The organism is Alicyclobacillus sp. CIJ1 (assembly GCF_057538885.1).
In genome coordinates this window covers 229,919-286,613 of sequence record NZ_BAAJPH010000063.1, presented here as the reverse complement: position 1 = coordinate 286,613, position 56,695 = coordinate 229,919, and the positions used below count along the sequence as shown (strand labels likewise).

The window sequence follows — 56,695 nt, the reverse complement described above, 5'->3', positions numbered from 1 at the left end:
CGCTAAACGCCACGGCTGTGCCCGACAGGCGCTCGCCCGCCCGCAGGCAGTGTCCGTAGATCTTGTCCAGCGCATTGTGGCGACCGATGTCCGCCCTGGCCAGGACGAGCTGCCCATCTCGAACCAGCGCCGCCACGTGCACACCGCCCGTTTCCTCGAACAGCCCGGACGACGCGTCGAGGAGATCCATCGCCCGAAAGACGTCGTCCGCCGAGATCGTCACCGGATCCTCGACCGGCCGCGCGGTCAGGGCGTCGCTCTGAAAATAGAAGCTCTGACGCCCCTTCCCGCAGCAAGACCCGATGTACCGTTTGTTGTAAAGGGCCGGGGAAAGCACAGCGCCGGACTTCGTCTGCACGCGAGCCGTTCCCGTCCACAGGCTCACCTGAATCGACTCGACATCGTCCACGCCGCGAATGACCCCTTCCGACGCGAGAAAGCCATACACCAGATCCTCCGCGTAGGTCGGCGTGCACACGAGCGTCGCAAACTCCTCGCCGTTGACGAACAGCGTGAGCGCGAATTCCGTCGCGATCACGTCCTCCTCCTCGCGGTACTGACCGGAACGATACCGGAGCACGAAGCGCCTCTGCGTCTCCGCTCCCCCAAAGCGCGACACGCCATTCACACCTCAGGCCCCCTGTCCTTGTGCGCCGACTCGCCCGGTTCGGCAAGCCCGCTGCCCATGCCCTTCAGAAAGGCGAACAACATGGCGAGCGAGCGGCCGACGTCCGGATCGCGCAGCGCCCTAAGGACATCATACACCCCCATTCTCGCGTTTGCCTCACCCTCGGCGGCGCGCTCGAGGCCTCTGGCCACCGCGTGAAACACGCGCTCCATGTCTTCGGGCGGGACGACGCTCAAGAACTGCACGATGCCAATCAAGTTCTTGAGCCCGTCCGTCACCCCTTTGCGCGAAATCGCATGAACGACCACGCGCAGCACGTCGTCTCCCTGCTCGACCAAAGCCCGCACGATAGGGATGAGCCCCTTCTCTTCGCACGCTTGGAGCAGCCTGAGCCCGTCCACAATGCCGTCCGCACTTTGAATCATTGCCTCTTCCACGCGCGCCTGCGCCTCGCGCCGCTCGTCCCGCGGCTCGCGCACAATCTCCCGAATCGGTTGCGCCATGGTCTCACCCCCTCGCCTTTTCCTTCGCCGCCTCGGTCACCGGCACGTAACCGCGCCGCGACCACTTCCGCTCGACGCGGACGCCAGGCTGAGGATTCGGCCTGTGCATCCGGAAGTTGAACCTCGTCATGGGACTCTCGCCGCGCGGCCGAATGACTTCCATCCGCACCTGAAGTTCCTTGTACGCTGGCGTGTGCGTGGTCTCATCCGATTCGCTCGACGTGAGGATGTTGATAGCCTCGTCGTCGTTCGAAGTGTTCATCGGCAAGTACATCTGTTTGCCCTTGACGCGATCCGTCACCACGACCGGCACCTTCAACTCCCCATACGGTGAAATAAGACGCACGAGAGCCCCCGTCTCAATGCCACGCTCCTTGGCGAGTTCGGGCGACACCTCGAGATACGTCGTCGGCACCTTTTCCTTGAGGCCGTGCACGCGATACGTCAGATTCCCCTCGTGGAAGTGCTCAAGCATGCGGCCGTTGTTCAGGTGGAGATCGTACTCCGGTTCAAACGCGGTCGGCTCAATCCACTTGGCGGGCACAAGTCGCGCCTTCCCATTCGGAAACGGAAAACCGTTCGTGTAGAGCAGCGGCGTATCGGTCCCGTCAGGATGGACCGGCCACTGCAAGCTTCGATAGCCCTCGAGCCGATCCCAGCGCACCCCTTGCATCAGCGCCGCCGAGCTCGCCATTTCCTCCAGGATCTCGGACGGATGCCCGTACGTCCAGTTGGCCCCGAGGCGGTTGGCGAGATCGCGCAGGATGATCCAGTCTGGCCGGGAATCCCCGAGCGGTTCGAACACCTGGTACAGGCGCTGGATGCGCCGCTCCGTGTTCGTGAAGGTGCCCTCCTTCTCGAGGCTCGGGCTTGCGGCGAGCACCACGTCCGCATACTCGGCCGTCTTGCTGAAGAACACGTCGATCACGACGAGCAAATCCAGCTTCGCGAACGCCTCGCGGACGTAATGCGAGTTCGAGTCCACGAGCGCCATCTCTTCGCCCTGAATGATGAGCGCCCGCAGTTTGCCCTCGTGGATGGCGTCCACCATCTCGTGGTTGTCAAGCCCCTTGCTCGTCGGGAGCTCCACGCCCCAGGCGGTCTCGTACTTTGCGCGCACGGCTGGATCGTCGACGCGCTCGTAGCCCGGCATGTATACCGGGCTGCAGCCCATGTCGCCCGCGCCCTGGACGTTGTTGTGGCCTCGAAGCGGATAGGCCCCGGTGCCTGGCCGCCCGACGTTGCCCGTCACGAGCAGGAGATTGCAAATGGCGGTACTGGTCTCGCTGCCCCCCTTGTGCTGTGTCACCCCCATCGCCCAGCAGATGCAGGTGGACTTCGCCTCGTGGATCATCTGGGCGATCTGAATCACGGTGTCGCGCGGCACCCCCGTCACGCGCTCGGCGTACTCCAGCGTGTACGGCTCGAGTGAGCGGACGAACGCATCGAACCCGTCGACGTGCTGGCGCACGAACTCGTCGTCGTGCCAGCCCTGGTCGATGATGTACTTCGTGACGGCCGAGATGAGCACCAAATCGGTTCCCGGATTCGGACGTACGAACAGGTCAGCGCGATGCGCGAGATCGTGTTCACGCAGGTCGATCACGATGTGCTTTTGGCCGTACTTCTTCTTGGCCCGCCGCATGCGGGTCGAAAAGACGGGATGGGATTCGGCCGGGTTGGCGCCGACGATGATCAGCAGATCGGCCATGGCGAGATCGTGCAGCGAACCGGTATCGCCGCCGTAGCCCATGGTCCGGCGCAGGCCCTCGGTGGCGGGAGACTGGCAGTAGCGTGAGCAGTTGTCGATGTTGTTCGTGTGGAGCACAGCGCGCGCGAGTTTTTGCATCAGATAGTTTTCCTCGTTGGTACACTTCGACGACGAGATTAAGGCCACGGCGTCGTCGCCATACTGCTGGCGAATTTCGGTCACGCGCTTCGCGATGAAGTCCAAGGCCTCGTCCCAGGACACCTCGTAAAACTTGTCCCCCTTCCGAAGGAGGGGCTTCGTGAGGCGGTCTGGGCTGTTCACGAAATCCCAACCGAACTTTCCCTTGACGCAGGTGGAGATCTGGTTGGTCGGCGCCTCCATCTGCGGTTCGACCTTCAGGATGTCCCGGTCCTTCGTCCAGATGTCGAACGAGCAGCCCACACCGCAGTACGTGCACACGGTCTTCGTGCGCTTGATGCGGGAATTCCGCATGTGGCTCTCGACTTCCGAGATGGCGAAAATGGCGCGGTAACCTGGTTCGACCGCCTTCGTCACGTCAATCATCCGCTGCAAAGGCTCCGGTTCAATGCCCGTGAGAAAGCCGGCCTTGCCGAGCATCGACTTTTCCATGAGCGCGTTGCACGGGCAGACGGTCACGCAGTGGCCGCACGAGACGCACGACGACTCGTTGATGGGCACGTCGTTGTCCCAGATGACGCGCGGAATCTCGCGGTCCCAGTCGATGGAAAGCACCTCACTGACCTGCAGGTTCTGACACGCCTCGACGCAGCGCCCGCAGAGGATGCACTGGCTCGGATCGTACCTGTAGAACGGGTGGGACATGTCGACTTCGTACGGTTTCTCGCGGAACGGGTACGACTGGTGGTCGATGTCCATTGCCATGGTGGTGTTGTGCACCACGCAGTTGCCATTGTTGTTGTCGCACACCGTGCAGTAGAGGTCGTGATTTTTCAGGATGCGGTCCATGGCCTCCTTGCGCGCGTAACGCGCGGCCACGGATTTGGTGCGCACCGACATACCTTCCCTGACTGGCGTCGCGCACGCCCGGACGAGTTCGCCGTCCACCTCCACCATGCACGTGTCGCAGGTCTCGATGGGGCCCAGCGCAGGATGATAACAGATGTGAGGAAAGTCTAGGCCGGCCGCCAACATCGCCTGCAGGACGGTCTCCCCCTCGGTCGCCGTCAGGGGCGATCCGTCCAGCGTGAAGATTCGCTTGAAATCAACGCTCATCTCGATCCCTCCTGCACTCGGATGGTCACAACGTCTTCCCTTAGGATGCCCAATGGGTTGGCAACCGTTCAGTTCCACGCGGGCGGCTGCCGCAGACTTTCCACCACCACCTTCCAGTCCGTTTCCGGGCGATCGCAGCGAAAGCCCCGACAGACGAAGTATTGCGGCGCGCCGTGTTCTGCCGTGGGGTACATGGACGCGTCGCCGCGCGCGTCACTCGTCAGCCAGACCGCCTCCGGCAGCTCCATGGCCCCGAGTTCCCTGGCCCGCCGCGCCGCTTCCTCCCGTGGCGCCGCGATGACGATTTCCGTGGATCCCACTTCGCTCATCATGGCCGCGGTCACGAGCCACAGGCAGTCCATGGGCGCCGACCTGATGTCCCCGCCAAACGCTCGCAAGAGTGCATCCAGCCGATCCGCGTATTCGGCGTCTCCGGTCAGCGCGTGCAACATCCAGAGGTTGTGCGCCGACTGACTGTTGGCGGACGGCATCGCGCCGTCATACACGGGCTTCGGCACCGCGATGAGCGACTCCGCGTCTCGGCCGTAAAACGTGTACCCGCCCTGAGCCTTGTCCCAAAAGAGGGCATCCTGCACCGCCTGCCAATGCCGGGCGCGATGGAGATACGCGCGGTCGAGCGTCGCGCGATAGAGCTCCAGATACGCGGCGACGAGATAGGCGTGATCGTCCGCATAGGCGAAGATCCCGGCTTCGCCGTCCCGATACCGCGCGAGGAGCCTGCCGTCATCAGGGCGCACGAGGATACGCTCGATGGCAGCCACCACCTCCGTGGCCCGGTTCACCCACGCCGTTTCTCCAAACGCAAGGCCAGCGCGCGCAAGTCCATACGCCATGAGCGCATTCCAGGCGGTCAAGCACTTGTCGTCAATGGCCGGGCGTTCGCGCGCGTCCCGAACCGCGCGGAGCTTCTCGTTGAGGGCGTCGAGCTTCTGCCAGAGCTCTTCTTCGGTCATGCCGCGAGAAGCCGCAAACGCCGCCGGATCCTGATCGATGTAGTTCGGCACGTTCGCGCCCTCGAAGTTGCCGGCTTCCGTGATGTCGTAGAAGGCGTTGAACAGTTCTCCATCTTCAGGACCGAGTGCCGCGATCACGTCCTCCGGCCGCCAGAGGTAAAAGCGGCCCTCTCCGCCCGCCGAATCCGCGTCTACCGCGCTGTAGTAAAGGCCCTCGGGTGATTGCATCTCGCGATCGAAAAACGCGACGGTCTGCCGGACGAAGCGCAGGAACGCCGGATCTTTGGCGTGGACGTAGGCGTCCGCATACGCGGCGAGTGCGAGCGCGTTATCGTAGAGCATCTTTTCAAAGTGCGGCACGCGCCAGAACGGGTCCGTGCTGTAGCGCGCCATGCCGCCACCGACGTGATCGACAATGCCGCCCCGCTGAATGGCGCGAAGCGTGGACAACGCCATGGCTGCCGCGCGCTCGTTCGGGCGCAGCCGCGCGTAGCGCAGCAAAAATTGCACGCGGTGGAACGTGGGAAATTTCGGTGCCGGGCCGAATCCACCGTACTCGTGGTCAAACGCCGCTTCGAGCGCCTGGTACGCTCGGTCCGCGGCTTCCCTGCCGCGCGCCTCACCCGCTTGTCCCTCGAACAGGGGCTGCATGCGCTCCGCCATGGATCGGCTCGCCCGTTCCAGACGCGCGCGATCCGTCTGCCACAGCCTGGCGATCTCCTGCAGGATCTGAATCAGCCCTGGGCGCCCGTATCGCGGCGTCTTGGGAAAGTAAGTTCCTGCAAAAAACGGGTGCCCGTCGGGCGTCATGATGATGGTCAGCGGCCATCCGCCCTCACCCTGCAGGGCCTGGCAATAGGTCATGTAGATGTGATCGATGTCCGGGCGCTCCTCGCGGTCGACTTTGATGGCGACGTAGTGCTCGTTGAGGATGGCGGCCACAGTCTCATCCTCGAAGGATTCGTGGGCCATCACGTGACACCAATGGCAGGTCGAAGGGAACTCCTTGGGCCCCCGAAGGGGCTACGAATACCCGATGGACAAAAACACGGGCTTCGACTCGCGCTTGGCTCGTTGAAAGGCTTCTGGACACCAGGGGTACCAGTCGACGGGGTGATGGGCATGCTGGAGCAGATACGGAGACTTTTCGTGAATCAACCGATTCGTGTGCCTCGCGGGTCCTTCGTGAGCCACGCCGCGCACATCCTTTCTGGATTCGTTTTCCTTCATTCTACCGCAATTCGACCGAGGAAGATACGGAAAACGACGACGATTGGATCCGTGTGAGCAGCGTACGCACGTGGCGACTTCGGTTGAGCTCTAACTCGCAGGGATCCATCTCTCGGTTGACCCATGTCGGGCAACGTCGTATTCGACGTGCCTACCAACCTGACCAAGAACGTGGACATGGTGATCCAAGGCGGAATGCTGAGTCTCGCGCAAGCCACGGTTCAGTTGACCTAATTCCTACGGAATGCTCGTATCTTCCTGAAAAACGCCGCTCCTACGCAGGGCGGCGTTCTCTTGTACACGGTCCTCGTTTTCGCCACAACGCTCATTCGGCAGACGAGCCCGGGCCGCGCGCGGGCACTCATCACCTAGGACTTCGCCCGCGCCAAAAGCGTGACGGTCAAAAGGACACAACCCATGCCAAGTAGCGCTGCCCAGGTCAGGGGCTGATGCAGCACAGTCACAGCGAGCGCAGTCGCCGCCAGCGGCTCGCCGCTCGCGACGAGGCTCGCGTCCGCCGGCGTGATGTCGCGAAGGCTGGCCAAATACAAATAGAACGGGACGAGCGTGCCAAACAACACGACAAAGCCGACGAGAAACCACCCGCCAAAAGGCAGCGCAGGTATTCCGTTGTGAGGCAAGCCGATGGCCACCATGGCGGAACCGCCAATCAGCATCCCCCAGGCCGTGACCACCAGCGGGCCGAAAGTGGCAAGCAGCGGTACAGGATACAGCGTGTAGACGGCTACAGCGACGGCCGACAAAAGCCCCCAGATCACGCAGGCATCGGAGACCGCGAGCCGCCCGAGATGGCCGTCCGTGACCAAGAGAAAGCAACCTGACATGGCAAGCGCCGCGCAGATGGCTTCCAGATGCGAAGGCAGTCGACGAGATCGCGCGGCTCCATACGCGACAATGACGAGAGGGGCCATGTATTGGAGAACGGTGGCGGTTGCCGCATTTCCCGTCCGAATGGCGGCAAAGTAGGTGTACTGGACGCCGAGGAGTCCGGCGAGGCCAAAGATCGTCAACCGGAACGCGGACGCCCGGGATCGCCATGGCGCGCAAACCGCGGCCGGACCCGCGGTCCAACAGGCGGCAGCGAGGAGCAGCACGCCGGAGACTACCATTCGAACGGCGACGAGCCACGCCGGACCGACGTGATAGGCGTGGAACAAAACCTGTGCCGCTGTTCCGGAGACGCCCCACAATACGGAGCCGAGCAGCGCGAGCGAAATGCCTCGCCAACGGCGGAATCGATCCGTTTGTGCGACGGACCGCACGAGTTGTGCGATAGACAGGGTGTCGAACACGAACCTTCATCCTCTCTCCACTGTTCGGGATGGGCCGATGGAGACTCGGGCGCCTCAACCGTGGTGAAACTTGCGGTTCGATGACCGAGCATACATCAGCCATCCCCGCCCTCAAACCACGTGTACGCCTGGGGCTGATCCAACCACAAGACTGGGACGGTACAGTGGAGCCTCAAAGCCTCCGCAATACGGCGCATGCCCGGCGACTCGCTCGCCTGGTGACCGAGCCATAACACCGCGCGGGAAAGTCCCAGCTCGGCGGCATCGCGCGCGTACTCCATGGCCTCCCACTCCGGCCCCTCGCCGACCAACACCACATCGGCGCCCGTCTCTTGGAACACGTGGGCGACGAGATCGCCCGTGCCCCGGTAGCCGGGCAAAAGCGCGGCGCGGCGCACCACGTCAGCGCGTCCGGAGATGCGCACGCGCGGCAGGCCGAGCCGAGCGCACACCTCCCGCACCACGTCGTCCATAGGCCGGCCTTCCGGCCAGACGGAGACCGGCACGTCGCACGGCGCCGCAAGCCGCAGACGCACGTCCGCCGCCCACCCAAGCGCCTCCGCGAGCCCCTCGGCGATCCAGTCGGGCGCCGTGCGATGCGGCCGATCGTGCAGGCGATACACCGCGACGCCGAGATCGAGCAAGCGCCGCTTCTTCTGCGAAGCGACGGCGTCATTGGCGGGCGCATCGCCTTGGTGGCGAAAGAAGGCGCCCTCGTGGCTGAGCAGAAGATCAATCCCATTCGCCCGCGCCGCCTCCACGGCGGACACGGATGCGACAAACGTCACGCCGACGGCGCGCACCGGCGCCTCCGCATCCCCGCACACGAGGCCGTCGACGGAGATGGCCCGGTCATCGCAAGGCATCATCGATTCAACGGCCGCGATCACGTCTCGCACGCGCATGGAAACGCCCCCAGCGCAGGCCGCCATGGCCAGCGGTTCTCTCAGATGCTATGATAGATTGCAAACGAGCTTGGATGCCACTAGGGGAGCGAAAGCTGAGACGGGGGACACCCCGAACCCTTTGAACCTGACCTGGGTAATGCCAGCGTAGGAAAGTGGCGCATGGGACCCCTCCCGTGTTCCCCTTATGGCCTCCGGCAGAGGAGGCGTTTTCCATGTCCTTTTCCGCATCGCTCATTGCCATGTCCAATCCCATTCTCGACGCCATTGTGCGCCATCCGTTCGTGCGAGGAATCGCCGAAGGGAACCTTCCAAAAGAAGCGGCCATTCGCTACGTCAGCCAGGACGAGCCGTATCTGGAGACCTATCTGCGCGTCTTCGCGCATGCCGCGGCGCTCGCGCCAAGGCACGAAGACGTGGCCGACTTCCACGGGCGCATGGCGCTTCTCCTCGGCGGCGAAACCGAGGCGCACGACAACCTGCTTAGTTACGCGGGGGCGACGGCGCAGGACGTGGAGGGCTGGCCGAAGCTGCCCACGCTGCACCACTACGAGAGCCACCTCCTGGCCTCGGCGGCGCGCGGCGACTTCGCGGAACTCGTGGCGGCCATCCTGCCGTGCCATCACGTGTATGTCGAGATCGGCCAGCGGCTCGAACCCATCCTCGAGGAGCGGCCAGATCACCCCTTCGCGGCATGGATCCGCTTCTACGCCGATCCCGGCATGCAGGGCGCCACACACCGCCTGTTCGCGATGATCGATCGCGAGGCCGCCCACTTCTCGCCCGAGCGGGCTCGCCGGGTCGAGGCGGCGTTCGTCGCGAGCTGCCACCTCGAGTACCGGTTCTTCGACATGGCGTACCGCGGCGAGTCGTGGCTTCCCAAGGAGGCGGTGCAGGATGTTTCGACGCCCTGACGGCCACGTGGCGCGCATGCTGACCATCGCCGGATCCGACTCGGGCGGCGGCGCAGGCATCCAGGCGGACCTGAAGACGGCCCACCAGTTCGACGTGTACGGCATGAGCGTGCTCACCGCCGTCACCGCGCAGAACACTGTCGGTGTGCAGGCCGTGTATCCGCTGCCCGTGGACATCGTGCGCGCGCAGCTCGAGTCCGTGCGCGACGATTTGGGCTTTGACGCCATCAAGACGGGCATGCTAGGTCATCGAGCCGCTATTGACGCCGTCGCGGAAATCCTCGCGGGCGTCGACTGCCCCATCGTCGTGGACCCGGTGATGATCGCGAAAGGCGGCGAGGCGCTGCTCCATCCGGACGATGTCGCGGCCGTGATCGAGCGCATGTTGCCGCTCGCGTTCGTCGCGACGCCCAACGCGCCGGAGGCAGAGCGACTGACCGGCATCCCCATCCGCTCGCTCGCGGACGCGGCGCGGGCGGCCGAGGCGCTGGCAGGGCTCGGCGCGCAGTATGCCGTGGTCAAAGGCGGACATCTCGAAGGCGCGGGCCATCTCGCCATCGACGTGGTGTTCCACGACGGCACCTGGACGTTTTTCGCCGCCCCCCGCGTCCCGAGCCACAAGACTCACGGCACCGGCTGTACATTTTCGTCCGCCATCGCCGCTGCCCTTGCCCGCGGTGCTCGGCCGCTCGAGGCCATCGCCGCGGCGAAGTCGTACATCTCGCGCGCCATCGCGGCGGCCGCGGACTGGGACGTCGGCCGCGGGCATGGGCCCACGGATCACAGCCAATCCCCTGTCTGGCCGGAGCGGGTGGAGGCCGGGCGGATGTACGTGTTCGATGGCCACCAGTTTGCCGAGACCGCTCCTCCACTCTGAGATTTGGCTCAGCCGAAGGGAGATTTGCACATGCAGATGGGACAATGGCTCCAGCGCGTGCGCGAGGAGCGCCCGCTCGTCCACAACATCACGAACTTGGTCGTGACGAACGTTGCAGCCAACACTCTACTCGCGCTCGGCGCCTCGCCCGTCATGGCGCACGCGCACGAGGAGGTCGCGGACATGGTTGCCATCGCCCAGGCGCTCGCGCTCAACCTGGGCACGCTCGACCCGTACGTCGTGACGAGCATGGATCTCGCGAGCGAAGCTGCGAACCGCCGCGGCGTGCCGATTGTGCTCGATCCCGTCGGGGCCGGCGCCACGCCGTACCGCACCCACGCGGCGATGCGGCTCCTCGAGGCGCGGAACATCCAGGTTCTGCGCGGCAATCAGGGCGAGATCGGCGTCATCACGGGCGCGGGCGGCGAGGTGGCGGGCGTCGACGCCAAGGCTGCCGGGACCGGACTGGTCGACGCCATGATGCGGTTCGCGGGCGATCGCGGCCTCGTCGTCGCGGCGACGGGAGAGCGGGACCTCGTCACGGACGGCGAGGTGGTATACCAGCTCGAAAACGGCCATCCGTGGGAAGCGGCCATCACCGGATCCGGGTGCTCGCTGACGGCCGTGATCGGCGCTTTTGTGGCCGTCTCGGATGGGACCAAGGGCGGGCTCCTCGAGGCGACCGTCGCCGCCATCACGTGTTTCAACGTGGCGGCCGAGATGGCAGCCGAGGGCGCGAGCGGACCGGGGAGCTTTCAGGTTCGGCTGCTTGACGCGCTATACGCCGTGACCCCAGGCGACGTCGACGCCCGGGCGCGCATTCGGAAAGGATGAGTGGGATGACAAGGCGGGACTGGACGGACAAGCTCCGCGTGTATCTCGTGACGGACGACCGCCCGGACCACGAGGAGGTCGCGGCCATCGTGGAGCAGGCGCTCGCGGGCGGCGTGACTTGCGTGCAGTTGCGGCGCAAACAGGAGGACGGCGGGCCCATGCTCAAGCTCGCCCTTCGCCTGCGGGAGCTCGCGTCCGCCCACGGCGCGCTCTTCATCGTGAACGACCGGCTCGACATCGCCCTTTTGTCGGGCGCGGACGGGGTGCACGTGGGACAGACGGACCTCCCCGCCTCCCTCGTGAAATCTCGCTTTCCCGAGCTCGTCGTCGGCGTTTCTGCGCGATCCGTCAGCGAAGCGGTGCAGGCCGAACAGGACGGCGCCGATTACCTCGGCGTCGGATCCGTGTATCCCACGGCGACCAAAGGCGACGCCGTCCTCACGGGCCTGGATGTGCTCGCCGCCTGCAAGCGCGCCGTCCGCATTCCCATCGTCGGCATCGGCGGCATCACCGTCGAGCGGGCGCCGGAGGTCATGGCTGCAGGCGCAGACGGCGTCGCGGTCGTATCAGCCATCATGTCGGCGCCCGACCCGAAAGCTGCGGCCGCGGCGTTGGCGCAGCGGACATCCTTGTGAGCCCGTTTTGCGCGCCAAACGCTCGGTCGCGCTGCAAGTCCCAGAGTTGTCGATACACGCCGCCCTGCCGCAGAAGCGCGGCGTGCGTCCCCCGCTCCACCACGCGACCGCCCTGCATCACCAGGATGTCGTCCATCCGCTCAAGCCCCACCAGCCGGTGGGTGATCCAAACGACCGTCCTTCCTTCCGTCGCGCGGAAGAACGCATCCACGAACGCCCGCTCCGTCTCGACGTCGAGCGAAGCGGTCGGTTCGTCGCAGAGCACAACTTCCGCGCCGCGGAGCACGGCCCGCGCGAGGGCGATGCGCTGGCGCTCGCCGCCCGAAAGCGCGAAGCCTCGATCTCCCACGACGGTGGACAGGCCATCCGGCAAGCGCGCCACGAGATCTTCAATTTGCGCGACCTCGAGCGCCCGCGCGATGTCCTCGTCCGTCGCGTCGGGGCGCGCTAAGAGGAGGTTCTGCCTCAGGGACGTGTGGAACAGATACGCGTCCTGCGGCACCGCGGTCACGAGTCGGCGAAGATCCGCGTCCGACCACGCCTCGATGGGGCGCCCGAACCAGCGGATGTCGCCCTCTTCGATGGGGATGAGACCCAGGGCGGCCTCGAGCAGCGTCGTCTTCCCCGCGCCGCTGTCCCCGACGATCGCGACGCGCTGGCCGCGCTTGACCTCGAGATCGATTCCCTGGAGGGCCCAAAGAGCGCCGCGGCGACAGCTAAGCCCCTTGATGGACAGGACCGTGTTTGCGGAGGAAACGTCGCCCTCGCACATCGCCGCTTCCGGCTCCGGGTCCCGGCGGCGCACGGCGAGAGGCGCGGCCCCTGCCAACCGAGAGGCGGACACGGCCATTTCGCGCGCCTCCGCGTGAATGGATCCGAGCGCGAGCCACGGTTCAAACGAGGCCACGGCGGCGAGCGCGATGGCAGCCATCAGGGTGCCGGGCAGATACGCCGCGAGGTGCAGGCGAATGGCTTCCGCGAGCAGGCCGCCGACGGTCGCCATGGCCGCCGCAAACGACAGTCCTTCTGCCGCCGCCTTCGCCGCATCGAGCCTCGCAGTGAAGGCATCTTCCTTCGCTTCAGCTTCCCAAAGCCGCGCAAGCGCCCGGCCCGCCTCCCCGTGCGCCAGCACCTCCTCCAGCCCGCGGACGAGATCGTCCAGGGCGGCCGTGCGGGCGCGCCGCAGGGCGTCTCGAGCTTTCTGCCACCGGGCCGTCAGCGCATGCAGCAGTCCCGGCAGGATCACACCCACCAGGAGCACGCCAGCGGTAAAGATGGCCGTAAGTCGCGGATTGATCCGCCAAAGCCACACTGCGGTGACGGCGCTCGCGCCCGTGGCACTCACCAGCGGAAGCGCCAGGCGGAGAAGCAGATTCTGCAGCCGATCCATGTCCGCGAGGACGAGATCGAGCGCCTCACCCGTCCTGCGCCCGAGCCACGCGTCGGGTTGAGCGTCCAGATGGGCGAAGACGAGCGCACGAAGCCGCGCCCCCAGGCGCAAAATGGCGTCGTGCGAGACGAGTCGGTCCAGGTAGCGCATGGCCGCCCGGCTCGTGCCGAAGAACCGCACGGCGACAATCGGCACCCAGAGCATCAGGATGGTGGGCGGGCGAAGCGCCGACGCCGAGATGAGATACCCGGCCGTGGCCATCATCGCCGTGGCCGCAAGCGCAGTGCCCATCGACAGGCCCAAGCTGCCGAGCAGGCGACCCCGCGCCGGGCGCAGCCAGCGACGCATCCAACGAAGGTGGCGCATCATGCGGACACCTCCTCGCCGCGGTACCGGCGGACCATCGCTCGAAAGGCGCCGTTTGCCTGGAGCAGCGCCTCCGGCCGCCCCTCCTCGATGACGCGGCCTCCGTCCAACACGAGCACGCGGTCCGCCGCGAGCGCGAGGCTCAGCCGATGCGCGACGGCGAGCGACGTGCGCTCCTTCAGCCACGGCAAAAGCCGCTCTTCAAGCGCGCGCTCGGTGGCGAGATCGAGCGATCTCGTCGGCTCGTCGAGCAGCGCCACGGCCGGCCTCCGGAGGACCAGACGCGCCAGGGCCAGCCGCTGCCGCTCGCCGCCCGAAAGCTGCACCCGCTCGCCGTCGAGCTCCGCGCGGACGCCGCCAGGCAACCGCTCGACGACCTCGTCAAGCCCCGACATCCAAAGCGCCTCCCGAATCTCCTCGTCGGATCGCGCCTCGTTCCACGTGAGATTGTCGCGCATCGTCGCGTGAAACCACGCCGGCTCCTGCGCGACGAGACCCAGATGACCGCGAAACACGCCGAGATCGATCTCGTCGAGCGGCACGCCGCCGACCAGCACCTCGCCTGACTCCGGCCGGATGAAGCCGAGCAGCACGGCGAGGAGCGTGCTCTTGCCCGCGCCGCTCGGCCCGACGACTGCGACCAGCTCGCGCGGGCCAATCCGGAACGAGACGTCCTGAAGCGCGGGCTTCGCGGCGCCGGGGTAGCGGACCGTGACGTGACGAAACTCGATGGTGACGCCCTTAGGGCTCAAAAGCGGCGTCCGGCCTCCGTCGCGCGCTGGCATGGCCGGTATGGGCGTCTCAAGCACCTCGCGATGCCGCTCGAGCATCGCCACGCCGTCCCGCGCTGCGTGATACTGGGCACCCGCCGTGCGAATCGGCAAGTAATACTCCGGCGCGAGCAGGAGCAGCACGAGCGCCGCGGCGAAATCCATGTGGCCGCTCAAGAGGCGGATGCCGAGCGAGACGGCCACGAGGCCGATGCTCACCATGGTAAAAAGCTCCGTCACGAGCGAGGACAGAAATGCGAGCCGGAGCACCTTCATCGTCGTCCGCCGGTAGTCGTCCGCCACGTGCTCAATGATCTCCACCTGCGCTCGGCTGCGCCCGAACACTTTCAGCGTCCAAAGCCCGCGAACCACGTCGAGGAAATGGCCGCCGAGCCGTTCGAGGGCCTCAAACCGCCTGTCGGTGGCCTTCTGCGCCGCCTGTCCCACGAGGACGAGCAGCAGCACCATGAAAGGCACCGTCCCCGCAAGAATGACCGCCGTCAACCGATCCTCGATCGCGGCAAACGCGAGGATGGCCATCGGAACGGCCGCAGAAGCGGCGGCTTGCGGGAGGTAGCTCGCGAGATACGCGTCCATTCCGTCGATCCCGTCCGTGAGCCACGTCCGCCACGCTCCGGCCGGATGGCGGCGCACCGCCACCGGCCCAAGCGCAGCCATTTGCTCCACCATCTCGCGCCGAATGCGCCGTTTGACATGCGAGGCGAAGCGCTGAGACAGCCACTTGGCGGCTGCCATCAGGAGCGCTCTCGCCGCAATGACGGCGAAGAACGCGGTGAGCGCGGCGAGCCACGCGTGTGACCCGTTCGCACGCGGGAATACAGAACTCACAACCCGCGACAGGTACCACGCCTGCGGCAGCACCATGAGCCCCGCGAGCGCGGACGCGGCGGATGCGAGCAGAAACGTACGTCGTTCCTGGCGCGTCGCGACAGGCAGGTGACGAGTGACGGAACGCATGGGCTTCACCTTCGTTCCTCAGTATTCGAGCGGATGATCGCTCGACAGACGCTTCCGGAACACCCAGTAACTCCATCCCTGGTACAGGAGCACGAACGGCACCACCGTCAGCGCGACAATGGTCATCACCTTCAGGGAATACGGATTCGACGCCGTGTTGTAAATCGTCAGGCTCCAGGCCGGGTTCAGCGAGCTGACCATCACCCGCGGGAACAGGTCCATGAACACCGTGATGGTGGAAAGAACGATGGTCAGCCCCGTCATGAAGAACGCCCACCCGTCCCGCTTTGCGCGAATGAAGAACTGGACCGAGAACAGGGCCAAGCCGGCGAGGATGGGCACGACGCCCGGGTCGATGCCTCGGCGAGTGAACATGTCCGTCTCGAGATAGCTCAGCACGACGAACAGGAAGGTGAGCGCCGTCGCCCAGGCGCCCACGGCCATGGCGGCGGCACGAGCCCTCTCCTGCAGCACGCCGGACGTTCTGAGCGAGATAAAGAGCGCCCCGTGCAAAACGAAGAGGAGCGTCATGCTCACCCCGCCCAGGACGGAGTACAGGCTGATGAGATCCCAGAACGATCCGACGTAGTTCTTGTGCTGATCAATCGGGACGCCGTGCATCATGTTGGCGAGGGCAATGCCCCAAAGGAGTGGTGGCAACAGGCTGCCGCCGAAGATGACCCAGTCCCAGAACCTCCGCCAAGCCGGATGTTCCACCTTGCTCCGAAACTCGAAGGCGACACCTCGCCCGATGAGCGCCACCAGGAGCAGAAAGAGCGCCATGTAAAATCCGCTGAACAGCGTGGCATACCAGCCGGGAAAGGCGGCGAACATCGCCCCGCCCGCCGTGATGAACCACACCTCGTTGGCATCCCAGAACGGCCCGATGGTGTTGATGAGCAGCCTGCGTTCCTTATCCGTCTTGCCGAGAAACGGGACCAGGATGCCCACCCCGTAGTCGAAGCCCTCGAGGAAGAAGAAACCGATGAACAACACGGCGATGATCGCAAACCAGAACGATTCAAGCGTCATCTCGCGCACCTCCTAAGGCTCGTCGCACGCCTATCAAAGCGCCACCGGCGAAAGCGACTCGGATTCATCGCCGTGATCGTCTTCCACCGGCCCTTGTCGCACGACGCGCGCGATGAGGAACAGGTCCACCGCGGCAAGAAGACCGTAGAGCACCGTGAAGACAATGAGCGTGGTGAGCACCTCGCCCGCGGACACGGTCGGTGACACCCCGTCTCGCGTCAGCTGCAGGCCGTACACCACCCACGGCTGCCGCCCCATTTCGGTCATGATCCAGCCCATGGTGTTCGCAATGAAGGGCAAGGACGTGGCCCAGAGCATCCACTTCAGGTAGCGCCGGCTAGGAACCAATCGATTGCGAATGATCCGCCACACGCCCCATGCGGAGGCGAGGAACATCAGAGCACCGGCGAAGACCATGATGCGGAAGCTCCAAAAGATCACCGGGACGTCGGGAATGTAATTGCCCGCGCCATATCTCGCCTGCATCTGTTGCTGGAGCTCGAGGATGCCGGGCACGCTGCCGTACAACCGGTTGTAAGAGAGCACGCTGAGGAGGTACGGGATCTGAATCATCCACGTGTTCTTGTGCGCGCCAGCGTGGATGATGGCGAACAGCGTCCACGGGGCCGGGCTGCCACTGGTCTGCCAGAGCGCCTCCGAAGCCGCCAGCTTCATTGGCTGGGACACGAGGAGATACTGCGCCTGCTCGTGCCCGACGACCATCACGAGAAAGCTCGCGGCCACGGCCACGATGGATGCAATCGCGAAGCTCGGCTGGAACACTTCGATGTGGCGCTTGCGCAACAGTTGATACGCACTGATGCCCATCACGACGAACGCGCCGGTCACGAGCGACCCGAGAAACACGTGCGGAAACTCGTACCAGAGCTGCGGGTTAGTGATGAGCGCCCCGAAGCTCGACATCTCTGCGTGGCCGTCCTTCAACGTGTAGCCCACCGGGTGCTGCATGAAGGCATTCGCGGTCAGGATCCAGAACGCCGAAAGCGTGGTCCCGATGGCCACCAGCCAGATGGACGCCACGTGCATGCGCTTCGAGAGCTTATCCCATCCGAACATCCAGACGCCGAGAAACGTAGATTCGAGGAAAAATGCGAGCAGCGACTCAATCGCGAGCGGCGCACCAAACACGTCGCCCACAAAGCGGGAATAGTTCGCCCAGTTCATGCCGAACTGAAACTCCTGCAGAATGCCCGTCACCACGCCCACCGCGAAGTTGATGAGAAAGATCTTCCCCCAGAACTTGGCCATCTGTTTGTAACGATCGTCCTTTTTGGCGACGTACAAGGTCTCCATGATGGCAATCAGGTACACGAGACCGATGGTCACCGGGACAAAGAAGAAGTGGTACACCGTCGTAATGCCAAACTGCCATCGCGCCAACGCGACTTCACTCGGCATGTGCTCTCCCCCTTAGACTCGTGATCACGAGTGAAAATCTGGAGCGCTCCTTACATCTGGATCGTATCACCATGCGCTTCGAAAAAAATGCGCTCTGCGTGCAGGTTTTTGAACAAACCGCGGCGCGAGCTTGAACAGTTTGTAACGGCCCTTCTATGGTTTAGTCCCCCAAAAAAAGAGCCGCTCGAAGGCCCCTCCTTGAGCCCTTCGAGCGGCATCGTCCGCCGTGGCTTATCCCGCGTGTTCCTCTGTCTCTTCGCTGCGAAAATACTCCTCGCCCTTCAGTTTCACTTCCGGCAGGAAGAACGTGCCGATGAACGTGAGCGCGGAAAAGACCAACCCGACCAAGAACAGCTGTTGGATCCCGTAGGTCAACGACAGCTTGACGGCCTGCATCAGCTGGTGATACAGTGCTTCACCGGCCGGACCGAGCCGATCGAATTCGGCAGCAATCGCCTTCTGCGCCTGCGACGTGAGCAGCGCCTGCGGGTTGAGCGATCCCATGTTCGATTTCATCGTCGACAGAGAAGGCGGAAGCAATTCGCCAAGTTTGCGCGAAAACGCGTGGTTCAGCACCGTTCCGAACACGGGTGACGCAATCACGCCGCCGAGCGAACTCACGAACTGCTGGCTCGCGTTTACCGTCCCCATCACGCGATACGGAAAGGCGTTTTGCACCGCCATGTTCATGAGCGGCATCAAGGCGCCAATGCCTAGGCCCAGGACGACCATGTCCACCATGATGGTGGGCCACGACGTGTGCACGTCAATTCGGTTCAACAGGATGGAACCCACGACAATGACGGCGCCCGAAAGCCACGCCACATAGCGATACCGCCCCGTCTTGGACATCACCTGTCCAGAAACCATACTCCCAACCATGAACCCGCCCATCATCGGCGTCATGATCCAACCGCTGTTCTGCGCGTTCAGGCCGATCACGCCCTGCACAAAAATGGGCAGGTACATCAGGCTTCCGAACATCGCCATGCCCACGAGCAACTGCAGCACGAGCGACGTGGTGAACACCCGGTTGCGAAACAGCCACGGCGCGACGAGCGGATCCGGCGCACGCATCTCCCAGAAGACGAACGCCACCAGGACCAGCGCACCACCGGCCAACATGCCGACGATTTCAAGCGATCCCCACGGATACTTGCTCCCCGCCCAGGTCAGCGCGAGAAGGATGGGCACGAGTCCGACGGTGAGGAGCGCCGCCCCCTGCCAATCGACCTTGACCTGATCCTTGGTCCGAACCGTGGGCAGCGCGAACACCACGCCGACGATGGCGACGACGACAAACGGCAGATTGACGTAAAACACCCATCGCCACGACCAGTTGTCTGTGATAAACCCCCCGATGGCCGGCCCGACAATGCTCGAGAGCCCAAACACAGCCATCATCACGCCCATCCAACGCGCGCGCTCCTTCGGCGAGAAGATGTCGCCGATGGTTGCCCGCGGCATGCTCATCATGGCCCCAGCGCCGACGCCTTGCACCGCGCGGGCCCAGACGAGTTCCAACATACTGTGGGCCTGGCCCGAGATGGCGGATCCGATGCCAAACATCACGAGCCCGAACAAATAAAACGGCTTACGCCCAAACACGTCCGACAGCTTTCCGTAGATGGGCACCGTGATGGACGACGTGATCATGTACGCAGTGAACACCCACGTGTACAGGTTCAGCCCGTGCAAGTCACTGATGACCGTCGGCATGGCCGTGGACACGACGGTCTGATCCAGCGACGAGAAGAACATGGTCACGAGCACGGTGGCAAACGCCCACCACTTGCGCGACCCGGTGATCTGATTCGTCCTCTGCACCTCATACGAAGCGCTCAAGTTCATACCTCCTGACGAGGAGTCTCTTCCCCGTACGATTCGCCGCACGATTGGATCCGTAGCTGCTTCGCAGCAGCAACCATGGTCTCAAGCGCCGAGACGCACTGCTCAAACGCCCCAGGTTCAATCCGCGACACCATCTGCCGCATCATCTCGAACCACGCCTGCTCCACCTCGGCGAGCTTGGCGCGCCCGGCCTCCGTCAGTTCAATCACGACCACCCGCCTGTCTTCCTCGTCCCGGACCCGAGAGACGTAGCCGTGATGCTCGAGGCGGTCAATCATCACGGTGATGGCGCTCGGCGTCACCTCCAGCCGCTCCGCGAGCTGCGACACCTTGAGCCGCCCTTCGCGCCGGATCATCTGCATGGTGAAAAACTGACCCGCGGTGAGGCCCGTGTGCAGGCGGTTCAGCAAATGCGGGCCGAACTCCTGCGCCAGTACGCCGAGCGATTGTGCAAACCGCTGGGTCAGCGCATCCATGTCCCCTCTCATCCGCGATCCTCCTGATGTTCAATCGTTCAAATCGCCAAATCTTTATAACGAGCTAATCTTTCTACCGTTTAACATTTACATTGTATAAATGTCTCGCGATCGCGTCAAGTCGACGCGATCGGACACGCATCGCGCCCCGCCTATGGTACGATGGCCCAAACGGAATTGCGGCCACGCTCGAGCGCGTGGGGATGGGAGGATGGCCGATGGATTACCACATTCACGGCACCACCATGCAGACTCTCGAGGTTCGGCTCGAACCGGGAGAAAGCGTGTTTTCGGAGGCGGGGTGCCTGCTCTCGATGACGCCCGGCACGTACATGGAGACGCGGGCGCCGGGCGGCCTTGCCGGCATGTTTCGGCGGGCGCTGAGCGGCAACAGCGTATTTCTCACCTACTATCGCGCAGCGCGAGGCGAATCCGTGGTGCAGTTCACCACGCGCATGCCTGGGCACATCCTCGCGCTGCCGCTGCGCCAATATGGACGCGTGATCGCAGAACGGCACAGCTTTCTCTGCGCGGAATCGACGGTGGACTACGGCGTGGAAGTCACGCTCAACATCGGCCGGTTTCTCGGCGGCAACGGCCTGGCGCTGACCCACCTGGCAGGCGACGGGATGGCGTTTCTTTCGATTGACGGCGAGATCGTCGAGCGCGATCTCGCCCGGGGCGAGAGCCTCCTCGTTCATCCCGGCCACATCGCGGCGTTCACCGACGGGATCGACTACCGCGTCCAACTCATGCAGGGCGTCGCCAACATGCTGTTCTCGGGAGACGGGCTGTTCCTGGTGGAGCTGACGGGGCCGGGGCGCGTGTGGCTGCACTCGGTCACCGTGCACAATCTGGTCCACATCATTCAGGAGTACTGGGGATCGCCGCGCTGACGCTGAGGCGCACGGCCCCCGTGTGCGGATCGCGAAACGGGCGCGCATCCACGCGAAAGACGGCGCGCAGAAGCTCAGGCGTGAACACCTCGTCGGGCGATCCGTCGGCGACCAGCCGGCCACGGTGCAGGCAGACCGTGCGGTGACAGTGAGCGAGAGCGAGTTCCAGATGGTGAAGGGCGATGATGACCAGGCGGCCTTCCCCGGCGAGGGCGCGCAGCCTGGCCAGGATGTCGAGCTGATAATGGATGTCGAGGCTCGCGATGGGCTCGTCCAGGAGCAAAATCGGCGCCTCCTGGGCCAGGCAGCGTGCAATGGCCGCCCGCTGTCGCTCGCCCCCGGAAAGATTCGCGAGCGGCGTGTCTTGGTACCCCACGAGCCCCATCACGGCGAGCGCGTCGTCCACCGCGGCCGCGTCCCCCCTGCCAAGCACACCGCGCGGCGCGTGGCTGTATCGCCCCATCTCGACAAACTCGCGCACGGTAAAGGGAATGTCGTCCGCGAGAAACTGCGGCAGATACGCCACGCGGCGAGCGCGCCAGCTGGGTTCGCGCGCATGGACGGGCTCGCCCATGACCTGAACTGCGCCGCCCGTCGGGCGAAGCACGCCTGCCATCGCGCGCAGGAGCGTGGTCTTGCCCGCGCCGTTGGGGCCCACCAGGCCCACCATTTCACCTGGGACAAATTCCGCGCAGATGTCCCGCAGAATGGGATGGCAGTCGAGATGCTGGATCTGGATCATAGGCCCGCGTCCCTTCCACGGCCATGTCGGTACAACAGGTAGAGAAAAAAGGGCACGCCGAGGCACGACGTCACAATGCCGACGTTCAATTCCGCCGGCTGAACCGCGGTCCGGCCGACGAGATCGGACAGCGTGAGCAGCACTGCGCCGCCCAGGGCGGATGCGGCGAGGAGCGGCCGGTGATTCGGGCCCATGAGGCGCCGCAGGATATGCGGCACGATGAGGCCGATAAACGAGATGACGCCCGTCGTGCTCACGGCCACCGCCACGATGAGCGCCGCCACGGCGAGGGATACGCGCTTGATGCGCTCCACGTCCACGCCCACCGCCTCCGCGTGCTCCTCGCCCGTCGTGAGAATGTCGTACGCAAAGGCGAGGCGCAAAAAGACGGGCATGGCTAGCGCGTTGACGGCCGCAACCGTCGCGGCCTCCGTCCAGTTCGATCCGTCCAGGCCGCCGAACAGCCAAAACATCATCTGCTGCATCTCCTGGAGTGGGGATAGGTCGAGGATGGCCGTGATGATGGCGCTGCAGAGCGAACTCAGGGCGACGCCCGCGAGAAGCAGCCGGTACATGTCGGTGCGCCGCGCGCTCGTCGCAAGCCGGTACATGATAGCAGCCACCGCCAGGCCAAAAGCGAAGGCCAAGGCGGGCGTGGCCACTTGGGTGCGCGCGGCGAGCCCCGTCGAGACGGCGATCACGGCCCCGAGCGCGCCGCCGCTCGACACGCCGATGACGCCCGGGTCCGCCATGGGGTTGCGCAGGATGGCCTGAAGCACAGCCCCTGAGAGCGCGAGCGCGGATCCCGCCAACACGGCCACGACGAGCCGAGGCCAGCGAATGGCCCCCACGACCACCGCATCAAGACCGCGATGGCCTGCGAAGTACGCCCACGTGTCGGCCGGGATCTGCCAAAAGGGGATGATCACAGGCCCGATGCCGATTTCAAGCGCGGCCGAGGCGAGGAGCGTGAAGGCAAGCGCTCCAAAGGCCCAGGCGCGGCGCCTGGTCATGCCATCACCTTCGGCGCCTTCAGGTGTGCTGTGGGATGCAGCACCTTCGCGACGTCGTACACGGCGCGGACGACATACTGTGACACCGAGGAGATATCGGCGCTGTTGATGGCGTACAGGTGATGCTCGCGCACCGCGGTGACCGACTGGAGCGCCGGATCGGAGGCGAGTTTCTTCAGGAAGGCCGCGTCGTCGGACGAGTCGATGATCACGTCCGGGTTCCACTTGACAATCTGCTCGTCCGTGATCTTCTGCCACCCGTTCAAGATGTGCGCCACGTTCACGCCGCCCGCGTCGCGGATGATGTCGTCGACGGTCGTGTCGCGCCCGGCCGTATAGCCGTACGAGCCGTAGTCGAGAACGGTGGGCCGCGGTTGGCCCTGAACCGCGCCTTCGATTTGTGCGATGTCTTGCTTCATGTTGGCGACGACCGCATTGGCCTTGGCGGGCTCGCCGACGAGGCGGCCGACCGTCAGGATGTTCCGCTCGATGTCGGCGATGGAGTTGAAGTCATTCAGGCTGAACACATACATGGGTACGCCGGCCTGGTGAAGTTGATTGAGCACGGTCTTCGTGACGTAGCCCGCTTCCAGGACGAGATCGGGATGGACGGCCAGCGCCTGCTCTGGGTCGTCCCCGCTCCAAGCGGGAATCCCCTTGACCTGGGCGACCACATTCGAGTACTCGGGATTGGACGCCATCGTCGTCACGAGCGCAATGCGAGATTTAGGGACGAGGGACACGAGGATCTCGTCTGTGCCCTCCGAACCGGACACGATGTGCATCGGCTGGTGTTTCAGGGTGACGGTGTTCCCCATGTCGTCCTTCACGGTCATGGGATACGAGATGGCAGACGCTGCGCTCGAATTCGTGGTGAGGCTGTTTTGCGTGGCCTGCGGCGTGCCGCAACCTGAGACGGTGGCGCCGAGCGCAAGCGCCACAGCCAGCGCCGTTCCTTGGAACAACGGACGTTTCAACACGTGTGGACCCCCCAATCTGTGCGTGGAGCGGTCCCATTCGAAGAAATGGCGGACGTAAATGCCCGCGCGCGTGCACGCGCCTTTCCTCGAAGGGCGCCCGCGTGTCGCTGGGCAGGTCTCCTGGCTCACAGGTCTTCGTCCGCGCGCCTTCCCACCCAGACGGCAGTGGCGTCGCGGCTTGGCTCGATAGAGCCCGCTTTCCTGTTCACAGTGGCGGGACCGCGCCGGACTCTCACCGGCTTCCCTATTCTCTTCGCCGCGTTGCCGCGCGAAGCACCCAGCGACATGGATCGAGTTTCATCGTAGATGCGGGCGGATGGCTTGTCAAACGGCATGCGTGTCACACAATGCGGTTGACACACGTCTCCAGAAAAAAAAAGGAGGTCATGCGCATGTGGGGAAAGGTCGCGTTGCTTGCCGCTTGCCTCGCCACGAGCGCCCCTGTCGCGGCTGCGGCTGTCGGCTCTGGAAGCTCGGGGCCCCTCCGAGCGAGCGTGAGCCCATCTTCTTCCCATCCGCCGATTCCTGCGGCGCAGGAGATGCGCAGCGTGTCCATCACCGCAGGCCTGGCGGGAGTCAGGTATGAGCCCATCCACCCCGCCCAAGTCGAGGCGGAAATCGCGAAATGGATGAAGCAGGCCCGACCCGTGCAGGTGAACATCCCGAAGCTTCCCGGCCCACCTATCATTGTGAACGCCAATATCGATCCGCCTGAGGTGTTCCTCACACTCGCGTCCGGCGCAACCGCCACGCTGATGCCGACCACCTACTTCTCAGGCCGGGGCGAACCGCTGTCCAAGGACATCCAGCACGTGCCAGACGTCGTGACGTTCACCGAAGGATCGCGCACGTGGTACCTGAGGTCCGCGCCGCTGTACACCTGGCTGATGGACGGCGGCTGGCAGCGCGACTTCCAGCTGGCGCATTGAATCCTCGGTCGGATACGAAACCTCGGGCGGAAGCGACCTAAACCTTGACGCGCGCCAGGGAAGTGTCCTGGCGCGCCGGTCCGTCACTTGCCGTCGCGAAAGACGACGGGGCTGTGCTCGTACGCGATCTCGTCCACGCCTGCGCGCGCGTTTGCGGCGCGGGCCATGACAAACAACAGATCCGACAGGCGATTCAGAAAGCGCAGGGCCGCTTCCGGCACGGGTTCCTGCGCGGCGAGGCGCCACGCCTCCCGCTCCGCACGCCGGACGACCGTGCACGCCAAATGGAGCGCCGCCCCCGCAGGGCTTCCCTGTCGCAACACAAACTGCGTGAGCGGCGGCCCCTCTTCCTGATACTTGTCGATGAGGGGTTCGAGATCGTCCACCCACGACGGATCGACCTTCGGCACGTAATCCTTTGCGGAAGGCGGTGCCGCCAAATCCGCACCCACGTCCCACAAACGCTGCTGTAACCAGACCGCGAGACGGCGCATGTCCGACAACTGCTCGTCCTGCATGAGACTCGCGGCGAGCCCAAGCGCCGCGCACGCTTCATCCACCGCGCCGTACGCTTCGATGCGCCTGTCGCCCTTGTGCCTGCGTTCGCCGCCGATGAGGGCGGTGGTGCCGCCATCGCCCCCGCGCGTGTACAGCCTCATGTGACATCCCTCCCTGACCTTGCTCGTTCCGAAAACATCGCGGTGCCCTCGAGCACGTCGAGCCCCGCCCTCAGGATGGGCCACGCCATGAGCGCGCCCGAGCCCTCGCCCACGCGCAGGCCGAGGTCCAGCAGGGGACGCTTGCGGAGCTCGCCGAGCAAGAGCGCGTGCGCCGGTTCCGGCGACAGGTGGCCCGCAATCAGAAAATCGCGGACGCCGGGGCGCGCGCGTTCTGCCCACAGGGCGCAGGCGCCGACGAGCACGCCGTCCAGGAGAACCGGCAGCCCGATGGCGGCGGCCTCGAGAATGGCGCCGCAGATGGACGCCAGCTCCAGGCCGCCCAGGTGCGCGAGCCCGGCCAGCCAGCGCGCGTCACCCGCCGGAAACGAGAGCTCGCGCTCGCCCCATACGGTGAGTGCGGTGCGCACCACGAGGCGCTTCTCGGCGAGCGCCTGCTCGCGAATGCCCGTGCCCGTCCCGACGACGAGATCGACATCGACGCCGAGGAGCCAAGCGGAGAGCGCGCTGGCCGCGGTCGTGTTGCCGATGCCCATCTCGCCGAGGATCACGAGATCCGCGCCGTCCTCGCGCGCGTCGCGCACGGCCTGCATGCCAATCCGAATCGCCTCCGCGCACTCGTCGAGGGTCATCGCTGGCCCGCGCGTGAAGTCGCGAGTGCCGGCGGCCACCTTGCTCCGCCGAACGTCCGGATGGCTGGGCGTGGACACCATGCCGACGTCGTAGACGCGCCAAGGGACCCCAAACGATCTCGCCAACACCGTGGACACGCTGCGGCCGGAGGCGATGTGGTTCACCATCTCCTCCGTCACGTGCTGGCCGTAGCGCGAGATGGGGCGGTCCTTGGCCACGCCGTGATCGCCCGCGAACAGCAGAAAGAACGGGCGGCGGACGCGCGGATGCTCCGTGGCCTGGATGGCCGCGATGTCGCAAAGCACGGGTTCGAGGGAGCCGAGACTGCCCGTAGGTTTGGCGAGCGCGTCGAGCCGCGCTTGAAGCTTCGCCCGCCACGACGCATGGACGTGGCGCGGCGAGGGCAAATGCAGGTCCCTTTGCGCCAAGATCTCCACTCCTCCGCTGGACGTCTTCCTCCGATGTACCAGAACGCACTGGGATGTGCAACGCCGATCGCGAAATCGGCAGATGATGTGCGAGTTTCGCTGGAATTGTGCTAGAATAGCTTAGGGAGATGATGGTCATGGGCAACCATGAGCAGATTTGCCCCCGATTCGAATGGGCGTTTGCATTGCTCGGCAAGCGCTGGACCGGGCTCATCATTCGCGTCTTGCTCGAAGGGCCCAAGCGCTTTAAAGATATCTCGGATATGATTCCCAACATGAGCGACCGCATGTTGGCCGAGCGCTTCAAAGAGCTCGAACGGGCCGGGCTGGTCGTTCGGCGGGTGTACGCGGAAACGCCCGTGCGTATTGTGTACGAGTTGACGCCAAAGGGCGAGGCGCTTCGCCCGGTCATGGAAGCCGTGCAAAAGTGGGGCGACGAGTGGGTCACCGACTCGGATTGCGATGAATATCAGCGCCGATACAAGTGTTCGTCGCGGGATCGCGCACTGTAGAGCATACATCACAGAGTTTTCGCGCAGGCTGTCGCCAGGGCATCCGCCCGTGGGGCAGCCTCTGTCGTGTGAGCGAAGTCTCGCGGCGGCGAACATGGCAGGAGTTCTGCGAGGAGTGAGACGCGTGAGCGCGTATGGTATTCCGGGCCGCCTGCAGGTGCTCGGCTCCGATATTGACAGATCGCAGTTAAAATATCACGACCGCCGTGTGGCCGTGACAAAGGAGTTCACGTTCGACGCGGCACATCATCTTCACGCCTACGACGGGAAGTGTGCCAATCTTCACGGTCACACGTACAAGCTCGTGATTACCGTGAGCGGGCGCGTGAACGACATCGGCATCGTCGTGGACTTTGGCGATCTCAAGCGCCTTTTCGAAGACGTCATCAAGCGCCGACTGGATCACCAATACCTGAACGAGGTCCTGCCGCCAATGAACACGACGGCGGAAAACATGATCGTCTGGATGTGGGAAGAGCTCGAGCGCGCGCTTGAGGCGTACGGGCGAGATCGCGACGTAAGGCTCGAGCGGCTCGAGCTGTACGAGACGCCGACGAGTCGGGCGTCGCTGGAACGGGCGTGGATGTCGTGAAGGCCGCCGGAGCCTCCTTCCGCGCGCCGTGGGAGGACGCCTACGAAGAGGCCAAGCGCGGCGATCCCGGCCAACTCTCGCTGCCCATGGTCGAGATCTTCGAGACCGTGGAAGGAGAAGGAACGCGGGCAGGCTTCCCCACGACCTTCGTGCGGGTGTTCCACTGCAATCTGCGCTGCACGTGGTGCGACACGCCGTACAGCTATGCGCCGGAGCGCCCAGCCTTTCACGCGACGCTTCGGGAGATCGCTAAGCAGGTCGAGGCGTTTGGCTGGCCGAACGTGTGCCTCACGGGCGGCGAGCCCCTCATTCACCGGCATAAGTCGCAGTTGCTCATTGAGGCCATCGCGGGTATCGAGTGGGTTCGAGACGTGCACATCGAGACGAACGGCGCCATCGACGTGCGCCCGTACGTCCGGTTTCGCGACGCGTCGGCGCGCCTGCGCGAGGTGGTGCGGTTCATCGTGGACTACAAGCTGCCCGCGAGCGGAGAAGAGGGCCGCATGATCGGCGAGCACCTGACGTCCCTGTCTGAACGAGACGAGGTGAAATTCGTGATCGCCGACGAACGCGACTTCGCGCGCACCCTAGAGGTTATGGAGTCCTATCCCACGCGAGCCACCATCCTGATGAGCCCGGTGTGGGAGACCATGCCGCCTCGGGATCTCGTGGCGCTCATCCTGAAGCATCGCCTGCGCGACGTGAAGCTGAACCTGCAGCTTCACAAGGTCATCTGGGACCCAAACGCGCGCGGGGTCTAGAGAAGGAGGACGGATTGTGCTCGTCCTGTTTGACGCCTATGGAACGCTCTTCGACTGGCACGGTGGCATGGCGCAGGCTCTGATGAAGGAAGGTATCCCAGCGGATGAGGCCCCCCAACTCGCGGCCCACATTCGCAATGTCCAGGTTCAACTGGCGTGGCATGCGGCGCTCACCGAAACGTATCGCGACTTCGACCGCGTGACGCGCGACGCGGTGGCGCACGTCTTGCAGGGGCGCTTCGAGTCAGAGTCCGTGGAGCGAATCGCCCGTGCGCAAGACCTCCTGCCTCTGTTCCCCGACGTCGCAGAGGGCCTTCAGGGGCTTCGCGGCGAGCGACTTGCCATCCTGTCGAATGGCACGCTGCGCGCGCTCCAGTCGGCGTTGTCCCGGCACGGCCTTCTCTTTGCGTTCGATCACGTCGTGAGCGTGGATCCCGTTCGTACCTACAAACCTGCGCGCCGCGCCTATCAGCATGCGCTTCAAGTGCTCAAAGCGGAAAAGCGGGACGTCGTGTTCGTGTCGAGCAACGACTGGGACGCCGCCGCCGCGGAACACTTCGGATTTCGCGCCTGTCTCCTCCGCCGAACCGATGGCGGCACACTTCCCTACGGGCGCGCGCCGAGCGCGGCCATTCGGTCGATGGCCGAGCTCCCCCATCTCCTCTCCTCCATCCGGACACCATGAAACGAGCTGCCAACGGACATCCCGTTGGCAGCTCGTTCTCGTTCGCCGCGTGTTTACGCGCGGCCCGCGAGGCTTTGCTCCGCGTACGCCACCAGGCGCTTCGTGATCTCGCCACCCACCGAACCATTCTGGCGAGAGGTGGTGTCCGGGCCAAGATTCACCCCGAACTCCGTCGCGATCTCGTACTTCATCTGATCCAGCGCCTTCGAAGCCTGCGGAACGAGCGTGCGATTGCTACCCGAGTTGTTTGCCATCTTGCATTCCCTCCTCATGTGGTGGTGATGACACCTGTAGTGTGACCGGGCCATTCGACCGTATGCTCCGCCCGGCGCGCCAAATGTTGACTCGGCTGGCGTTGCGATTGCCTTGCAGAGGCTGTACATTGGATTGAAATGAAGTCAAATCGCGAAACGGTGGATGTGAGAAGAACCGATGTCGAATCGCGTGGCCATCGTCGATCTCGGATCGAACTCGTGCCGAATGTCCATTTTCGAGATCGACGGGGAATCGTATCGCCCCGTGTATGAAGTCAAGCAGAACGTCCGACTGGCCGAAGGCATGACAGGGAACCGCCGCCTGACGGACGCGAGTGTCGAACGCGCCATCGTCTGCCTGCGCCAGTTCGTGCGGCAAGGCGTGTTGCACGACGTCGACGAATGGATGCCGGTTGCGACGGCGGCACTTCGCCAGGCTGAGAACGGTGACGACGTGAAGCAGAAGATCGAAGAGGAGACCGGCCTCCGCTTGCGCATTCTCACGGGCGAAGAGGAAGCGCGGTATGGATTTCTTGGCGTGGTCAACACCATGCCGGTGCAAAATGCCGTCATTTTCGATATCGGCGGAGCGTCAAGCGAGATCGCGCTCATGCGGGACCGCGCGCTGATCCGCGCGACGAGCCTGCCTTACGGAGCGCTTAACCTCCGCGAGATGTTCGGCCGATACGGCGAACAGGCTTGCGTCAGAATGGCGAGCGACCAAGCAGCGGAAGCGCTCGCGGAACACGCGTGGGTGCGCCAGGGCGAACTCCTTCCGTTCATTGGACTCGGCGGAACTGCGCGCGCGTTGGCAAAACTGTTTCTGGCAGAAACACACCGGAAGACGCCGCGGCTGCACGGCTTTGAGCTCCCCGCTTCGTACGTCGAGGTGAAGCTCAAGCAACTTCAGCAGATGAGCGTGAACAAGCGGCGCAAGATGAAAGGCATCGCGAAGCACAGGGCGGAAATCATCACCACGGGGCTAGCCGTGTTGGCGACGCTCGTGCGAACCCTGAAGCCCCCATCGGTCTTCGTCAGCCGGTGCGGCATCCGAGAAGGGCTTTTGTTCGAACGTCTGCTCGGATCCGCCAATCCTGTGGTGCCCTCGGTGCTGGAGTTCAGTATCCGGAATTTCCAGAGCCACTTTCGGATCGATCGCGCCGCGGCAAGCGCGGTTGCCGACATGGCCATGCGGCTCGGGGCGGAGTTGTCAGCGCGTCTCCATCTCGACCAAAGCGACAGGTTGGTGCTTTGGACGGCCGCTCAGCTCGAAGGCGCGGGCGCGTTTGTCCATCCCGAGCGATGGCGCGATCACGCCGCGTATCTGGTGCTTCACTCGGACCTGTATGGACTCAGACCCGCCGAATGGCAGCTCGTGGCTCAGGTCGTCCGCTTTGATCACCGAGATCCTCGCGCCAAGAAACTGTCCCTATTGCTTCGCCTCGCGAGATGGCTCGCACTCGAACTCGGCGTCGAGCCGCACGAGGTGTCGAGGGGCAAAGGCGGCGAGATTCAAATTGAAACCCGCCGCAGGATTCAGGACATCGCGGAGGACACGGCGGATGCGAAGGTGGCGGACGACATCCGAAAAGCGCTTCAGATCACGTGCAGCTTTCGCGAGACGGGATCCGCAGCGCTGACGTCCGCGCGCTGAGCGGGAACGCGCTCAACCCCACATTAAGCCCAAAACAAAAGCGGAGCGCCCGATGATAGGGGCTCCGCCTTTTTCATTTGTCCTCGCCCGTGGCTTCGGGGACGCCGAGCGGCGTCTTTCGCTTCTCCTTCAGAAACACCCAAACCAAAAGCCCCAGCCCCACCGCGACCGACACGAGCGCCGTCCACTGTGCGGCATCCCAGCCGAAGACGCCGCGTGGAGAGTCCCCGCGCAACATCTCCAAAAAGAAGCGGCACGCATTGTACGCCACGAGATAGTAGGCAAACGGAAAGCCGAGGGGCCAGCCCTTTTTGCGCTGTAAGATCACGAACAACAGCGCGAACAGGGCGACGTCCACCATGCCCTCCCACGTCACTGCGGGCCACAGCGGCTGGTTTCCATAGGTCTCATACGCGAGCGTGCCCGGCGGATAGACCTCGCCAAATCCCTTGTGCGTGGGCGCGCCGAACGCGCTGCCGTTCATGAAGTCGGCATCCCGCCCGATGCTCTGCCCCAAGAGAATGCCCGGCGTGGCAATATCCGCAAAATGCAAGAAGCTCAGTCGGTGTCGGCGCAGATACCAAATGGCCGCCACCAGCGCGCCCGCGATTCCGCCCTGAATCGACAGGCCGCCGTTCCACACTTGGACAATCTGCCCGGGATGCGCCGAATAGTAGCCCCAGTCGAAAAAGAAAACCTGCCAAAAGCGGGCGCCCACGATGCCGCCCACGAGAAGCCAAGGCGCGAGCCCCCACCAGTGGTCCGCGTCTCCCGGATTGCCGCGGATTTTGGCGAGATACAGCGTTACGCCGAGACCGAGCAAAAACGCGAGCGCAAAGATCGTGCTATACGAGCGAACTGGGAAGGAGCCGATAAAGAACCAGTACGAGTGCACCGACGCTGCACATCCTTTGCCATGAACATCTGCCCAATGGGCTCTGTAGACAGCCTACCGGTTCACGGCCAGCGCGTCAACGAGGCGCCTTACGACCAGCCGGTGGTGTCCATCGCCCGGCCAATCACATGGAAGCGCCTGCGGTGCAAGCGGATGCGCGAACGTTCCGACCTCGGCCCTTCGCCCGATGCGGGCGGCAAGTGGCCTTGCGCCTCACAGTGTACGGGCATCTGCGCTTCGCCGGCAAGCTGGAGGCGCATCAGCGCGACGAGATGAAGGTCCAAAAGCTGGCTGAGTCGAATGACTTCGCTGTCCTGCAGGCTGCAAGCCTCGACGGCCTGATTCATCATTTTCTTGCGCAGATGTTCAATGAGGTCCGTGGTCTGTTCTTTTTCTGACATACGATCCCCCTACCCCAAACGACAGCCAAGCACCAACGCTCACCATTATACGACGTCCGTCGGACGCGATCGCCGAGCAATGTAGACAAAATCGTGGCGATTTTGTCGATCTGCGAGAGAATGTGTCGAAACCGTCACGCTTGAGGCTGGCGCTTGCGGACGCGGCCGCTCAGATCGTACGGCGTCACCTGATACACGCAGTAGTTCAGCCAGTTCGCGAACAACAGGTTGGCGTGCGCTCGCCAGCGGTTGAGCGGCGTTTGGGTGGGATCATCGCCTGGGAAATAGTTCTTCGGCAACTGGATTTCCATTCCGCGCGCGACGTCCCGCTCGTACTCCTCTGCGAGCGTCGTCGCGTCGTACTCGGGATGACCGGTCACAAAAATCTGGCTTGCGTCCGGCGTCGCCGCGAGATACAAGCCAGCCTCTGGCGACGTGGATAAAATTTGCAGTTCGGGCACGCGCGCGACGTCTTCAATGGCGACGTCCGTGTGGCGGGAGTGCGGCGCGAGGAAGCGATCGTCGAATCCTCGCGTCAGGTCGCAGCGCAGATCAACCGTGTGCTCGAACACCCCGAAACACTTCTCCGCAAGCGGCCGTTTCGGAATGCCATAGTGCCGATACAGGCCCGCTTGCGCCGCCCAACAGATGTGCAAGGTGGACGTCACGGCTGATCGCGTCCAATCCAGGATCTCGCACAATTCGTCCCAGTAGGTCACCTCTTCAAAGGGCAGGTGCTCAACGGGAGCTCCCGTGATGATCATGCCATCAAACGCCTGCTCGGAGACCTCATCAAACGTCTGATAAAACATCTCCAGATGCTCAGCTGATGTATTTTTCGACACGTGGGAACGCATGCGCAAAAGCGTAACCTCCACCTGCAGCGGCGAATTTCCGAGCAGGCGAAGGAGTTGCGTCTCGGTGACCTCTTTCTTCGGCATGAGGTTGAGGATCAAGATTTTGAGAGGACGGATGTCCTGTGTAAACGCCCGCTGGTAGCCCATGACAAAGATCTGCTCGGCCGCGAGAATTTCTTTTGCGGGCAGATCGTCCGGAACTTTGATGGGCATGTTGACCCCCACCTTTCCGCATCTTCGCGCTGTCTTTGGCCTGCGTGGCGACACGCACCCCTGAGCGCAACGCCATCAGTGTAGCACAGGCCTTGACGGCAGCAAAGCGAGGGTCTCAGGCACCATGCGCCATCATACCCTATTCATAAGCCAGGGGGGATGTCCGGTGTTGTTTGCGGTGGTGCTGTTGGTCCTCTGGATGGAGGGCTTCGCTGTCTTCCAAAGCGCTCGGCGACTTGGGCGAGGCCCGCTCGCGGGATGGAGCTTCTCGCCCGCTCACCTCATGCGGCTGACCTTTGCCGTACAGCTCGCCGTGGAACTCGCCTGCCGGAGCAAAGCGATGGGGGGAACTGCGGCGACCGCGGTGGGCTGCCTGGCGGGCCTCATCGCGCTTCGCCCGCGCTCATTTCTCGAAATGTCCGAGCTCATGATGGAGGTGTTTATGGGCATCTCCATGGGCATTTTTCTCATCGGCAACATGCCAGCTCACATCGCATGGCTTTTGCTCCTGCCCATCGCAGTGTCGAGCGGGCTAGCTTTTGTGGGCGGTTTACGCGCGACATCGGTTTCCTAGACGGTGTCGTGGCGATCCGCGGCTCGGCCCTTCCGAAGTGCCTCTGCCATCCAGGACGAGGTTCGCGAACGTGCCGCACAGCGCGCCGGCTGCGGCCGCATGCTCCAATACAGCCACGCGACGATCACGGATCCAGCCGACACGACGAGCGGGACGTACGAGCCCATCACCACCGCCTCAATGACCAGATAGCTTGCGAGCATCGCGACGAGCGGTGAAACGAGCCACGTCTTGAGAATGGTCCGAACCACCTTCTGGCGCCACACATCGAATCCCATGTGCGATTGACCGACGCCGAAGATGGCGAGTGTCGTCGCCTGGACCTGCGGCACAGGGATGCCTCCGAGGGCGGCAGCCAGGACAAGGCTCGCACTGGTCATGGAGACCACGATGCCCTGCAGGACGGATAGGTCCGTGATCCGCTTGGCGTTGGTTTCAAGCACGCGCCCGCCGAGCGCAAACGCGCCCAGGGCGACAAACAGCGCCCCCCAGTACAGACCTGCGTGTACGGTCAGGACATGCGATGCGACGAGCGGGCCGACGGCGTTCGCGACGTTATGCATGCCAGCGGAGAATGCCTCATAGCATCCTGAAGCGAGAAGAACCACCTGTAGAGCCACTGCCACCGCGCGCCCGCGCCTCGCGACCCACGGATCGAGCCTGCGCGCGATAAGACCTAGCAGATACGAAAGGATCATCGACAAAAACGGGACCACGAGCCACATGGACACGATGAACGCGAGTCGACCCGCGTGCACGTGCCCGACCGCGAGTCCCGCCCCCACCACGGCTCCCACCGTCACCTCGCTCGTCGATAAAGGCACGCCGACCACGTTCGAGATAAACAGCGTGGTGCATGCGGCGGCCAGCACAATCAGCGTGATTTCGACCGTCACGAGCTGCGACGGAACAATCCCGTTCGAGATGGTGGAAACGACCCTGCCGCCTCCCAGGGTCGCGCCGAGGAACGCGAACACGGAGACGAGAAAGAGCGCCATCCACTTTCGTCGGATTGCCCCGGCGCCGTACGCGGCGCCCATGGAGGCCGCCGTACCGCTCGCCCCAATATTGGCTGCGAAAAACATGGCGACGAGCCACGCCGCTAAAACCATCCCGCATCCCTCTTTCTATACTCGCCACTCGCCGGCGCCCAAAACATAGTAATCACTATTATTAAGTCGGAATTAGTGTATCAGAACGGTTTTTCTTATGCAATGGGCCGCAGTCGATCTCGGCGGGTCATCCGCCGAGATGGTCTTGCCAGTCGCCCGCAGGCTCGACGGCCACGATGGAGGTGATGTGGTTGTCATCGTCCACCAGGACCACAGACGCTTTGAAGGTCTCCCACTCTGCGTCATCTACCCAGGCCAGCGACAGCACGATGACGCGATCCCCCGGCTGAAAGTGGCGCGCCGGTGGGCCGTTCAGGCAAACGACGCCGGATCCCTCGTCTCCGGGAAGGGCGTATGTCGACCACAGAACGCCGTTTTCCAGGTTGGTGATCTGCACCATCTCGTAGGGGCGGATGTGCGCCGCTCTCATGAGAACAGGGTCCAGCGTGATGCTGCCCACGTAGTTGAGATCCGCCTGCGTGACGCGAACGCGATGAAGCTTACCTTTGCACATTTGCCGCAGCACGGGATACCCTCCTCGCATATGGTCGATTCAGCATACGCGAGTAGGGCACATCCGCATGCCGGCCGACGCGCGCCGCTCCTCAGGCGACCGGCCGAAACGCGCCTACCCCGCCGTGTTCCCCGCCGTGTTCCCCGCCGTGTTCCCCGGGCTGGGCGATCCCGTCGGCTGCCACGCGATGGGGCCCATGCCGAACGTGGACACGAGTTCGTCGAATAACAGGCGCCCCGCGAGCACGTGCCCGGCCTCATTGGGATGCCAGGCGTCCCCATAGTACATTTTCCACGTCTGATCATGAGCCTCCATGTACAGCGTCATGTCGCGGTTCAAGTCCAGATAGTAGACATTCGGGTTGTCAAACGAGGCGACGACATCGCTCTCCACCTGCATGTACGCCTCGTCTTCGGCGTGATTGTAGGTCGCCGTCGCCTTCGTCACCGGCGACGTGACCACGAGTACTACCGCGTGCTGGGCAAGCGCTTCCTCAATTTCATCCGCGATGGCTTGACGAAACGATGTCAACGGCGTCTTGTCGTAGATATCGTTGAGAAGCCCCCACGAGAGAACGACCACCTGGGGTCGGTCTTCCTCGAGCCACGCCAGGTACTTGCCGTCTCGGTCAAGGGTCACCGGCGAGCCACCGACCACCGTTCGGTCGTCATATACGTACGTGGTGTCCGTCGAGGCCGACAGCGCGGCGAAGGCCCGGCGGAGGTAGCTATCGTCGTGAGGATCCTTCCACCCGTGCGCCATGGATCCGCCGACGACCATCACCTTCTCCGTCGTCAAGCGCGGAGACAGGGAGGCAGCGCTGTCGGCGGCGAGCACGCTTGTGTCCCGGCTCTGCAGCCAACCCACACACCACCCGCCCACGGCCAACAGCGCGCCCGAAGCGACCCATCCGAGCCGTCGGCGCCACGCGTGAACGCGCCTCGTATCCAGCCGGATTGCCCGCCTTCGCCTCATGGTCGACCTCATCCTCTCTTTAGCACTTCCCTCGCTCTTCTCCGTGATACCACACGTTCGTTGAAATGCATTCGAAACTTCACACCACGGGGCCGTGATCGTCACAATGCGCCCGGCCGATGATCCGACAGATGTGGTCCCGATCCACGATATCGTCGTCAAACGTCACAACGGCGGTCTGGTCGGCCAGATCCACGTCGAAGTGGCGCACGCCCTCTACAGCGTGCAGCGCCACCGAGACCTTGTTGGCGCAAAGGGAACACGTGGCGTCGCGAAGCGTCAGCGTGGACAACGTCATGTTTCTGCCTCCTTCCTGCTTTGCCCATAGCATGAAGCGGAAGGAGAAGCGTTATGCCTGCATGATACGGATGAATATGGAAGAGAATAAGGTCTAAAGCCAGGGGAGGGACGTCCATGCACTGGTTCAAGTCGTTTACCGAACGGTTCGGATTCACGAACCCGGTCCGCGGCCGGTATCGCCCGCGCATTCCGAGCCAGCGCGATATGCCGACGTACACTGGCAACCTGGATGAAGCACTGAAATACTTCCGAAGCACGGTGGGACAAAGCGACGACTTCGTTGTGCGGATCTTCGAAATTGGGAAGGTGTCGGGCGCGCTGCTCTTTTACACCAGCATCTGCGACAAGCGCGCGGTGGAGGACACCCTTCGCGCCATTCACCGCCATCGGTTCCCGCGCCGCGCACCGCGCCCACTGCCTCAGTACCTCGTGGAACGCGTGCTGACGGGATCGGAGACCATGTTTATGGCGAGCACCTTCGAGTTGAAGGAGGCCATTGCGGCTGGAAAGCTCGTCCTGCTCCTCGACGGCCACCCTCCCGCCATCGTCATCAGCGCGAAGGCGGTCGAGCACCGCGCGCCGGATCAGCCCATCCTGGAGACCTCGACCCGGGGATCGCAGGTGGCCTTCGTGGAAAACATCGACATCAACCTCGGCATGATCCGCCAGTACATGTCCACGGATACGTTGGTCATCAAGCGCTGGTCCATTGGCGTGCGATCGCATCGGGTCGTAGCCATGGTGTACGTGCGCGACATTGCCAATCCGATTCTGGTGGAGACCGTGTCCAGGCGGCTGGAGGCCATCCACACCGACATCATCAACGGCTCCGCGGCGGTGGAGCAGCGCATCGTGGATCACCCGTGGTCCTTATTTAGCCTCGTGCGCATGACCTCACGCGTGGATGGGACGTGCATGGAGTTGAACCAGGGCAAGGTCGCCATTGTCGTGGACGGCGATCCGACCGTGCTATTGGCGCCGGCGACGTTCCAGGACTTCTTCCAGACCGTCGAGGACTACATGAACACCTGGTGGGAAGCCACGTTCATGCGGGTTCTCCGCGTGATTGCGTTCGTCCTCGCCGTCTGGCTTCCGGCGCTGTACATCGCGTTCGTCGACTACAGCCCAGACCTTCTGCCGAAGACGATGGCCCTGCAAATCGCCCAGTCGCGGCAAGGCGTACCCTTCCCAGCCGTGATGGAAGTCATCATCATGCAACTCGTCGTCGAAATCCTGCGCGAGGCGACGCTGCGCATGCCCAGGCAAATGGGGCAGGCCATCAGCATCGTCGGCGGTCTGGTCGTGGGCGAAGCCACGGTCCAGGCGGGCATCGTCTCCAATGTGCTCCTCATCGTCGTGGCGTTGTCGGCCGTCTCCGTGTTCGTGACGCCGAGCTACGAGTTCACGGTGATGTCGCGCCTCGGGGGATGGGTGATGATCATCGCGGCGACGCTGCTCGGATTCTACGGCGTCGTGCTTGCCACCATTTGGACGTTGTTCGAGATCTGCAACCTTTATTCCTTTGGTATCCCGTACGTGGACCCCCTGGGGGGCGATCACGTCAAAGACACGTTCCTCGACGGCCTGGTGCGGCTGCCCATCACGGTGCTGGATAGGCGGCCGGAACACCTGCATCCGGTCGACACCACCGGCGACACGGACCTGATGGTCCCCATGCCCAATCCGAAGCTGGAGAAGTGGGAACCTGGCGGCAAGCGGCCCCAACGAGACATGCGCCGCCAGAAGGCCAACTGGAGAAAAAGGAAGCGATTGGACCTATGACCCTCCGGCGCGCGCGCTGGCTGCTCGCCGCGCAGGCCGCGGCGCTCCTGCTTCTCACGAGCGGATGCGGCGATTACCAGAAGATCAACGACCGCTCGCAGATCATCGGCATCGGCGTAGATCCGGTGCCTGACAAGCCGGACATGCTGGCCTTCACGCTTCAGGTTCCCAATTTGGAGATTGCGACGCAACAAAGCCCAGGCCTCGGCACCGGCGGGCGCCAGGGTGGCGAGGCCGTGCCTTACAAGAACTTTTACGTCGAGGCGACCTCGGTGCAGTCCGCCATCTCGCGCGCCCAGACGATGTACGACAAGGCGTTTTTTCTTGGCAACCTGGAGACGGTTGTGTTCCAGACAGGCCTCAGCGAGCGGGACTTGACCCGCGTCACGGAACAACTGATGCGAGACGAGACCATCGACAAGCTCGCGTACGTGGTGGCGACCCGAGATTCCGCGCGATCCGTCTTGGAGGCGAGGACCAACGCGCCTCCGGCGACGACCATTGAAGCCATGTGGTACAACGACATGCCACAACGCGGATACACCGCGCCGGAGAAACTGTGGCAATTTTGGCGAGATGCCGAACTCATTGGCCGGGAGCCGCACGTTCCGCTCGTGGAAGCGACGGATGACAGCATCCGCATCGAAGGCACCGAGCTGTATTTCGGCTATCAACCGGTGGGATGGCTCACGCCAGACGATACGGTGTTTTACAACTTTCTCGCGGGACAGGTTCGCGCCATTTCCATCTCCATCCCCGACGGAAACCGCTCGTTTGACATCCGCATTGTCCGGTCGCGGGCCCATCTGCGCGAAGTCTCGACGCCGCACGGCATGGTCTTGTCCGATGACATCCACATTCGCGCCAATCTGAACTCCACGGAGACCATGGCGCAGCGCCCGCTTACGAATCGGGAGGTGGAACGATACGAAGACATCGTGAAACGGTATGTACAAGACAACTGCGTGCGGGTCCTTCGCGCTCTCCAATCCGTCCAGGCCGACACTCTCGGGTTTGGATACCGTTACCTGATCCATCATCCGGAGCGCATCTACGAGATTCGAGATCATTGGGGAGATGCCTTTGGCCGGGCGCGCATCCGCGTGACCGTCACATGCCGCATTTCGCGCGAGGGCAATCTTCTCTGATTCACGCAGGAGGCGAGCCAACGTGAACGCGCAGAACGAGCGCTTATACAACCTGTCTGCCTTTCAGGCCATCGCGCTCTTCTCGTCGAGCTTCCTGCCGGTGATGTTTTGGATTTATCCGACCGTCGCCGTGCACTACGCCCGACTGGACGCACAGTGGTCGCTTCTGGTCACGGTGCTCATCGGCGTCTTCATCAGCTGGGTGCACGGGCGACTCAACGACCGGTTCCCCAATATGACGGGGCCCGACTTCGCGTGCTTGGTCTGGGGAAAATGGATGGGCAAGGTCATCACGTCACTCTATGTACCCGTCTACCTACTGTTTCTCGGCATCAGCCTGTACTTCACGATTTCGCTCATGAAGTATTTCTTCCCGCTTACCACGCGCATGTGGCTCGCCCTCGCCATGATCATCGTCGCGTGGCGGGGGGCCTGGTGCGGAGTCGAGGCCATGGGACGGGCGTCCGCCATCGTCCACCCGCTCACGTTCGCGGGCATCTTGGCTTCGTTCGGCGCCATCCTGGCGAACGCGGATCAGCCCCTCATTCCCATTTCGTTCACCAGCCTGTCGCAGACGGCTTCCGGAGTCTACCACCTGCTCCCCTTGTATCTCGGCATGGACCTCATCCTGATTGTGAATCCGTACTACCGCCACCGCCGCGGCAAGAGCGAGTGGTATCCCGTCATCGCCACTGCGATTGGGGGAGTGGTGGTGATGCTTGTGTTTTTTTCCATCGTCGTCAATCTGGGGTTCACCCCGACGGAGCGCCTCGCCTATCCGGTCCAGGTGGTCATTCAGCTCATTCGCCTGCGCGGATTTCTCGTCGAACGCCTTGGCATCGTGATCATCATCCTGTCGGTCGCCTTCACGACGCTCTTTCTCGGCAACCACATCTGGGCGCTCTCCACCACCATCGCTCGGATTGTGGGCGTCTCCGACCACAAATTCCGGCCCTTCACCTTCTTCGTGGCGCCGAGCATCTACGCCATTAGCCAAATCATCGCGACGACGATGCAGGCCCGGGACATTGTCACGGTGATCCTCGCGCCGGCGAGCTGGGTGGTGGTGGTTATCATCCCCGTGTGCACCCATTTGCTCGCTGTTCTGCGTGCAATCCGCACCGACACGCGCGAAGATATACAACCGGACGGGCGGCAGCGGCGAACCGGGCGCAGGCGCGTGCGCAATTCGCCATGAGGAGCCATTGTCATTTGCGCGCGCGTCTGTTGAAATAGACGCAAGAGCGAGATCCCGTTGGACGGGGGGCGACCACTTGATTCGTTTGCGCGGCCACCACTTGCTTTGTTTGCTGGGTTATCGAGGCATGGGCTACTCGCAGGCCTACGTTCGCAATATGACCGAAATCTATGAAGCGCTTCGCACGGATCCGCAGACGCGCGTGTGCATCGTGGCGGGCCCGGACGACCTCTGCGACCACTTCCCCGAAGACCAGCCTTATCATTGTCAAAGCGGCTCTGTCCATCGCCGAGACGCGAAGGTGCTCTCGCGCCTTGGGCTCCGCGCGGGACAATGCCTGCCGTGGCGCGAGATTGAGCGCCGCGTGCGCGATCGCGTCCGCCCGGAAGACATCCGGTCGCTGTGCCACACGTGCTCGTGGCGCTCGCTCGGCGTCTGCGAGGAAGGCGTGGATTTGGTGCGCAGGCGTCTTCCGCTTCCCCCCGCGCCTCCGCCGCCCTAACGTCTATGAGTCCTTGGTGGCGGGCAGAAGAACCGTCACCGTTGTCCCGCGGCCTACCTCGCTTTCAATCAAGAGATCGCCGCCGTGATCGGCCACCATGCGCTTGGAGACCATGACGCCAAGCCCGGTGCCTTGTTCCTTCGTCGTAAAAAACGGCTCGCCGATTCGCGCGAGCGCCTCTGGGGGCATGCCGGTGCCCTGGTCCGAAATCTGGACGTGAGCCCAGCCGCCGTCTTCCCACAGCAGGACGCGCAGGAGGCCGCCTGGCTGCATGGCCTCAATCCCGTTTCGCATGAGATTGATGAACACCTGCTTGAGCTGATTCGGATCGCCCTCCACCATGACCGACGCCGCGCGAGGCTCGTATTGAATCTCCACGCCGTGCAAAAGCGCCTGGGCGCTCATGAAGGCCACGACTTCTTGCACAAGATCGACGAGATCGAGTTGCTGAAAATGAGGGCGATCCGGCCGAGCCAAGCGCAGCAATTCCGACACAATGGCCTCCATCCTCGACACCTCGCCGCGCATGATCTCGAGGTATCGCCGATTGTTCGATCTCGCCCGCTGGTACATGAGATCGATGAAGCCGCGAAGCGCGGTGAGCGGGTTGCGGATTTCGTGCGCGATGCCGGCCGCGAGCTGCCCCACGGCCGCGAGCTTGTCGGACCGCGCCAAGAGTTCCCGCGAGGCCGCGAGCGCGAGCTCCGACTCCTTCTGGGCCGTCACATCCTGGACGGAGCCAAACAGGATGCCGCGCCCCCCGGCGTACTCGTGGTAGCGCCCGACGGATCGCACAAAGCGACTTTGCCCCCGCCCTGTTCGGATGCGGTACTCCAGCTCATACGTGTGCGTATGCATGGCGCGCGACACAGCCTGCTCCACGAGCGGCCGATCCTCCGGCACGACCGTCTCCAGAAACGCGTCGTAGGTGGCCGCAAAGTGCTCGGGATCCGTCTCCCAGATGTCATATACCTCCTGCGACCAGGTGAGCCGCCGCGTCGCCACGTCCAACTCCCAATAGCCGAATCTCGCCAACCCGTACGCCAACTGCAGCCGCTGAATCGACGCTTCAAGCGCTGATTCGCGTTCGTGGCGATCCGTCACATCGCGATGCCAGACCATGACGCCGGCCATCTCGCCACGCCATTCGTCCGGCAACAGCACACTTTCCACCCATCGCGCGGCACCGGCCCTGTCGTGCCTCCACACGAGTCTCGCAGCCGCTCGACCACCCAACACCTGAAGCCAGACGTTCGCCCACGCAGTCCGGTCCTCGTCGCGCATGGGCCAACTCACGAACGAGCGCCCCACTAGATCTTCCTCACTCATCCACGGGCGAACGGATGGCGTCACGTACAGACATTCCGCGTTCAACGCGTGATACGAGACCCAATCAGGGCCTTCACGAAAGGCGCCGCCAAGCGCTTCACCGACCGCCCGCACGCGCCCGCCTAAAGAAGCAAACCGGCTGTCTTCCATCGAATCCACCTTAGCTCCGCTGCCTGAGTGCGAAAAAAGCCGAACGGGCTTTCCCCGTCGGCCACACCCATCCGCCGCTCAGCATGATCTTACCGACCGCGGCGGCGTCTTCCGCTATGTACGCTATCAGGTTGCCGAACACCGCGCCAATCGAGCCGCCCCACCTGGGCGCATCTATGCGTATCATAGCGAATTCCATCCCTCAATACAATCCTCAACAATTCCCACAAACGGCCAAATGAGCGCCGCCATCCCTATCCGGATCCCTCGGCTCAAGCGAAACAAGGGGCTGGCCCCTGTCCCCGTCGAAAAGACGAGTCCGGGGCCGCCCCTCCTGCGCGGCGCGTGTGACGGCTTTTTAGTTCAAAATGCGCGCTGATACTGAACCGGGACCTGCGGCTTCTCGCCGAGAGAAAGGGCCGCGTGAATGGGCCAGTACGGATCGCGCAACAGTCCGCGCGCAATGGCGACGAGATCCGCGTCTCCGTTGGCGACGATCGACTCGGCCAGCGCAGGGTGATCGAGCATCCCCACGGCGATGACGGGAACCTGAAGCGCGTCTTTGATGCGCCGCGCGTAAGGCACCTGGAAGCCCGGAAAGTTCCCGGGGCGGCGTGCGCCGGGAGGCCCTTCTCCGCCGCTGGACACGTGGATGACGTCGGCTCCCGCGTCTCGATATCGCCTGCAGATTTCGATGGCGTGATCGAGGTCGTAACCCCCGTCCGCGTATTCGACGGCCGATACGCGCACGAAGAGCGGCATGCCGGAAGGCATCTCAGCCTTGACGGCCTGAATGACTTCGACGCCGAACCGCGCCAGATCCTCGCCATAAGCGTCCTTGCGGCGATTGGTGAGCGGCGAGTGGAACTGGTGGATGAGATATCCGTGCGCGCCGTGCAGTTCGATCACGTCGAATCCGGCCTTCACCGCCCTGCGCGCAGCTGCGGCGAACTTCTCCACCATCTGCTTGACTTCATCGGTCGAAAGTTCGCGCGGCGTCTTGTACTGCGGCCCGTCGAAGCGGATGGGAGACGGCGCCACCGGCACGGGCGCATCCTCCGCCTTCCGGCCGGCGTGTGCAATCTGGATGCCGATCTTCGCCCCGTGCGCGTGACACGCGTCGACGATGCGCTGAAATGGCGGGATGTGATCGTCCGACCACAGGCCGAGATCGTAATCGGTGATGCGCCCGTCCGGCTCCACGTCGGTCATCTCGACGATGATGAGTCCGACACCGCCTACCGCTCGGCTCGTGTAGTGCGTGAAATGCCAGTCGTTCGGCTTGCCATCCTTGGCCGTCACGGAGTACTGGCACATGGGCGCCATCACAATGCGGTTTTTCAACTCGAGGTTCCGAATGGCATACGGCGTGAACAGGTGAGCCATGTGGCCTGTGCTCCCTTCGGCAGCTTCGGAGGACCCGTTTGGGCCAACCGCTTTTTCTTGGTTAAGAACTATTCTTTTTATAGCACATGGAGAGCATCCGGGCAAAACGGCTCTTCCGGGGCTCTGCAGAAGGGCGCTGGGGCAGGCGCACTTCGACCTCCGTCCCTCTGCCGTGCGAGCCTGGGCTAAAAATGTGGATTTGCCCCCCGTGGGCCTCGGCAATCCACTTCGCAATGGACAAGCCGAGTCCCGCCCCGCGCGAGGCGCGGGACGGATCGGCCTGGTAAAAGCGGTCGAACACGCGAGGCAGATGTTCCGAAGGAATGCCCTGACCCGTGTCCCTGACGGCGAGCACCACGGCGTTTGCGGATGCGTAGCTGTCGATCTCCACCCAACCGCCAGAGGGCGTGAACGCGATGGCGTTGTCAATCAAGATGCTGAGGAGCTCCACGAGCCGATCCGGGTCTGCCACGGCCGGCGTGTCGCGCGCCACGACGCGCAATTCGACGCCCTTCTCCTCGGCAAGCGGCGCGAACCTGAGCGCGGCTTCCCGCGCGAGGGCGCCGAGATCGACCGGCCTAAACCGCAACACCGCCGCGCCTTCGTCGGCCTTGGCGAGCGCGAGCAGATGGTTGACCAGCCTCTGCAGACGGCTTGTCTCTCGATCGAGCGAGGCGACGACCTCGCTCATCTCCAAGATGGTCTCGCCCGGATGGCGAAACATGCGGTCGATCTGCAGCCGCATCACGGCCAGCGGCGTCCGAAGCTCATGGGACGCATTGGCGACGAACCGCCGCTGTTCTTCGAAGCTGCGGCGAATGGGGCGAAGCGCGCGGGAGGCAAGCATGAAGCCAGCGCCAGCCGACGCCACGGCGAACAAACCGGCCGAGACACTCAGGATGGTCAAGAGCTCGCGCAAGAAGGCGACATCCTGGGCCCGGTTGTAGAGGATGATGGCCGCATCCGCCGGCGCATCGCCGACTCGAACCGGCCGAGGCAGTTCCACTTTCATCCCCAGATACGGCACACCCGCCACACTCACCTCGCGCGGCCTGTCGCTGAGCCCATCCCTAGCCACCATGGCCGCTTCGGACGCCGTAAGGCTGCCGGCCGGCGTCTGGGACACGACCCGCGCCCCCGCGAGCAACACGTACACGAGGTGTTGTTCGCGGGTCTCGTCGACTTCGGCGAGCAATCGATCTCCGTCGGATCCCGGATCGGGCGCATGGCCTCGATGAAGCGGCGGAGCCTCGCCGTCGTCGTGATCGCCCGGCAGGATCTGTTCGTCTCGACACGCGCGCAGATTGGCTGCGGCAGCGCTCATCGTGGCGATCTCGTCCGCGCGCACGCGGTGATCGGTGAACGCGTAGACGACGGCGCTGAACAAGAGGAGGATGCCTGCAAATACGACGGTGTAAAGGAGCACGAGGCGCAGGGCAGTCTTGCGAAACACTCACGCGTCACTCCACATGTATCCGACGTTGCGCACCGTGCGAATCGCTGTATCGTAGCCGAACGGCTGAAGTTTCTTGCGCAGATAATGGACATACAGATCCACGGTCGTGTCCATCACCTCCGAATCGATGCCCCACACGCGGTTGAAGATCCGCTCTCGTGTGAGAATTTGTCCACGGTGGCTGAGCAGGTATTCGAGGAGATCAAACTCCTTGTCGCTGAGCTTGAGGGGCTCGTCCCCAAACGCCGCACGCCGGGCGAGGGGGTCCAAAACCAGGGAACCTGACCGAAGCGTCAGGTCGGTCCCTAATTCCCGGTTGCGGCGCAACAGGGCGCGCAGCCGGGCAAGAAACTCCTCAGTGGCGAACGGCTTCGGCAGGTAGTCGTCCCCGCCGGCGTTCAGCCCTTGAACGCGGTGATCAACGTCGCCCAGGGCGGTGAGAAACAGAACAGGCACGTGCACGCGCTTGTCCCTCAAGGTGCGGACGAGATCGTAACCCGACAGGCCAGGCAGCATGACGTCGACAACGAGCGCGTCGTACACCGCCGTCTCGGCGAGGTAGAGGCCCTCCTCGCCGTCATACGCCACATCAACTTGAAACGACTCCTCTCGCAGGAGTTCTGCAAGGGCCTGACTTAGCCCCCTGTCGTCTTCGACGAGAAGAATACGCATAGCTCCCTCCAACCGACGCCGCTCGGTGAAACTCCCGCATCAGGATACGACGTGTAGCTTGAAATCTGCTTGGAAGCGCGCCGTTCCAATCCCTTTTTGAAGTCGGTTCGTCACGATGAAGACTTGGATGTGAAACGGAGGGGCATACGTTGTTGGGGCTCGAACATCTACTCCCAAGCACCATTCATCCCATGGTGGTGCATTTCACCATCGCCGTCGCATATCTCGCCGGGGCCGCCGGGCTCGCCGGCGCCGTGCGCCAGACGCCGTTTTGGTCCCGCGCCTTCCTCTATCTTCTTCTCCTCGGCATTCTGGCCACCGCTTCGGCGGCCGTCGCCGGCGTCGTGAGCGAGTCGTATCTCTCGAGGATTCCCGAACAGGTCGCTCCCATGCTGCATACGCACAAGGAGGACGGGTTGTGGACGGGCGTCTTCCAGGTGGTGGCCGTGGCGCTTCAGCTCGCACGAGGGACGAGGCGCGGCCGCGTGTCGTGGGCAGCGGCGGCCGCAGCCATTCTCGCGTGCGTCTTCGTCACGTTGGCAGGCCACCTCGGTGGCACGATGGTGTACCAATACGGGCTCGGAGTCAAGGCCTGAAGGCCTAGCCCGGGCCCGTCTGGGTTTCAATCAGCCGGGATGCGTCACGCCTCAAAGCCGCTCGCCGGATCGGCTTGAGCAGGGGCAGTTCGCTGAGCTGTGCGCCGCGCGTCCCAGGAACGGGTGGCCGCGGAGACCACGAGCGTCACGAGGAAGTTGGCGACGAGCGCGATGAACCCGCTGTTCAGTCCGGCGACGATGGCGTGATCCGTGAGCGCGAAATATGCCACCAGGAGCACGCCTGCCAAGATTCCGCAGACGGCGCCGGGCAACGTGACCCACGCGCGTCGCCACACGCACAGGAAGACGGTCGGGAAGAACTGAGTCACAAAGTTGTATCCCATCAGAAGCAGCGCCACGATGGCCGCGTTCGAGCGAATGGAGAACAGGAAGGTGATGGCAGCCACCATCCAAACCACCACGCGGGCCACCGTCTGAATCTCCGCGGACGTTGCGCTTGGTCGCAACGGCCGATAAAGATTCTCGGCGACGAGCGTGCCCGCCGTCATCAGCATGAGCGATCCCGGCACCATGGCTGTCAGCACGCCCGCGCCGCCGATGACGCCCACCGCCCACGCCGGAAACACGTGCTGCACAGCGGCCAGAAGAGCCAGATTACTGTTCTTCAGCCCGGGCACTATCAGAATGGCGGCGAACCCGGCGAAGAACACGAACAGTAGGATCAACTGGTAAAGGGGAAGAAACGTGGCGTTGCGCCGAAACACGCGCTCGTGCTTGGCCGTGTACACCGCCCCGAAGGCATGCGGCCACATGTAAAATCCGAGGCCCGTGAGCGCCACCGTCGAGATGAACCACAGCACGCCCATTCCCTTGGCGCCCAGTTGCAAAAACCCAGGCCGCAGGTGCGCGATGGACGTGAACATGGCATGTAAACCGCCCACGTGGGCCGGCAAAAGGATGCCGACTGCCACGACGACCGCGAGAATGGCGAGATCCTTCAACACCGCTGTCCAAGCGGTACCGTGCACGCCGCTCAGCGTCACGTACAGCGCGAGCACCAGCATGGCAATGGCAATGGCCCACGCCTCTGGCAGGCGGCCGTAAGATGCCATTTGCACAATCAGACCGAGCCCAGTCATCTGCGATTGCAGATACGGCACGAGCGCGATCACACCGACGACGGCGACCAACGCGCCAAGGAATCGGCTGTCAAACTGGGCCGTGAAGAAGTCGGGCTGAGAGAGGAGATTGCGTTCCTTGGCGTAGCGCCAGATGGGCGGCAACAGAAAATACGAGAGCACGTACGCCACGGCCCCATACGCCAAAATGTACGCCGCGGGCCCACCGGTGCCATACGCCCACCCGCTTCCGCCAAGGAATGTGAACGTCGTGTAAATTTCTCCTGCCAACAGCAGAAAGACAAACAAAGCGCCAAACCCTCGCCCGGCTACCGCCCACTGCTCCAGATCCATCCGCTTGTGCGCCCGCGACGATAACGCAAGGACAAAGGCGACGGCGATGGTGACCGCGATGATGACAAGAGGAATGCTCCTCATCACTCATTCCTCCCTTCGATTGGCGGGATCGAGCGCGTACACGATGGCCATCACGAGGGACGTGAACACGATACATGCCACCATGTAGAAGAACAAAAACGGCATGCCGAGCACGATGGGATACGTGCGGTTTGCGAACGCCACGCCGACGAAGATACAGAGAATCGGGATCAAAGCAAGCGCGCGGATGGACATGTGGGTCAACCCTCCCAACGCACATCTGTCGGAATCGCGCGACAACGACGACTATGGAAAGATGGTATTCGGTACTTCGGCTTGAATTCCTCCAAACGCGAAACGGCCCGCGCTCATCCGAACGCAGGCCGCAGCAGGGCGTATAGATATTGTCGATGGCCGGGAAGCCTGGGCGCGCCGCGCAGCATGATGACCGAGGAAGACTGGTCCTCAAAACCGAGCTTGCGCAGCCGATGCAGGAAGGAAGCCCGTTCGGCCGGCACATCCATCACGACGGGCCCCTCCACGTCTTCCGCCAACAGGTGCATGAGGTTCAGCGCCATGATGTCGTTTTGCGCCAGGATGGGGCCCACCCTCATCCCGGTTTCCGACGGAAGCGCCACACCCATGCCCTGAGCTTTTCCAGCGTCGTCGCAAACCGCGATGACCTTGTCCGCCGCGCGCATCACGCGCTGGAGAAGTTCCGAGCGGTCGGCTCCGAAGGCGTGCTCATCTAGGCGGCGCACGTCCTCCAACCACGCGTCGCCCTGCCCTTCCACCCCGAGCGGCTCCTGGGGCAAGTGGGGGACGAGCACCCGGTTTGTCCCGAGCCGCACAACCTCTCCAACCGGGCGGAAACCGAACCGGGCGTAGAGCGGCGCAAGTTCCTTTCGGGCCACCAGCCCAACCGGCACGGCTCCCGCGGCTCCCTCAAACTGGCGAAGGACGTGATCGATCAGTTTGCTGCCGATGCCTCTGCGCTGAACGTCCGGCAAAACTGCCACGTTCCCGAGCCACGCGAGGCGCTGTCCGTATCGATACACGCTCGCGACGCCCGCGAGGTGGCCGTCCACGTAGGCGCCCCACGCCTCGCCAGCGGCAAACAAGAGGTCGATCTCGGCGGGATCCAACCGCCAGCCTACTGATTCCACCACGCTCACCCATGCAGCGCGTTCCGCTTCGCCCAGGCGAGCAATCACCCATTCCGTTGCCATGCATGCCTCCTGTGCGCCTGTCGGGCGCCCTATGCGAGGGCCATACGAAAACATCACCCAACGTGGGTGATGTCCGCTCCGCGACGATATGTACGCGAAGAAGCAAGCCTGTAAGCCGAGTTCTGTCCTCCTGTGCTGCAAGCGGCGTAACGCCTCGCACGTGTGGAGTGGCAATCATCTATCTAGGCCGACTGTTGCCAGCCGGCTCCAGCGACCAACCCGGGCGCGCGGCGGGCCACCGCATGTGCGCCCCTACTTGGTCTTGCTCCGGGTGGGGTTTACCTAGCCAGCCCGTCTCCGGACTGCTGGTGCGCTCTTACCGCACCGTTGCACCCTTGCCTGTGCTCAATCGAGCCATCGGCGGTCTGCATTTCTGTGGCACTTTCCCTGAGATCGCTCTCGCCGGACGTTATCCGGCACCCTGCCCTGTGGAGCTCGGACTTTCCTCCCGTGCAGCCTCGCGGCTCGCACCGGCGATTGCCCGGCTTACTTCTTCGCATCAGCATGGAGAGTATACTCGGATTTTGCCTGCCTTGCAATGGGGGATTCCACCGATCCCGCCCATCCCAGGCTGCATCGCTCCCGATTCTCTGCTATGGTAGAGAAGGGGCCAAACCCTGCGCTTCGGATGAGACACCATTTCAAGTCCCACGAGCTTGAAAGGAGTGGATCATCTTGTTGTCGCGAAACCCTGGCGTCACCGTCCTCCACCTGGACGAAAGCTTGTCCGTCCAGTCGCTCCCACTCCCGCCAGAGCACGAAATCGTGCATCTGGACGACATCCCTGGAACCCATGGCATGTGTGATCCGTTTGCGGCCCGCGCCATCGAGCGTCGCCTAGAACGGCGGACCTATCGCGGAGTGACGCTGATCGGAAGCGGCACCTACCACTATGTCACGTACTTCCTTCTCCGCGAATGCCAAGAGCCCTTCTCGCTCGTCTTGTTCGACCATCACACCGACTGCGCCGCCGAACCCCCTCTTTTGTCCTGCGGAAACTGGGTCAGGCGCGCGCTCTTTCGAATTCGAAAACTCCGCCGCGCGGTCATCGTGGGCGCCCGCGACGAAGGCCAGTTGCGCGATCTCGGCCGACGACATGGCGACGTCACCCTACTCGACGAAGGTGCCCTGTCTCGGCTGTCCGCCCCGCGCAGGCTCTCGGAACGCATCCTGGAAGCCGTGGGCCCGTATCCGGTTTACATCAGCATCGACAAGGACGTCCTGAGCCCGGCCGACGCGGCGACCGACTGGGATGGCGGCAGCATGCGCCTCCCGACGCTTCTGTACGCACTCGTCTCCTTGCGACGCCATCGGCGCATCCTTGGCGTCGACCTGTGCGGAGAATGGCCCATCTCGCCCATCGGCGCCGTGAGCGCCCAATCCCTTCGGGAGATCCAGAAAAACGAGGCCGCCAACCGCGCCATTCTCCGCGCCTTGCGATCCGGCTGATGTCTCACACAAAGCGCCAAGGATCGACGCCTTCGACGTCGACGCGGATCTGCACCGCCGACCCCAGCGCATCGCGCAGCCTCCGGGCCACCACTTCGCATACCGGCGCCTCGAGCGCCGCATGAGGCACGTCGACGATCGCAAGCCCGTCGTGCACGGCGTCCGCCGCCTGATGGTGCGACACGTCCGCCGTCACGAGGACATCAGCGCCACACGCCAGAGCGCGCGGAATCCACCCACTTCCAGCTCCTCCGAGCACGGCGACCTTTTGTACGCGCGCTCGCGGGTGACCCGCGTACCGAAGGTGAGGCAGATGAAAGGCGCGTCTCACCTGATCCACAAAGGACTCAAGCTCCATCGGTTCGGGCAGTCCCCCCACGCGCCCGATGCCGAACGGACGCCCCGGCACTGCCAGTGGGTAGACGTCGTACGCCACTTCCTCGTACGGATGCGCCTCCAGCATGCTCGCGACGATGCGGTCGAGATCGCGCTCGTAGGCAATGGTCTCCAGCCGCACCTCATCCACGAGCTCGAGCTTGCCCTCCTCGCCGATGTACGGGTGGGTGCCGGGCCCCGGCTTGAACGATCCCGTCCCCGGCGCTCCGAAGGTGCAGTGCGAATACGCGCCGATGTGGCCTGCACCGGCGTCCCCGAGCGCCTGGCGAACCGCGTCCACATGCGACACCGGCACGAATACCACCAGCTTCACCAGTTTGTCGTGCCCGGTGATGTCGAGCAGTTCGGGATGGACGAGACCCAGCCTCTCCGCGATCACGTCGTTCACGCCGCCGGGGGCGCAGTCGAGGTTGGTGTGCGCCGCGAAGAAGGCGATTCGATGCGCGACGAGCTTCGCCACCATCGCCTGGCGCGGCTTGTCCCACCGAATTTCGGAGAGCGGCCGAAAGAGAAGCGCATGGTGCGCAACGATCATATCCGCTCCCCATGCCACAGCGCGATCCGCCACGGCCGGCGTCACTTCGAGCGTCACCACGAGTTTTTCGACGGGCCGGGCGGGATCGCCCATTTGAAGCCCGATGCGGTCTCCCTCCATCGCCATGTGCGGCGGCGCGATGGCATCCATCGCCCGCATCGCGTCGGCAACCGTCACGGTCATGCGCCATCCTCCTCCCACATCTCCATCAGTGCACTCCAGATCTTTTGCCGCCTGGCGAGCATCTCACGCTGAGCCGCATGCATGGTGGCGTTTGCGGCGCGCTCGACGCGCGCCATCGCCTGCTCCGTCCGGCTGTTCTCACCTTCGATCCGGCGGCGCAGGCATGGATCATTCGTTCGACAGAGGAGCGGCCCGACCATCCAGAGCGCCTCCCAAGCCTCGTCCGGCCGGAGGCCGCGATCGCACAGCGCCGCAAGTGCAACTGCGTAGGCAGGATCCGGCCCGCCCCGATATTCCGCGGCCACAATCTCGTAAGGCTTGTCCGCTTCGCAGACCGCCACCTCTGCGGCGAGATGAAACCCAAGGCGATAGAGCGTCTGGCGCAGCACGTGGCCACCCCCCATCGGCTGGAATACCAGCCGGCGAGCCGAACGGGCGACATCTTCGCGCCGTTCGATCATGTCCGCCTGCGCACGCCCGCCGAGCCCCGCCGACACAATCACGTCGGCTTCCCCGACTTGAAGCGGCTCGAGGCCGTCCCCAAGGCGAAGGGATACGCGCGGGAGAAGCCCACGGGCAGCCAGGTGAGCCCGGGCGCGGGACAGCGGCCCTTCGCGCACGTCCGTCGCGATGGCGCGATGGACCATGCCGGCCTCCAGAGCAAACAGAGGCAGATAAGCGTGATCGGTGCCGATGTCGGCAAGGGTTTCACAAGGGAGCGCCAGCTGCGCCACGGCCCTGAGGCGCGGGCCCAAATCCATGGCCATCGTCCCTCTCCATCATTGAAATTACGCTTTGAAATTACCTTTCCAAAACGGGGCCTGTCTTCCCCGCAACATATATTCGATGTGCGCAAACACCTCGCGAACGGCCGCGCGAAACTCCCCCTTGGTGGATGCGGCGCCGCAACCGGTCGCCTCCATGCCCATCATGCGGGCGACGGCGAGCGCCCTCGGGAGATGATAATCCGAAGTGATGATGACCGCCGTCCGATATCCCCGATGGCCCATGATGGCGCTGCTGTGATACAGGTTCTCCCACGTGTTGGTGGACATCTGCTCTTCGTGCACGACCTCGGGCGGGATGCCGTTCATGACAAGGAAGCGCTTCATGCTCCGCGCCTCAGAGACGGTCTCATTCTCTCCCTGGCCGCCGCTCACGATAATGGCGCGGATGTAGCCCTGGCGGTAGAGCGCGATGGCCGTCCGAAGCCGGGCCGCGAGCGGGTGACTCGGTTCAAAGCCATTCGTGTATGCGCCGAGCACCACGCCTACATCACTTGGTACCGGCCGTTGAGATCGGCCCTCGTGTTTCAACCGCTCGGCAAATCGAACGAGAAACGCGAGCGAGCCCAGGACCGCCACTCCACACGCCAACAGGCACATCCAGAACCAGGTCAAGCTGTCCCCACCGCCTCATCGCCATATCCTCTTCCACGATACGCGGATGAAGATGGCGATAGACCGGCCGCCAGAAGTGGTCATCCGGGACCAGCGGGGCAGCGTCGAATCGGCAGGAACAAAATCAGGCCGCCACGCCCCATCACGAGACGAGCAGCCTGTGCCATGCGCAACGTGGAGCTCTCCTCACTCGAGGAAGTCCTTGAGCCGCTTGCTTCGGCTCGGATGGCGCAGCTTGCGCAGCGCCTTCGCCTCAATTTGGCGGATCCGCTCACGCGTCACGCCAAACACCTTCCCGACTTCTTCGAGCGTTCGCGTCCGGCCGTCATCGAGTCCGAACCGCAACCGCAACACGTTTTCTTCGCGCTCCGTGAGCGTATCCAGCACGTCCTCCAACTGCTCCTTCAAGAGCTCGTAAGCCGCCGCATCGGCTGGAGCGGGCGCCTCGTCGTCCGGGATGAAATCGCCGAGGTGGGAGTCGTCCTCCTCGCCAATGGGAGTTTCCAGTGACACGGGTTCCTGCGCGATCTTCTGAATCTCGCGCACCTTCTCCGGCGTCAGATCCATCTCCGCGGCAATCTCCTCCGGCGTGGGCTCACGCCCCAATTCCTGAAGGAGTTGGCGAGAGACGCGGATCAGCTTGTTGATGGTCTCCACCATGTGCACCGGGATGCGGATGGTCCGCGCCTGATCGGCGATGGCCCGCGTGATGGCCTGCCGGATCCACCACGTGGCGTAGGTGCTGAACTTGTAGCCCTTCCGGTAGTCAAATTTCTCGACCGCCTTGAGCAAGCCCAGGTTGCCCTCCTGGATCAGGTCGAGAAACAGCATGCCGCGCCCGACGTATCGCTTCGCGATGCTGACGACAAGGCGCAGGTTGGCTTCCGCCAAGCGCTGTTTCGCCTCTTCGTCTCCCTGCTCGATGCGCTTCGCGAGCTCAATCTCCTCTTGGGCCGACAAGAGCGGCACCCGCCCGATCTCCTTCAGGTACATCCGCACCGGATCGGAAATCTTGACGCCAGGCGGAACGGAGAGATCGTCCAGATCGTAATCTTCGTCCTCGCGGCCGCCGCCCTCGTCCCGCTCGTTCACGACGTCGATCCCAAGCTCCGCCAGCTGCTCGAAAAAGTCGTCCATCGCGTCGGCGTCCATGTCGAACGCGCTGAGCCGATCCGAGATCTCCTCATATGTCAATGAGCCTTGCTTTTTGCCCAGTTCAATCAGTTGTTGTTTGGCTTCCTGAAGGGTGATACCCTGATCCTCGTCACGGATTTCGTCATTCGTCTTCGCCATGTTCCCCGCCTCCTTTACCCCATTCGGCGCAACCCGTCATTCGGCGTGGAGCGCGCGGGGCTGCTTCATGGTTGCCATCTGGCTCTGAATCCACTCCACTTGCAGCTTGATCTCTCTACTCTTCTCTTGATCGCCAGCCGCCTCGGCCTCGTTCCACGCGCGCACCTTTTCCTTCAGCTCCTGTTCCAACCTGAAGAGCTCGAGCGCCCTCAGGTAATCCTCCACGAGCTCCGCCGTGATCTCCGGAGGCTCATCAAACAGGAGCGACGACGCCAGGCGAACCAACTCGTCATCCTCGAGGCGGTCGATGAAGGCCGAGGGCGGTTGTCCCGGCTTCTCGAGCCGCCAGGAATACACGTGCGACAAAAGCGCCGTGTGCAGCGGATGGGCGAGCTCGGTCACGCCCTTCTCCATCAAGTACTCTGCCGCCTCCTGGCTGAACAATGCAGCTTGGAGAATGCGAAGGCTCACCTGGTCCTTTCCCTTGGCGGCGCGCGGCGAGTTCACCCAAGGTGCGACCTCTTCTCTCGGAGGAGAACGACGCCTTAATGGTTTCGCGAAACCGCGCATCTCCTCCTTCAACGTTTCGACAGAGAGGTTAAATTCCTGTGACAAATTTCGCAACTGATATTCCTGCTCCACTGGACTCGCTCGCTCCGCGAGCAGCCGAAGCACCTGGCGCAGGAATTCGGTTCGGCCGGCAGGGCTCACCCATTCCGCTCGAGCGCGCATATCCTCGATCAGGAACTGAACTGCGGTCCAGGTCGATTCGGACAGCATGCGTTCAAACGCCCGCGCGCCATGCGCCCGGATGTATTCGTCCGGATCCATACCGTCCGGCAGCCGCAGCACCACAGGTGTGATGCCCGCCTGCTCGAGGACGTCGATGGCGCGGACTGTCGCCTTGCGCCCGGCCTCGTCGCCGTCGTACGCGATCACGACCTTGTCGCAGTCGGCCTTCAACAACTGGGCCTGTTCTTCCGTCAGACTGGTGCCGAGCGTCGCAACCGCACACTCGATGCCCGCCTGCGCAACCGCCAGGACATCCATGTAGCCTTCGAGCAACAGCGCTCTCCGCTCCCGGCGAATCGCTTTTCGGGCGCGATGAACATTGAAGAGCATCCTACCCTTGTGAAACAGTTCATACTCAGGAGAATTCAGGTACTTGGGCTTGGCATCGTCATCGAGCGCCCGCGCGCCGAAGGCGACGACCTGTCCTCGCCGATCCGCGATAGGAATGATCACGCGGCCGCGGAACCGATCTACCAACTCGCCGCCGAGATCCACCGCAAGCCCACAGGCAATGAGCTCCTCGGCCGAGAAGCCCTTCTGCTGCAGGAACGACATCATGGCCCGTCCAGACGGAGGCGCGTAGCCCAATTGGAAGGTCGCCATGGTCGTGCGGGAAATTCCGCGCGAAAGAAGATAGTGAAGGGCTTGCACTCCAGCATCTGTATTCATTAGAATGTGGTTGAACGCTTTTGCAGCGAGATCATGCGCCTGCCGATACCGCTCGAGCCTCGGCGAGCGAGGAGCGGGCGCGTGGAGCGCATCGGGCAGAGGGATGCCGCATCGCTCGGCGAGCAGTGTCACCGTCTCGGCAAATGAGATGCCCTCGATGTCCATCAGAAACCGGAATACGGTGCCGCCAGCCCCGCATCCGAAACAATGGTACACTTGGCGTTCGGGTGATACGGAGAACGAAGGCGTGCGCTCATTGTGGAACGGGCAAAGACCGACATACGAACGCCCGGATTTGCGCAAGGGCACATATTCGCTGATGACTTCGACGATGTCGACCTTCTGGCGCAGCGTATCAATGAACGTCTCGGGAACGTTCATCACTGCACCCCCTATCCGGCGTCGCCCACGGTTGC

At 63.6% G+C, this 56,695-nt stretch carries 54 protein-coding genes, 1 other RNA gene, 1 pseudogene and 2 riboswitches (1 of these 58 only partly in view); of the genes and pseudogenes, 18 read left to right on the top strand and 38 right to left on the bottom strand.

Annotated elements, in window-relative coordinates:
- The 6 genes and pseudogenes from fdhD to AC27E8_RS02805 all read right to left on the bottom strand — a co-directional run.
- On the bottom strand, nt 1-628 hold the 5' portion of the coding sequence (gene fdhD, locus AC27E8_RS02830; RefSeq protein ID WP_487099344.1) for a formate dehydrogenase accessory sulfurtransferase FdhD. Its footprint begins 215 nt before the window's first position; only the first 628 of its 843 coding nucleotides appear in the window; the start codon lies at nt 626-628; the stop codon falls past the left edge of the window.
- The gene (locus AC27E8_RS02825) at nt 625-1,131 is read right to left on the bottom strand and encodes a helical membrane plugin domain-containing protein (RefSeq protein WP_487099345.1); all 507 of its coding nucleotides are present in this window, start codon (nt 1,129-1,131) and stop codon (nt 625-627) included. Before AC27E8_RS02825 ends, fdhD begins: the two co-directional genes overlap by 4 nt.
- Before the next feature lie 4 nt (nt 1,132-1,135).
- On the bottom strand, nt 1,136-4,096 hold the full coding sequence (gene fdhF / locus AC27E8_RS02820) for a formate dehydrogenase subunit alpha (RefSeq protein WP_487099346.1): 2,961 nt from the start codon (nt 4,094-4,096) through the stop codon (nt 1,136-1,138).
- 68 nt (nt 4,097-4,164) lie between these two features.
- A pseudogene (locus AC27E8_RS02815) lies at nt 4,165-6,300 on the bottom strand (thioredoxin domain-containing protein).
- Between the two features lie 368 nt (nt 6,301-6,668).
- Nucleotides 6,669-7,613, bottom strand: a complete 945-nt coding sequence (locus AC27E8_RS02810; RefSeq protein ID WP_487099347.1) for an EamA family transporter — start codon at nt 7,611-7,613, stop codon at nt 6,669-6,671.
- Between the two features lie 95 nt (nt 7,614-7,708).
- A complete protein-coding gene (locus AC27E8_RS02805; RefSeq protein ID WP_487099348.1) occupies nt 7,709-8,518 on the bottom strand; it encodes a Nif3-like dinuclear metal center hexameric protein in 810 nt (269 codons plus the stop codon).
- Nucleotides 8,519-8,590: 72 nt separating this feature from the next.
- Nucleotides 8,591-8,689: riboswitch (TPP riboswitch) on the top strand.
- 44 nt (nt 8,690-8,733) lie between these two features.
- Here AC27E8_RS02805 and tenA point away from each other — a divergent pair.
- Genes tenA through thiE form a run of 4 tightly spaced genes read left to right on the top strand, consistent with a single transcriptional unit; the run spans nt 8,734 to nt 11,778 of the window.
- A complete protein-coding gene (tenA, locus tag AC27E8_RS02800) occupies nt 8,734-9,432 on the top strand; it encodes a thiaminase II (protein WP_487099349.1) in 699 nt (232 codons plus the stop codon).
- A complete protein-coding gene (thiD, locus tag AC27E8_RS02795) occupies nt 9,416-10,309 on the top strand; it encodes a bifunctional hydroxymethylpyrimidine kinase/phosphomethylpyrimidine kinase (RefSeq protein WP_487099350.1) in 894 nt (297 codons plus the stop codon). The genes tenA and thiD overlap by 17 nt, the downstream gene beginning before the upstream one ends.
- A 36-nt stretch (nt 10,310-10,345) precedes the next feature.
- Entirely contained in the window at nt 10,346-11,143 is a 798-nt protein-coding gene (thiM, locus tag AC27E8_RS02790) for a hydroxyethylthiazole kinase (RefSeq protein WP_487099578.1), read from the top strand.
- 5 nt (nt 11,144-11,148) lie between these two features.
- Nucleotides 11,149-11,778: a thiamine phosphate synthase gene (thiE, locus tag AC27E8_RS02785; protein ID WP_487099351.1), complete on the top strand. Its 630-nt coding sequence runs from the start codon at nt 11,149-11,151 to the stop codon at nt 11,776-11,778.
- Here thiE and cydC read toward each other — a convergent pair.
- The 6 genes from cydC to AC27E8_RS02755 form a co-directional block, all read right to left on the bottom strand.
- Nucleotides 11,717-13,537 carry a thiol reductant ABC exporter subunit CydC gene (gene cydC / locus AC27E8_RS02780; protein WP_487099352.1) on the bottom strand — a complete coding sequence of 607 codons (1,821 nt, stop codon included), beginning with the start codon at nt 13,535-13,537 and terminating at the stop codon, nt 11,717-11,719. The genes thiE and cydC overlap by 62 nt on opposite strands.
- The gene (gene cydD, locus AC27E8_RS02775; RefSeq protein WP_487099579.1) at nt 13,534-15,282 is read right to left on the bottom strand and encodes a thiol reductant ABC exporter subunit CydD; all 1,749 of its coding nucleotides are present in this window, start codon (nt 15,280-15,282) and stop codon (nt 13,534-13,536) included. Before cydD ends, cydC begins: the two co-directional genes overlap by 4 nt.
- Before the next feature lie 18 nt (nt 15,283-15,300).
- On the bottom strand, nt 15,301-16,314 hold the full coding sequence (cydB, locus tag AC27E8_RS02770) for a cytochrome d ubiquinol oxidase subunit II (protein WP_487099353.1): 1,014 nt from the start codon (nt 16,312-16,314) through the stop codon (nt 15,301-15,303).
- A 33-nt stretch (nt 16,315-16,347) separates the two neighbouring features.
- Nucleotides 16,348-17,733 (bottom strand): cytochrome ubiquinol oxidase subunit I, encoded by a 1,386-nt coding sequence (locus AC27E8_RS02765; protein ID WP_487099354.1) that lies wholly within the window; start codon nt 17,731-17,733, stop codon nt 16,348-16,350.
- A gap of 231 nt (nt 17,734-17,964) precedes the next feature.
- Nucleotides 17,965-19,584, bottom strand: coding sequence for an MDR family MFS transporter (locus AC27E8_RS02760; protein ID WP_487099355.1), 1,620 nt, complete (start codon nt 19,582-19,584; stop codon nt 17,965-17,967).
- On the bottom strand, nt 19,581-20,072 hold the full coding sequence (locus AC27E8_RS02755; protein ID WP_487099356.1) for a MarR family winged helix-turn-helix transcriptional regulator: 492 nt from the start codon (nt 20,070-20,072) through the stop codon (nt 19,581-19,583). Before AC27E8_RS02755 ends, AC27E8_RS02760 begins: the two co-directional genes overlap by 4 nt.
- Before the next feature lie 206 nt (nt 20,073-20,278).
- On the opposite strand from AC27E8_RS02755, the gene AC27E8_RS02750 reads away from it, so the two are divergent.
- Nucleotides 20,279-20,956 (top strand): TIGR00266 family protein, encoded by a 678-nt coding sequence (locus AC27E8_RS02750; RefSeq protein ID WP_487099357.1) that lies wholly within the window; start codon nt 20,279-20,281, stop codon nt 20,954-20,956.
- Here AC27E8_RS02750 and AC27E8_RS02745 read toward each other — a convergent pair.
- Genes AC27E8_RS02745 through AC27E8_RS02735 form a run of 3 tightly spaced genes read right to left on the bottom strand, consistent with a single transcriptional unit; the run spans nt 20,925 to nt 23,691 of the window.
- The gene (locus AC27E8_RS02745) at nt 20,925-21,698 is read right to left on the bottom strand and encodes an ABC transporter ATP-binding protein (RefSeq protein WP_487099358.1); all 774 of its coding nucleotides are present in this window, start codon (nt 21,696-21,698) and stop codon (nt 20,925-20,927) included. The genes AC27E8_RS02750 and AC27E8_RS02745 overlap by 32 nt on opposite strands.
- Nucleotides 21,695-22,711 carry a FecCD family ABC transporter permease gene (locus AC27E8_RS02740; RefSeq protein WP_487099359.1) on the bottom strand — a complete coding sequence of 339 codons (1,017 nt, stop codon included), beginning with the start codon at nt 22,709-22,711 and terminating at the stop codon, nt 21,695-21,697. The genes AC27E8_RS02745 and AC27E8_RS02740 overlap by 4 nt, the downstream gene beginning before the upstream one ends.
- Nucleotides 22,708-23,691 carry an ABC transporter substrate-binding protein gene (locus AC27E8_RS02735; protein ID WP_487099360.1) on the bottom strand — a complete coding sequence of 328 codons (984 nt, stop codon included), beginning with the start codon at nt 23,689-23,691 and terminating at the stop codon, nt 22,708-22,710. Before AC27E8_RS02735 ends, AC27E8_RS02740 begins: the two co-directional genes overlap by 4 nt.
- A gap of 93 nt (nt 23,692-23,784) precedes the next feature.
- Nucleotides 23,785-23,987, bottom strand: a riboswitch (cobalamin riboswitch).
- Nucleotides 23,988-24,083: 96 nt separating this feature from the next.
- Between AC27E8_RS02735 and AC27E8_RS02730 the strand changes: the two genes are divergently transcribed.
- Nucleotides 24,084-24,620 carry a hypothetical protein gene (locus tag AC27E8_RS02730; protein WP_487099361.1) on the top strand — a complete coding sequence of 179 codons (537 nt, stop codon included), beginning with the start codon at nt 24,084-24,086 and terminating at the stop codon, nt 24,618-24,620.
- Between the two features lie 83 nt (nt 24,621-24,703).
- On the opposite strand, the gene AC27E8_RS02725 is transcribed toward AC27E8_RS02730, so the two are convergent.
- The gene (locus AC27E8_RS02725) at nt 24,704-25,279 is read right to left on the bottom strand and encodes a cob(I)yrinic acid a,c-diamide adenosyltransferase (RefSeq protein WP_487099362.1); all 576 of its coding nucleotides are present in this window, start codon (nt 25,277-25,279) and stop codon (nt 24,704-24,706) included.
- The gene (gene cobT, locus AC27E8_RS02720) at nt 25,276-26,367 is read right to left on the bottom strand and encodes a nicotinate-nucleotide--dimethylbenzimidazole phosphoribosyltransferase (protein ID WP_487099363.1); all 1,092 of its coding nucleotides are present in this window, start codon (nt 26,365-26,367) and stop codon (nt 25,276-25,278) included. Before cobT ends, AC27E8_RS02725 begins: the two co-directional genes overlap by 4 nt.
- Before the next feature lie 119 nt (nt 26,368-26,486).
- Between cobT and AC27E8_RS02715 the strand changes: the two genes are divergently transcribed.
- The 4 genes from AC27E8_RS02715 to AC27E8_RS02700 all read left to right on the top strand — a co-directional run bounded on the left by AC27E8_RS02715 (nt 26,487) and on the right by AC27E8_RS02700 (nt 28,908).
- Nucleotides 26,487-26,870 carry a winged helix-turn-helix transcriptional regulator gene (locus AC27E8_RS02715; protein ID WP_014464815.1) on the top strand — a complete coding sequence of 128 codons (384 nt, stop codon included), beginning with the start codon at nt 26,487-26,489 and terminating at the stop codon, nt 26,868-26,870.
- Nucleotides 26,871-26,994: 124 nt separating this feature from the next.
- Nucleotides 26,995-27,462 (top strand): 6-carboxytetrahydropterin synthase QueD, encoded by a 468-nt coding sequence (queD, locus tag AC27E8_RS02710; protein ID WP_041695286.1) that lies wholly within the window; start codon nt 26,995-26,997, stop codon nt 27,460-27,462.
- Nucleotides 27,450-28,223 (top strand): 7-carboxy-7-deazaguanine synthase QueE, encoded by a 774-nt coding sequence (locus AC27E8_RS02705; protein ID WP_487099364.1) that lies wholly within the window; start codon nt 27,450-27,452, stop codon nt 28,221-28,223. The genes queD and AC27E8_RS02705 overlap by 13 nt, the downstream gene beginning before the upstream one ends.
- A 16-nt stretch (nt 28,224-28,239) precedes the next feature.
- Nucleotides 28,240-28,908 carry a haloacid dehalogenase type II gene (locus AC27E8_RS02700; protein WP_487099365.1) on the top strand — a complete coding sequence of 223 codons (669 nt, stop codon included), beginning with the start codon at nt 28,240-28,242 and terminating at the stop codon, nt 28,906-28,908.
- Nucleotides 28,909-28,961: 53 nt separating this feature from the next.
- Here the strand turns inward: AC27E8_RS02700 and AC27E8_RS02695 are convergent, their stop codons facing one another.
- Nucleotides 28,962-29,162: an alpha/beta-type small acid-soluble spore protein gene (locus AC27E8_RS02695; RefSeq protein WP_008337062.1), complete on the bottom strand. Its 201-nt coding sequence runs from the start codon at nt 29,160-29,162 to the stop codon at nt 28,962-28,964.
- 178 nt (nt 29,163-29,340) lie between these two features.
- Between AC27E8_RS02695 and AC27E8_RS02690 the strand changes: the two genes are divergently transcribed.
- A complete protein-coding gene (locus AC27E8_RS02690; protein WP_487099366.1) occupies nt 29,341-30,816 on the top strand; it encodes a Ppx/GppA phosphatase family protein in 1,476 nt (491 codons plus the stop codon).
- A gap of 73 nt (nt 30,817-30,889) precedes the next feature.
- Here AC27E8_RS02690 and lgt read toward each other — a convergent pair whose 3' ends face one another.
- From lgt to metA, 3 genes are all read right to left on the bottom strand, one after another.
- Entirely contained in the window at nt 30,890-31,711 is an 822-nt protein-coding gene (gene lgt / locus AC27E8_RS02685; protein ID WP_487099367.1) for a prolipoprotein diacylglyceryl transferase, read from the bottom strand.
- Between the two features lie 89 nt (nt 31,712-31,800).
- Nucleotides 31,801-32,112 (bottom strand): aspartyl-phosphate phosphatase Spo0E family protein, encoded by a 312-nt coding sequence (locus AC27E8_RS02680; RefSeq protein ID WP_041695287.1) that lies wholly within the window; start codon nt 32,110-32,112, stop codon nt 31,801-31,803.
- Between the two features lie 134 nt (nt 32,113-32,246).
- On the bottom strand, nt 32,247-33,182 hold the full coding sequence (metA, locus tag AC27E8_RS02675) for a homoserine O-acetyltransferase MetA (RefSeq protein WP_487099368.1): 936 nt from the start codon (nt 33,180-33,182) through the stop codon (nt 32,247-32,249).
- A 166-nt stretch (nt 33,183-33,348) separates the two neighbouring features.
- On the opposite strand from metA, the gene AC27E8_RS02670 reads away from it, so the two are divergent.
- Nucleotides 33,349-33,756: a hypothetical protein gene (locus AC27E8_RS02670; RefSeq protein ID WP_487099369.1), complete on the top strand. Its 408-nt coding sequence runs from the start codon at nt 33,349-33,351 to the stop codon at nt 33,754-33,756.
- Here AC27E8_RS02670 and cysP read toward each other — a convergent pair.
- From cysP to AC27E8_RS02650, 4 genes are all read right to left on the bottom strand, one after another.
- On the bottom strand, nt 33,753-34,868 hold the full coding sequence (cysP, locus tag AC27E8_RS02665; RefSeq protein WP_487099370.1) for a sulfate permease: 1,116 nt from the start codon (nt 34,866-34,868) through the stop codon (nt 33,753-33,755). The genes AC27E8_RS02670 and cysP overlap by 4 nt on opposite strands.
- Before the next feature lie 127 nt (nt 34,869-34,995).
- On the bottom strand, nt 34,996-35,394 hold the full coding sequence (gene panD, locus AC27E8_RS02660) for an aspartate 1-decarboxylase (RefSeq protein WP_487099371.1): 399 nt from the start codon (nt 35,392-35,394) through the stop codon (nt 34,996-34,998).
- A 102-nt stretch (nt 35,395-35,496) separates the two neighbouring features.
- The gene (locus tag AC27E8_RS02655; RefSeq protein ID WP_487099372.1) at nt 35,497-36,357 is read right to left on the bottom strand and encodes an SGNH/GDSL hydrolase family protein; all 861 of its coding nucleotides are present in this window, start codon (nt 36,355-36,357) and stop codon (nt 35,497-35,499) included.
- A gap of 79 nt (nt 36,358-36,436) precedes the next feature.
- Entirely contained in the window at nt 36,437-36,655 is a 219-nt protein-coding gene (locus tag AC27E8_RS02650) for a heavy-metal-associated domain-containing protein (RefSeq protein ID WP_487099373.1), read from the bottom strand.
- Nucleotides 36,656-36,771: 116 nt separating this feature from the next.
- Here AC27E8_RS02650 and AC27E8_RS02645 point away from each other — a divergent pair, with 116 nt between their 5' ends.
- The 4 genes from AC27E8_RS02645 to AC27E8_RS02630 all read left to right on the top strand — a co-directional run bounded on the left by AC27E8_RS02645 (nt 36,772) and on the right by AC27E8_RS02630 (nt 41,287).
- On the top strand, nt 36,772-38,439 hold the full coding sequence (locus tag AC27E8_RS02645) for a spore germination protein (protein WP_487099374.1): 1,668 nt from the start codon (nt 36,772-36,774) through the stop codon (nt 38,437-38,439).
- On the top strand, nt 38,436-39,587 hold the full coding sequence (locus tag AC27E8_RS02640; RefSeq protein ID WP_487099375.1) for a Ger(x)C family spore germination protein: 1,152 nt from the start codon (nt 38,436-38,438) through the stop codon (nt 39,585-39,587). Before AC27E8_RS02645 ends, AC27E8_RS02640 begins: the two co-directional genes overlap by 4 nt.
- A gap of 22 nt (nt 39,588-39,609) precedes the next feature.
- Entirely contained in the window at nt 39,610-40,785 is a 1,176-nt protein-coding gene (locus AC27E8_RS02635; RefSeq protein WP_487099376.1) for a GerAB/ArcD/ProY family transporter, read from the top strand.
- A 76-nt stretch (nt 40,786-40,861) separates the two neighbouring features.
- The gene (locus tag AC27E8_RS02630) at nt 40,862-41,287 is read left to right on the top strand and encodes a DUF1284 domain-containing protein (protein ID WP_041695290.1); all 426 of its coding nucleotides are present in this window, start codon (nt 40,862-40,864) and stop codon (nt 41,285-41,287) included.
- 3 nt (nt 41,288-41,290) lie between these two features.
- On the opposite strand, the gene AC27E8_RS02625 is transcribed toward AC27E8_RS02630, so the two are convergent.
- From AC27E8_RS02625 to AC27E8_RS02610, 4 genes are all read right to left on the bottom strand, one after another.
- On the bottom strand, nt 41,291-42,766 hold the full coding sequence (locus AC27E8_RS02625; RefSeq protein ID WP_487099377.1) for an ATP-binding protein: 1,476 nt from the start codon (nt 42,764-42,766) through the stop codon (nt 41,291-41,293).
- A gap of 363 nt (nt 42,767-43,129) precedes the next feature.
- A complete protein-coding gene (locus AC27E8_RS02620) occupies nt 43,130-44,152 on the bottom strand; it encodes an NADH:flavin oxidoreductase/NADH oxidase (protein ID WP_487099378.1) in 1,023 nt (340 codons plus the stop codon).
- 61 nt (nt 44,153-44,213) lie between these two features.
- Nucleotides 44,214-45,605 (bottom strand): sensor histidine kinase, encoded by a 1,392-nt coding sequence (locus tag AC27E8_RS02615; protein ID WP_487099379.1) that lies wholly within the window; start codon nt 45,603-45,605, stop codon nt 44,214-44,216.
- Nucleotides 45,606-46,280 (bottom strand): response regulator transcription factor, encoded by a 675-nt coding sequence (locus AC27E8_RS02610; RefSeq protein WP_487099380.1) that lies wholly within the window; start codon nt 46,278-46,280, stop codon nt 45,606-45,608.
- Nucleotides 46,281-46,429: 149 nt separating this feature from the next.
- On the opposite strand from AC27E8_RS02610, the gene AC27E8_RS02605 reads away from it, so the two are divergent.
- Entirely contained in the window at nt 46,430-46,876 is a 447-nt protein-coding gene (locus AC27E8_RS02605; RefSeq protein ID WP_487099381.1) for a DUF2231 domain-containing protein, read from the top strand.
- A 44-nt stretch (nt 46,877-46,920) separates the two neighbouring features.
- Here the strand turns inward: AC27E8_RS02605 and AC27E8_RS02600 are convergent, their stop codons facing one another.
- The 4 genes from AC27E8_RS02600 to rnpB all read right to left on the bottom strand — a co-directional run bounded on the left by AC27E8_RS02600 (nt 46,921) and on the right by rnpB (nt 50,055).
- The gene (locus tag AC27E8_RS02600; protein WP_487099382.1) at nt 46,921-48,393 is read right to left on the bottom strand and encodes a sodium:solute symporter family protein; all 1,473 of its coding nucleotides are present in this window, start codon (nt 48,391-48,393) and stop codon (nt 46,921-46,923) included.
- A 3-nt stretch (nt 48,394-48,396) separates the two neighbouring features.
- Entirely contained in the window at nt 48,397-48,588 is a 192-nt protein-coding gene (locus tag AC27E8_RS02595) for a DUF3311 domain-containing protein (protein ID WP_487099383.1), read from the bottom strand.
- Between the two features lie 113 nt (nt 48,589-48,701).
- Nucleotides 48,702-49,562: a GNAT family N-acetyltransferase gene (locus tag AC27E8_RS02590; RefSeq protein WP_487099384.1), complete on the bottom strand. Its 861-nt coding sequence runs from the start codon at nt 49,560-49,562 to the stop codon at nt 48,702-48,704.
- Nucleotides 49,563-49,657: 95 nt separating this feature from the next.
- Nucleotides 49,658-50,055, bottom strand: an RNA gene (gene rnpB, locus AC27E8_RS02585) — RNase P RNA component class A.
- A 182-nt stretch (nt 50,056-50,237) separates the two neighbouring features.
- Here rnpB and AC27E8_RS02580 point away from each other — a divergent pair.
- Nucleotides 50,238-51,011 carry an arginase family protein gene (locus AC27E8_RS02580; protein WP_487099385.1) on the top strand — a complete coding sequence of 258 codons (774 nt, stop codon included), beginning with the start codon at nt 50,238-50,240 and terminating at the stop codon, nt 51,009-51,011.
- A gap of 4 nt (nt 51,012-51,015) precedes the next feature.
- Here the strand turns inward: AC27E8_RS02580 and AC27E8_RS02575 are convergent, their stop codons facing one another.
- The 5 genes from AC27E8_RS02575 to dnaG form a co-directional block, all read right to left on the bottom strand.
- A complete protein-coding gene (locus AC27E8_RS02575; protein ID WP_487099386.1) occupies nt 51,016-52,125 on the bottom strand; it encodes a Nif3-like dinuclear metal center hexameric protein in 1,110 nt (369 codons plus the stop codon).
- Nucleotides 52,122-52,892, bottom strand: coding sequence for a tRNA (adenine(22)-N(1))-methyltransferase (locus AC27E8_RS02570; protein WP_487099387.1), 771 nt, complete (start codon nt 52,890-52,892; stop codon nt 52,122-52,124). Before AC27E8_RS02570 ends, AC27E8_RS02575 begins: the two co-directional genes overlap by 4 nt.
- 21 nt (nt 52,893-52,913) lie before the next feature.
- Nucleotides 52,914-53,525 (bottom strand): YdcF family protein, encoded by a 612-nt coding sequence (locus AC27E8_RS02565; protein ID WP_487099388.1) that lies wholly within the window; start codon nt 53,523-53,525, stop codon nt 52,914-52,916.
- Between the two features lie 186 nt (nt 53,526-53,711).
- Nucleotides 53,712-54,818 carry an RNA polymerase sigma factor RpoD gene (rpoD, locus tag AC27E8_RS02560; RefSeq protein WP_487099389.1) on the bottom strand — a complete coding sequence of 369 codons (1,107 nt, stop codon included), beginning with the start codon at nt 54,816-54,818 and terminating at the stop codon, nt 53,712-53,714.
- 36 nt (nt 54,819-54,854) lie between these two features.
- Complete coding sequence (gene dnaG, locus AC27E8_RS02555; protein ID WP_487099390.1) at nt 54,855-56,660, bottom strand: DNA primase; 1,806 nt, start codon at nt 56,658-56,660, stop codon at nt 54,855-54,857.
- Nucleotides 56,661-56,695 lie beyond the last annotated feature (35 nt).

Bases quoted from the DNA above. Each gene is read 5' to 3' on its own strand.
- AC27E8_RS02650 (WP_487099373.1), bottom strand. From the start codon at position 36,655: ATGACGTTGTCCACGCTGACGCTTCGCGACGCCACGTGTTCCCTTTGC.
- cysP (WP_487099370.1), bottom strand. From the start codon at position 34,868: ATGGTTTTAGCGGCGTGGCTCGTCGCCATGTTTTTCGCAGCCAATATT.
- AC27E8_RS02655 (WP_487099372.1), bottom strand. From the start codon at position 36,357: ATGAGGCGAAGGCGGGCAATCCGGCTGGATACGAGGCGCGTTCACGCG.
- AC27E8_RS02645 (WP_487099374.1), top strand. From the start codon at position 36,772: ATGCACTGGTTCAAGTCGTTTACCGAACGGTTCGGATTCACGAACCCG.
- AC27E8_RS02760 (WP_487099355.1), bottom strand. From the start codon at position 19,584: ATGAACTTGAGCGCTTCGTATGAGGTGCAGAGGACGAATCAGATCACC.
- thiD (WP_487099350.1), top strand. From the start codon at position 9,416: ATGTTTCGACGCCCTGACGGCCACGTGGCGCGCATGCTGACCATCGCC.
- AC27E8_RS02695 (WP_008337062.1), bottom strand. From the start codon at position 29,162: ATGGCAAACAACTCGGGTAGCAATCGCACGCTCGTTCCGCAGGCTTCG.
- AC27E8_RS02590 (WP_487099384.1), bottom strand. From the start codon at position 49,562: ATGGCAACGGAATGGGTGATTGCTCGCCTGGGCGAAGCGGAACGCGCT.
- AC27E8_RS02690 (WP_487099366.1), top strand. From the start codon at position 29,341: ATGTCGAATCGCGTGGCCATCGTCGATCTCGGATCGAACTCGTGCCGA.
- fdhF (WP_487099346.1), bottom strand. From the start codon at position 4,096: ATGAGCGTTGATTTCAAGCGAATCTTCACGCTGGACGGATCGCCCCTG.
- AC27E8_RS02680 (WP_041695287.1), bottom strand. From the start codon at position 32,112: ATGTCAGAAAAAGAACAGACCACGGACCTCATTGAACATCTGCGCAAG.
- AC27E8_RS02575 (WP_487099386.1), bottom strand. From the start codon at position 52,125: ATGACCGTGACGGTTGCCGACGCGATGCGGGCGATGGATGCCATCGCG.
- AC27E8_RS02715 (WP_014464815.1), top strand. From the start codon at position 26,487: ATGATGGTCATGGGCAACCATGAGCAGATTTGCCCCCGATTCGAATGG.
- AC27E8_RS02620 (WP_487099378.1), bottom strand. From the start codon at position 44,152: ATGGCTCACCTGTTCACGCCGTATGCCATTCGGAACCTCGAGTTGAAA.
- AC27E8_RS02730 (WP_487099361.1), top strand. From the start codon at position 24,084: ATGTGGGGAAAGGTCGCGTTGCTTGCCGCTTGCCTCGCCACGAGCGCC.
- AC27E8_RS02755 (WP_487099356.1), bottom strand. From the start codon at position 20,072: ATGAGAGGGGACATGGATGCGCTGACCCAGCGGTTTGCACAATCGCTC.
- thiM (WP_487099578.1), top strand. From the start codon at position 10,346: ATGGGACAATGGCTCCAGCGCGTGCGCGAGGAGCGCCCGCTCGTCCAC.
- AC27E8_RS02745 (WP_487099358.1), bottom strand. From the start codon at position 21,698: ATGATCCAGATCCAGCATCTCGACTGCCATCCCATTCTGCGGGACATC.
- cydB (WP_487099353.1), bottom strand. From the start codon at position 16,314: ATGACGCTTGAATCGTTCTGGTTTGCGATCATCGCCGTGTTGTTCATC.
- AC27E8_RS02600 (WP_487099382.1), bottom strand. From the start codon at position 48,393: ATGAGGAGCATTCCTCTTGTCATCATCGCGGTCACCATCGCCGTCGCC.
- dnaG (WP_487099390.1), bottom strand. From the start codon at position 56,660: ATGAACGTTCCCGAGACGTTCATTGATACGCTGCGCCAGAAGGTCGAC.
- rpoD (WP_487099389.1), bottom strand. From the start codon at position 54,818: ATGGCGAAGACGAATGACGAAATCCGTGACGAGGATCAGGGTATCACC.
- AC27E8_RS02805 (WP_487099348.1), bottom strand. From the start codon at position 8,518: ATGCGCGTGCGAGACGTGATCGCGGCCGTTGAATCGATGATGCCTTGC.
- AC27E8_RS02740 (WP_487099359.1), bottom strand. From the start codon at position 22,711: ATGACCAGGCGCCGCGCCTGGGCCTTTGGAGCGCTTGCCTTCACGCTC.
- AC27E8_RS02570 (WP_487099387.1), bottom strand. From the start codon at position 52,892: ATGGCCATGGATTTGGGCCCGCGCCTCAGGGCCGTGGCGCAGCTGGCG.
- AC27E8_RS02825 (WP_487099345.1), bottom strand. From the start codon at position 1,131: ATGGCGCAACCGATTCGGGAGATTGTGCGCGAGCCGCGGGACGAGCGG.
- AC27E8_RS02725 (WP_487099362.1), bottom strand. From the start codon at position 25,279: ATGAGGCTGTACACGCGCGGGGGCGATGGCGGCACCACCGCCCTCATC.
- cydD (WP_487099579.1), bottom strand. From the start codon at position 15,282: ATGCGTTCCGTCACTCGTCACCTGCCTGTCGCGACGCGCCAGGAACGA.
- thiE (WP_487099351.1), top strand. From the start codon at position 11,149: ATGACAAGGCGGGACTGGACGGACAAGCTCCGCGTGTATCTCGTGACG.
- cydC (WP_487099352.1), bottom strand. From the start codon at position 13,537: ATGATGCGCCACCTTCGTTGGATGCGTCGCTGGCTGCGCCCGGCGCGG.
- AC27E8_RS02595 (WP_487099383.1), bottom strand. From the start codon at position 48,588: ATGTCCATCCGCGCGCTTGCTTTGATCCCGATTCTCTGTATCTTCGTC.
- AC27E8_RS02765 (WP_487099354.1), bottom strand. From the start codon at position 17,733: ATGCCGAGTGAAGTCGCGTTGGCGCGATGGCAGTTTGGCATTACGACG.
- AC27E8_RS02625 (WP_487099377.1), bottom strand. From the start codon at position 42,766: ATGGAAGACAGCCGGTTTGCTTCTTTAGGCGGGCGCGTGCGGGCGGTC.
- AC27E8_RS02750 (WP_487099357.1), top strand. From the start codon at position 20,279: ATGGATTACCACATTCACGGCACCACCATGCAGACTCTCGAGGTTCGG.
- metA (WP_487099368.1), bottom strand. From the start codon at position 33,182: ATGCCCATCAAAGTTCCGGACGATCTGCCCGCAAAAGAAATTCTCGCG.
- tenA (WP_487099349.1), top strand. From the start codon at position 8,734: ATGTCCTTTTCCGCATCGCTCATTGCCATGTCCAATCCCATTCTCGAC.
- AC27E8_RS02610 (WP_487099380.1), bottom strand. From the start codon at position 46,280: ATGCGTATTCTTCTCGTCGAAGACGACAGGGGGCTAAGTCAGGCCCTT.
- AC27E8_RS02640 (WP_487099375.1), top strand. From the start codon at position 38,436: ATGACCCTCCGGCGCGCGCGCTGGCTGCTCGCCGCGCAGGCCGCGGCG.